Origin of the sequence: Microbispora cellulosiformans (assembly GCF_008728085.1) — a bacterium.
Classification (GTDB): domain Bacteria; phylum Actinomycetota; class Actinomycetes; order Streptosporangiales; family Streptosporangiaceae; genus Microbispora; species Microbispora amethystogenes.
The window spans coordinates 1-57,671 of sequence record NZ_VYTZ01000001.1 but is presented as its reverse complement, the minus strand read 5'-3'; the positions used below and the strand labels follow the sequence as shown (position 1 = coordinate 57,671).

The 57,671-nt window shown below is 71.2% G+C and carries 40 protein-coding genes (1 of these 40 running past the window's edge); 27 read left to right on the top strand and 13 right to left on the bottom strand.

The annotated features are described in order from the left end of the window. Positions 1-1,552, bottom strand: partial view of a discoidin domain-containing protein gene (locus tag F5972_RS39120; RefSeq protein WP_150929885.1) — the 5' portion only. 206 nt of this gene lie to the left of the window's left edge; 1,552 of the gene's 1,758 nt are visible here — the first part of the coding sequence; the start codon lies at positions 1,550-1,552; its stop codon lies beyond the left edge, outside the window. Between the two features lie 258 nt (positions 1,553-1,810). Beyond that, positions 1,811-6,553, bottom strand: a complete 4,743-nt coding sequence (locus F5972_RS39115) for a ThuA domain-containing protein (protein ID WP_150929883.1) — start codon at positions 6,551-6,553, stop codon at positions 1,811-1,813. Positions 6,554-6,779: 226 nt separating this feature from the next. Here F5972_RS39115 and F5972_RS00185 point away from each other — a divergent pair, with 226 nt between their 5' ends. Beyond that, on the top strand, positions 6,780-7,505 hold the full coding sequence (locus tag F5972_RS00185) for a YqjF family protein (protein WP_150929881.1): 726 nt from the start codon (positions 6,780-6,782) through the stop codon (positions 7,503-7,505). 21 nt (positions 7,506-7,526) lie between these two features. On the opposite strand, the gene F5972_RS00180 is transcribed toward F5972_RS00185, so the two are convergent. Then, positions 7,527-8,438 carry an SGNH/GDSL hydrolase family protein gene (locus F5972_RS00180; protein WP_225311047.1) on the bottom strand — a complete coding sequence of 304 codons (912 nt, stop codon included), beginning with the start codon at positions 8,436-8,438 and terminating at the stop codon, positions 7,527-7,529. Between the two features lie 99 nt (positions 8,439-8,537). Continuing rightward, on the bottom strand, positions 8,538-9,623 hold the full coding sequence (gene pdhA, locus F5972_RS00175) for a pyruvate dehydrogenase (acetyl-transferring) E1 component subunit alpha (RefSeq protein WP_150929879.1): 1,086 nt from the start codon (positions 9,621-9,623) through the stop codon (positions 8,538-8,540). Between the two features lie 233 nt (positions 9,624-9,856). Between pdhA and F5972_RS00170 the strand changes: the two genes are divergently transcribed. From F5972_RS00170 to F5972_RS00160, 3 genes are read left to right on the top strand one after another with little or no spacing between them, the layout of a single operon-like run. Beyond that, complete coding sequence (locus tag F5972_RS00170) at positions 9,857-10,174, top strand: bifunctional 3-phenylpropionate/cinnamic acid dioxygenase ferredoxin subunit (RefSeq protein ID WP_150929877.1); 318 nt, start codon at positions 9,857-9,859, stop codon at positions 10,172-10,174. Next, on the top strand, positions 10,171-11,313 hold the full coding sequence (locus F5972_RS00165) for an aromatic ring-hydroxylating oxygenase subunit alpha (RefSeq protein WP_225311046.1): 1,143 nt from the start codon (positions 10,171-10,173) through the stop codon (positions 11,311-11,313). The genes F5972_RS00170 and F5972_RS00165 overlap by 4 nt, the downstream gene beginning before the upstream one ends. Beyond that, positions 11,310-13,655: an FdhF/YdeP family oxidoreductase gene (locus F5972_RS00160; protein WP_150929874.1), complete on the top strand. Its 2,346-nt coding sequence runs from the start codon at positions 11,310-11,312 to the stop codon at positions 13,653-13,655. The genes F5972_RS00165 and F5972_RS00160 overlap by 4 nt, the downstream gene beginning before the upstream one ends. On the opposite strand, the gene F5972_RS00155 is transcribed toward F5972_RS00160, so the two are convergent. Continuing rightward, a complete protein-coding gene (locus F5972_RS00155; RefSeq protein ID WP_225311045.1) occupies positions 13,633-14,421 on the bottom strand; it encodes an IclR family transcriptional regulator in 789 nt (262 codons plus the stop codon). The two genes, F5972_RS00160 and F5972_RS00155, sit on opposite strands and share 23 nt — an antisense overlap. A gap of 114 nt (positions 14,422-14,535) precedes the next feature. On the opposite strand from F5972_RS00155, the gene betA reads away from it, so the two are divergent. From betA to F5972_RS00105, 11 genes are all read left to right on the top strand, one after another. Then, the gene (betA, locus tag F5972_RS00150) at positions 14,536-16,212 is read left to right on the top strand and encodes a choline dehydrogenase (protein ID WP_150929872.1); all 1,677 of its coding nucleotides are present in this window, start codon (positions 14,536-14,538) and stop codon (positions 16,210-16,212) included. An 86-nt stretch (positions 16,213-16,298) separates the two neighbouring features. Then, positions 16,299-17,789, top strand: a complete 1,491-nt coding sequence (locus F5972_RS00145; protein ID WP_150929870.1) for an aldehyde dehydrogenase family protein — start codon at positions 16,299-16,301, stop codon at positions 17,787-17,789. 2 nt (positions 17,790-17,791) lie between these two features. Next, positions 17,792-20,254 (top strand): GcvT family protein, encoded by a 2,463-nt coding sequence (locus F5972_RS00140; RefSeq protein ID WP_150929868.1) that lies wholly within the window; start codon positions 17,792-17,794, stop codon positions 20,252-20,254. After that, positions 20,251-21,477: a sarcosine oxidase subunit beta family protein gene (locus F5972_RS00135; RefSeq protein WP_150929866.1), complete on the top strand. Its 1,227-nt coding sequence runs from the start codon at positions 20,251-20,253 to the stop codon at positions 21,475-21,477. Before F5972_RS00140 ends, F5972_RS00135 begins: the two co-directional genes overlap by 4 nt. Before the next feature lie 29 nt (positions 21,478-21,506). Then, on the top strand, positions 21,507-21,785 hold the full coding sequence (locus F5972_RS37710; RefSeq protein WP_225311044.1) for a sarcosine oxidase subunit delta: 279 nt from the start codon (positions 21,507-21,509) through the stop codon (positions 21,783-21,785). After that, a complete protein-coding gene (locus F5972_RS00130) occupies positions 21,782-24,730 on the top strand; it encodes a 2Fe-2S iron-sulfur cluster-binding protein (protein ID WP_225311043.1) in 2,949 nt (982 codons plus the stop codon). Before F5972_RS37710 ends, F5972_RS00130 begins: the two co-directional genes overlap by 4 nt. A gap of 28 nt (positions 24,731-24,758) precedes the next feature. Beyond that, positions 24,759-25,388, top strand: a complete 630-nt coding sequence (locus F5972_RS00125) for a sarcosine oxidase subunit gamma (protein WP_150929864.1) — start codon at positions 24,759-24,761, stop codon at positions 25,386-25,388. A gap of 74 nt (positions 25,389-25,462) precedes the next feature. Next, on the top strand, positions 25,463-25,882 hold the full coding sequence (panD, locus tag F5972_RS00120) for an aspartate 1-decarboxylase (RefSeq protein WP_150929862.1): 420 nt from the start codon (positions 25,463-25,465) through the stop codon (positions 25,880-25,882). 73 nt (positions 25,883-25,955) lie between these two features. After that, a complete protein-coding gene (locus F5972_RS00115) occupies positions 25,956-26,519 on the top strand; it encodes an RNA polymerase sigma factor (protein WP_150929860.1) in 564 nt (187 codons plus the stop codon). Between the two features lie 41 nt (positions 26,520-26,560). Further along, positions 26,561-27,862, top strand: coding sequence for a hypothetical protein (locus F5972_RS00110; RefSeq protein ID WP_150929858.1), 1,302 nt, complete (start codon positions 26,561-26,563; stop codon positions 27,860-27,862). A 1,035-nt stretch (positions 27,863-28,897) separates the two neighbouring features. Further along, entirely contained in the window at positions 28,898-30,703 is a 1,806-nt protein-coding gene (locus F5972_RS00105; RefSeq protein ID WP_191909861.1) for an HNH endonuclease signature motif containing protein, read from the top strand. A gap of 5 nt (positions 30,704-30,708) precedes the next feature. Here the strand turns inward: F5972_RS00105 and F5972_RS00100 are convergent, their stop codons facing one another. The 5 genes from F5972_RS00100 to F5972_RS00080 form a co-directional block, all read right to left on the bottom strand. Next, complete coding sequence (locus F5972_RS00100) at positions 30,709-31,362, bottom strand: ribonuclease HII (protein WP_225311134.1); 654 nt, start codon at positions 31,360-31,362, stop codon at positions 30,709-30,711. 156 nt (positions 31,363-31,518) lie between these two features. Then, positions 31,519-32,670 (bottom strand): cellulose binding domain-containing protein, encoded by a 1,152-nt coding sequence (locus F5972_RS00095; protein ID WP_150929852.1) that lies wholly within the window; start codon positions 32,668-32,670, stop codon positions 31,519-31,521. 60 nt (positions 32,671-32,730) lie between these two features. Next, positions 32,731-34,233, bottom strand: coding sequence for a cellulose binding domain-containing protein (locus F5972_RS00090; RefSeq protein WP_150929850.1), 1,503 nt, complete (start codon positions 34,231-34,233; stop codon positions 32,731-32,733). Between the two features lie 59 nt (positions 34,234-34,292). Next, a complete protein-coding gene (locus F5972_RS00085) occupies positions 34,293-37,052 on the bottom strand; it encodes a glycoside hydrolase family 9 protein (RefSeq protein ID WP_225311042.1) in 2,760 nt (919 codons plus the stop codon). A gap of 13 nt (positions 37,053-37,065) precedes the next feature. Further along, positions 37,066-39,561 (bottom strand): glycoside hydrolase family 9 protein, encoded by a 2,496-nt coding sequence (locus tag F5972_RS00080; RefSeq protein ID WP_150929846.1) that lies wholly within the window; start codon positions 39,559-39,561, stop codon positions 37,066-37,068. A gap of 248 nt (positions 39,562-39,809) precedes the next feature. On the opposite strand from F5972_RS00080, the gene F5972_RS00075 reads away from it, so the two are divergent. From F5972_RS00075 to atzF, 8 genes are read left to right on the top strand one after another with little or no spacing between them, the layout of a single operon-like run. Then, positions 39,810-40,574, top strand: coding sequence for a GntR family transcriptional regulator (locus F5972_RS00075; RefSeq protein ID WP_225311041.1), 765 nt, complete (start codon positions 39,810-39,812; stop codon positions 40,572-40,574). After that, entirely contained in the window at positions 40,549-42,069 is a 1,521-nt protein-coding gene (locus F5972_RS00070; RefSeq protein WP_150929844.1) for an ABC transporter ATP-binding protein, read from the top strand. Before F5972_RS00075 ends, F5972_RS00070 begins: the two co-directional genes overlap by 26 nt. Further along, positions 42,066-43,127 (top strand): ABC transporter permease, encoded by a 1,062-nt coding sequence (locus tag F5972_RS00065; RefSeq protein ID WP_150929842.1) that lies wholly within the window; start codon positions 42,066-42,068, stop codon positions 43,125-43,127. Before F5972_RS00070 ends, F5972_RS00065 begins: the two co-directional genes overlap by 4 nt. Next, entirely contained in the window at positions 43,114-44,016 is a 903-nt protein-coding gene (locus F5972_RS00060; protein WP_150929840.1) for an ABC transporter permease, read from the top strand. Before F5972_RS00065 ends, F5972_RS00060 begins: the two co-directional genes overlap by 14 nt. Before the next feature lie 12 nt (positions 44,017-44,028). After that, complete coding sequence (locus F5972_RS00055; protein ID WP_150929838.1) at positions 44,029-45,186, top strand: BMP family ABC transporter substrate-binding protein; 1,158 nt, start codon at positions 44,029-44,031, stop codon at positions 45,184-45,186. Further along, positions 45,183-45,716 carry a cysteine hydrolase family protein gene (locus F5972_RS00050; protein ID WP_150929836.1) on the top strand — a complete coding sequence of 178 codons (534 nt, stop codon included), beginning with the start codon at positions 45,183-45,185 and terminating at the stop codon, positions 45,714-45,716. Before F5972_RS00055 ends, F5972_RS00050 begins: the two co-directional genes overlap by 4 nt. Next, on the top strand, positions 45,713-46,417 hold the full coding sequence (gene biuH, locus F5972_RS00045) for a biuret amidohydrolase (RefSeq protein WP_225311040.1): 705 nt from the start codon (positions 45,713-45,715) through the stop codon (positions 46,415-46,417). The genes F5972_RS00050 and biuH overlap by 4 nt, the downstream gene beginning before the upstream one ends. Beyond that, positions 46,414-48,081 carry an allophanate hydrolase gene (atzF, locus tag F5972_RS00040; protein ID WP_150929834.1) on the top strand — a complete coding sequence of 556 codons (1,668 nt, stop codon included), beginning with the start codon at positions 46,414-46,416 and terminating at the stop codon, positions 48,079-48,081. The genes biuH and atzF overlap by 4 nt, the downstream gene beginning before the upstream one ends. 46 nt (positions 48,082-48,127) lie before the next feature. On the opposite strand, the gene F5972_RS00035 is transcribed toward atzF, so the two are convergent. The 3 genes from F5972_RS00035 to F5972_RS00025 all read right to left on the bottom strand — a co-directional run bounded on the left by F5972_RS00035 (position 48,128) and on the right by F5972_RS00025 (position 50,793). Continuing rightward, positions 48,128-48,571, bottom strand: a complete 444-nt coding sequence (locus tag F5972_RS00035) for a DoxX family protein (RefSeq protein ID WP_150929833.1) — start codon at positions 48,569-48,571, stop codon at positions 48,128-48,130. A gap of 444 nt (positions 48,572-49,015) precedes the next feature. Further along, complete coding sequence (locus tag F5972_RS00030; RefSeq protein ID WP_150929831.1) at positions 49,016-49,924, bottom strand: LysR family transcriptional regulator; 909 nt, start codon at positions 49,922-49,924, stop codon at positions 49,016-49,018. A gap of 47 nt (positions 49,925-49,971) precedes the next feature. Further along, positions 49,972-50,793, bottom strand: a complete 822-nt coding sequence (locus tag F5972_RS00025; protein ID WP_150929829.1) for an SAM-dependent methyltransferase — start codon at positions 50,791-50,793, stop codon at positions 49,972-49,974. A 70-nt stretch (positions 50,794-50,863) separates the two neighbouring features. Between F5972_RS00025 and F5972_RS00020 the strand changes: the two genes are divergently transcribed. From F5972_RS00020 to F5972_RS00005, 4 genes are all read left to right on the top strand, one after another. After that, positions 50,864-51,766, top strand: coding sequence for a helix-turn-helix domain-containing protein (locus F5972_RS00020; protein WP_150929827.1), 903 nt, complete (start codon positions 50,864-50,866; stop codon positions 51,764-51,766). A 102-nt stretch (positions 51,767-51,868) separates the two neighbouring features. Then, positions 51,869-54,868, top strand: coding sequence for a family 43 glycosylhydrolase (locus F5972_RS00015; RefSeq protein ID WP_150929825.1), 3,000 nt, complete (start codon positions 51,869-51,871; stop codon positions 54,866-54,868). A gap of 61 nt (positions 54,869-54,929) precedes the next feature. Further along, entirely contained in the window at positions 54,930-57,320 is a 2,391-nt protein-coding gene (locus tag F5972_RS00010; protein WP_150929823.1) for a family 43 glycosylhydrolase, read from the top strand. 35 nt (positions 57,321-57,355) lie between these two features. Next, positions 57,356-57,671, top strand: a 316-nt coding sequence (locus tag F5972_RS00005) for a hypothetical protein (RefSeq protein WP_225311039.1), incomplete at its 3' end; no start/stop codon positions are given.

Genomic DNA, 57,671 nt, shown 5'->3' with positions numbered 1-57,671 from the left:
GGTTCAGCGCGGCGCACATCTTCGGGGCCTCGGCGAGCGGTCCGGCGCACCCGGTGACCTGCGAGGTCGTCGCCGTCACGCCCTGCTGGGCGGCGTAGCCGGTGAAGTAGTTCGCGTACGCCCCGCCGGGCTGGAAGATCGACGCGCTGCCCGGGGCCGGGATGCGGTACGGCGCCTGCACCTGGGCCAGTTGCTTGAACTCCGCGGGCACCTCGTCGATGAACCGCTGGAACGTCGCCGCGCGGGACTCGGCGAAGGTGGCGGAGTCCTCGCCGACCGCCACGTCGTAGCCGTCGCGGGCGTGCAGGCGCATCGCGAGCTTCAGGCCGAACGCGTCCACCCGGGTCGTGTTGCCGTTGAACACCGAAGGCCCGACGGTGAACTCGATGAAGTCGTAGTACTGGCTGTTGGGGGAGCCGAGGTAGAAGTACATCCGGCCCGCCGTGTTGGCCGGCATGTCGAAGTAGGGCTGCTCGGCGATCGAGTGGACCTGGCCGTTGTAGCTCCAGTAGACCTGCGAGTCGGGGTACTGGCCGTTGGTCCTGTTGAGGATCTTGACCATGACGACGTTCCTGGCCGCCGGGATGTTCGAGGTGTCGCCCCAGAAGGCGTCGGGCGGCGGTGTCGTCGGGTCGGTCGAGCCGCCCGTGGTGTTCACGGTGAAGCTCCACAGCGAGTAGCCGTAGGCGGTGGCGCGGGTGGTGCCGTACATGCGGACGTAGCGGCCGTCGCCGGTGACGTTGAGGGTCTGCGTGCCGCCGGTGCCGGTGGTGGTGGAGTAGAGGTCGGTCCAGGTGGAGGCGTTGTCGGACACCTGGATCCTGAAGGCCGTGGCGTAGGCCGCCTCCCATGCCAGGACGACCTTGCAGATCGTCTTGACGGAGCCGAGGTCCACCTGGAGCCACTGCGGGTCGGCGGCGGCGCTCGACCAGCGGGTCGCGCTGTTGCCGTCCACGGCCGCCGACGCGGGCGTCGCGGTGTTCTCGGCGGAGGAGGCGGTCGCGGGCCTGCCCTGGGCGGCGTCGGCCGTGCCGCAGGCGGTGCCGGTCGTCGTGCCGTAGACCTGGAACTCCCACAGGGAGTAGCCGTAGGCGGTGGCGCGGGTGGTGCCGTAGAGGCGGACGTAGCGGCCTGAGCCGGTGACGTCGAGGGTCTGCGTGCCGCCGGTGCCGGTGGTGGTGGAGTAGAGGTCGGTCCAGGTGGTGGCGTCGGCCGACAGCTGGATCTTGAACGAGGTGGCGTAGGCGGCCTCCCAGTTGAGGGTGACCTGGCTCAGCGTCGCCGCCCCGCCGAGGTCCACCTGGAGCCACTGCGGGTCGCCGAACGCGCTGGACCACCGGGTGCCGGTGTTCCCGTCGACGGCGGCCGACGCCGGTGTGCCGGCGTTCTCGGTGGACGAGGCCGTCGCGGACTTGCCCTGTGACAGCAGGACGGGCGCGGCGTGCGCGGGCCCGGCCGTCGCTGTGACGACGCAGGCCACGACCAGGACCAGCGCGCTGAGCACGGCCGTCAGAGCGCGGCGCGTGGGATGGGTCGTCGAACGCTTTCGCATGATGGCGGTCTCTCCTCGGGGGGTGGACGGGGACGAGCCCTGACCAGAGAGTGATCGCCTTCGAGACTTAGGTCAATACTTGAATTTAGTATACGAGGAAATGATCTTGACTCCTGTGGAAAGCGGTTGGTCAACCACCGGGTCGTACGAGGCCGCTCGTGCGATGAGGGGCGGGGCCGGCCGGCTCATCGGCCGGCCGGCCCCGGTTGTGCTAGGGCGGTGTCCTCGTCGTGTGGACCGTGGTCACCGCCGGTGCGGTCAGCGGCAGCTCGCCGCGGTGTAGGCCGCGTCGTAGGACGACGTGACCTGCTTGCCGCCGATCGTCGCGGTCCCCTTCACGGTCACCGTGCCCGCGTCGATCTGCCCGGCGCGGGTGTTGAAGGACTGGTAGGCCTGCTTGCCCGGGGCCACGTCGGCCACGGTCTTGGAGCCGTACGGAGTCGTCAACGCGATGTCCGCCGGCACATCGCCGTCGTTGACGGCCGTGACCGCCAGGTACGCCGAGGTGCCGATGCAGCGGGACGACGCCGTCACGGTCAGCTTGACCTTGGCGTCCTTCGGGGCGCGGACGAGCGTGAAGTCGTCCACGTCGAAGTCGGCCCCGGTGAACACCAGGTAGAGCTTCACGTTCCCGCTTGGGACGTTCGTGAGCTCCGTGGAGACGTCCGCGTACGACTCCCACCCACCGGTGTTCGGGACGGTGACGCTGCCGAGCACCGGGCCGGTCGGGGAACCGGTCCGGATCTCGAAGCCGCCGCTCGGGTTGGGCGAGGCCACCCGCGCCGTGAACCGGGTGACGCCGGTGAGGTCCACGCCGTCGTACGCCGCCCAGTCGCCGGGGTTGACGTAGCCGAGCACGGTGCCGCCGTGCGCGGGGGCGTGCGGGTAGGTGTCGACGCCGTTCGCCTCGGTCCAGCTCTCGGCCTGGACGGTGACGTCGCCCTCCGCCGGGCCGAGCTCCTTGACGCGGATGTTCCGGAACGCCACCTCGTCGCCGTCGCCGTGGTTCTGGATGCCCACGTAGCCCTGCTGGAGGGACCGCTTCGGGTCGGTGTTGACGAAGTCGTTGATCTTCACGCCGTTCAGGAAGATCTGCAGGCGCTCACCCTCCACCCGGAGCTCGTAGGTGTTCCACTGCCCCGGCGGGTTGAGCGCGGCGTCCCTGGCCTTGAGGTCCGCCGACTGGAAGCCGTAGACCGACCCGGTGGTCTTCTCCGGGGCGTCCGTGGCGTCGATCTGGATCTCGTAGCCGTTGTCGACCGCCGACCACGGGTCGTCGGAGGCGGGGAAGCCGACGAAGACGCCCGCGTTGTCGTCGCCGCGCATCTTCCAGTCGAGCTTGAGCGAGTAGGAGCGGAACTCCTTCGCCTTGTACCAGAACAGCCCCAGGCCGCCGTGCGAGGTCAGGGTGCCGTCGGCGTTGGTGAATCCGCCGGGGCCGGCCTGCTCCCAGCCGGTGGTGCTGCCGTTGTAGAGCGTCGTGTAGCCGGTCTCCGGACGGCAGTCGGCCTTGAGGTCGCCCATGGCGTACCTGATGCCGCCGAGCAGGTGCTGCCGGAACTCCGGCTCGGAGAAGGAGGCCGCCGTGTGGCCGCCGCCCGTGTAGAACGACCGGCCGCCCTGATACTCCTTGCACCACGCGATCGGGTGGTCGTCGCCCATCTTGCCGCCCGAGTACGACTTCTCGTCGAGCGTGGCCAGCACGTGTGCGGTGCTGCGGGCGTTGGTCCGGTAGTCGTACCACTCGTCGGTGCGCGTCCACGTCGGCCCGAGGTGGGCGGTCGCCGGGTGGGCCCGGTCCTCCACCTTCACGGTCGCCTGCTGGACGGCGGGGTGCGAGGCGAACCACGCCCCGACCAGGCCGCCGTAGAACGGCCAGTCATACTCGGTGTCCGCCGCCGCGTGGATGCCCACGTAGCCGCCGCCCGCCTTGACGTACGACTCGAAGGCCGCCTGCTGGGCGTCGTTCAGCACGTCGCCCGTGGTGCTGAGGAACACCACGGCCTTGTACTTGGCCAGGTTCTGGGCGGTGAAGACGGCGGGGTCCTCGGTCGCGGTGATCTTGAAGCCCAGGTCCGTGATCGCCTGGATGCCCGCCGGGATCGAGTCGTGCCGGAAGCCGGCCGTACGCGAGAAGACCAGTACCTCGCCCTCGGCGCCGCCGCCCGGGCCCGCCGAGGTCGTCCACTTCTGCGCGTTGCCGCCGTCACACGTCTTGATGACCATCTGCCCGGTGGTCGAGCCGTCGAGGCACTTACCGGACTGCGGGTTCTTGATCGTGCCGTCCGTGCCGATCGTCCAGACCTGCGCGCCGACGTTCGCGACACAGTCCCAGATCTGCACCCGCGTGCCGTCGGCGGTGCCGCCGTTGGAGACGTCGAGGCACTTGCCGAGCGAGCGGAGGGTGGAGCCGTTGACGCTCCAGACCTGAGCCCCGGTGCCGTTGCACTGGTAGAGCTGCACGTTGGTGCCGTTGGCGGGGTCGGCGTTCGCGACGTCGAGGCACAGGCCGCCGGCGTTGACGATCGGTCCCGGGCTTCCGCCCGCGGGCGGCTCGGCCGTCAGCGTGAAGTCGTCCACGTCGAACAGCGCGCCGTCGTTGCCCTTGAAGAGCAGGAAGAGCTCGGTCGTCCCCGCCGGGGCGTTCGACAGCGGCGCGGAAACGTCGGTGAACGTCTCCCAGCCTCCGGTGACGGGCACGCTCACCTTGCCCAGCAGGGTGCCGGTCGGCGATCCGGTGCGGACCTCGATGGTGCCGCCCTTCCCGCCGGAGGAGACGCGGGCGGCGATCCCCTTGGCCTTGCTCAGCTCGTAGGGCTTGAAGGAGATCCAGTCGCCGTTGTTGATGTCGCCCACGGTCTTGCCGCCGTGCGCGTTGCTCTTCCCGATGGGGTTGACGCCCTGGGAGGCCCCGTAGTGCTCGGCCTGGCGGTGCCGCGGCTGCAGGATGTGCTGGGTATGGGTGGTCAGCCCGCCCTTGTCGGTGTATTCGGCGTCGAACACGGCGAAGATGTTCGCCGCGTCGTCGTGCTCGCCGTCGACCGGGATGGTCAGCTCGCCCGAGCAGCCGTTCTTCGAGCTGATCTGGTGGCCGTGGCTGTCGTGGCCGAGCACGTAGGTCATCTTGACCTTCGCGCAGTCGACGTCGCCGTCCTCAGGGTCGGTGACCTTGATCGTGAAGGGGACCGAGTCGCCCCACTGGAACAGGCTGCCCGCCGTGGGGGTCTCGATGGTCACGGTCGGCGCGGTGTTGCCCGCCGTGACGACCACGCTCGCGCTGCCGCTGTTGCCCGCGGGGTCGCGCACCGTGAGCGTCGCGGTGTACGTGCCGTCCTTGTCGTACGTCTTGACCGGGTTCGCCTCGGTGGAGGTGGTGCCGTCGCCGAAGTCCCAGGAGTACGTGAGCGTCGCGCCCTCGGGGTCGGCGGAGCCGGCCGAGGAGAACGTGACCGTGAGAGGCGTCTTGCCCGAGGTCTTGTCGGCCTTGGCCACCGCGATCGGGGAACGGTCACGGCCCTTGACGTACTCGAAGCGATACAGCGCCGAGTTGGCGTCGCCGTTGAAGTAGCCGGTGCCGTAGTCGAGCACGTACAGCGCGCCGTCCGGGCCGAACGCCAGGTCCATCACCTGCGTGCCGGTCCACGGGAAGTCGGTGATGTCACCGCGCGTCCCGTCGGCCTGCACGTCGATCGCCTTGATCCACCTGCGGCCGAACTCACCGGCGAAGAGGTGGCCGTCGAGGTCCTGGGGGAACTTGACCGCTGAGTTGAGGGCGGCGTCGTAGTGGTAGACCGGCCCGCCCATGGGGGACTCGGAGCCGCCGCCGAACTCGGGCGGGGAGCCGGCGTCGCCGCCGTACCTGATCCACGCGGGCTGGGCGGGCGGCAGCGTGCGCTGCCCGGTGTTGCGCGGGGAGGCGTTGACCGGGCCGCCGGCGCAGTCGTACTTCGCTCCGGACGGACCGGAGGGGAAGGTGAACGCGTTGTAGGTCTCGGCCGCCGTGTTGGTGCCCGTGCAGTAGGGCCAGCCGTAGTTGCCGGGGCGGGTGACCCGGTTGAACTCGACCTGGCCGCTCGGCCCGCGGTTGGGGTCGGCGGTGCCGGCGTCGGGGCCGTAGTCGCCCACGTAGACGACGCCGGTGGCCTTGTCGACGCTCAGCCGGAACGGGTTGCGGAAGCCCATCGCGTAGATCTCGGGCCGGGTGTCCGGGGTGCCCGGCGCGAACAGGTTGCCCTCGGGGATGTCGTAGGTGCCGTCCGGCTTGACCTTGATGCGGAGGATCTTGCCGCGCAGGTCGTTGGTGTTGCCCGCGCTGCGCTGGGCGTCGTACGCCGGGTTGCGGTCGGGCCGCTCGTCGATCGGGGAGTAGCCCGACGAGTCGAAGGGATTGCTGTCGTCGCCGGTCGACAGATAGAGGTTGCCGGCGGCGTCGAAGTCCATGTCGCCGCCGACGTGGCAGCAGATGCCGCGATCGGCCGGCACGTCGAGGATCTTGACCTCGCTGGCCTTGTCCAGCGTCCAGTCGGGCTTGACGGTGAACCTCGACAGCCGGTTCACGCCCTTCCAGGCCGAGAAGTCGGACGCGGTGGCCGGGGCGTCGCCGTCGGGGGTGTCGAGGCGGGGAGCGTAGTAGAGGTAGACGAACCGGTTGGTCGCGAAGCCCGGGTCGGCGGCGACTCCCTGGAGCCCCTCCTCGTCGTGGGAGTAGACGTTCAGCGTGCCGACCACGGCGGTGTCGCCGCGCGCGTCGGTGCGCCGCAGGACTCCCTCGCGAGCGGTGTGCAGCACCGACAGGTCGGGCAGCACGGTCATCGTCATCGGCTCGCCCATCTCGGCGACGCCCCTGGCCAGCTCCACGCGCTGGTAGTCGGCGGCGTCGATGGGTGCCGCCTGCGCGGGCACGGCCGGGGTGAGCACGGTCAGGCCCGTGAAAGTCAGAAGTAAGGCGCAGGTCTGCGCGATCCGTTTTCTGGTGAGATGGGTCGGCCACCTGGGGGGCATGGCGGAGCTTCCTTCCCTCGGTGCGGTGCGGGCCAGCTGCACGGTCGTGGGCACGCGTTCGCCTCACAAACCGGCCGCGTAGCGGTGATTCGACCCGAAGGTAAGCCTCTTTTGGAGAATTGTGAAGATAGTTTCGGGAAAACCGCTGATCTTTCGTTATCTTGTGACGAAAGTTCCTCCGCGCGCCCGGCGGCGACGATCGGCGTTCGGCGGGTAGGGGACGGGCATGGTGACGGAGACGGCAGGGCGGGTCGAGCGGCCGGTGATGCACCACCGCTGGGCCGACATCACCTTCATCCACTGGCGGTATCCACCCGAGGTCGTGCAGGGGTTCCTGCCGGGCGGGCTCACCGTGGACACCTTCGAGGGGTCGGCGTACGTCGGGGTCACGCCGTTCCTCATGCGGGACGTGCGGGCGCCCGGCCTGCCGCCGCTGCCGTGGCTGTCGCGGTTCCCCGAGACCAACGTGCGCACGTACGCGCGGGACGCCCGGGGGCGCGGAGGCCTGTGGTTCCTGTCGCTGGACGCCGGGAGCCTTCCAGCCGTGCTGGGCGCCCGGGCCGGGTACGGCCTGCCGTACTACTGGTCCCGCATGTCCGTGAGCGGCGCGGGGGCGCGGCGCAGCTATCGCTGCCGCCGCGTCTGGCCGGGCCACGCGGGCGCTCGGTGCGACGTGGACGTCGACCTCGGTGCGCCGGTGACGGAGGCCGAGCGCAGCGGACTCGCCGGCTTCCTGGTCGAGCGGTACCGGCTCTTCACGGTCGTCGCCGGGCGGCTGGCCACCGCCGAGGTCGAGCATTCGCGCTGGCCCCTGCACCACGCCCGTACGGCCGGGCTGGAGCAGGGGCTGCTGCGGGCGGGCGGCCTGCCCGAGCCGGGGCACGACCCGATCGTCCACGCGTCGCCCGGCGTGTCCGTACGGATCGGCATGTGGCGGCCTGTGCGGGCCTGAGCCGAAGGAGCAAACGGGTCCTCAGTGGCGGAGCCGGTCGATCCGCTCCGCGACGAGGGACGCCATGACGCGCTGTCCCTGCTGGTTGGGGTGCGCGGGCGCGACCCCGGCGGGCACGACGAGCGGTTCGACGAAACGCGCGTCGCCGGCGCACATGTCGTGCCCGATCGTCGGCGTGTAGGTGTCGACGTAGAGCGCGCTGCTCCGCCGGGCCTGCTGGCGGAGCATGGCGTTGAGCCGTTTCACCGTGTCCCGCAGGTAGGGGAAGTCGCCCTTGGCGAAGGGGACGACCGAGGGGCACGCCGCGCCGCTCTCGGGCAGCAGGGCCGGGTAGCCGACCAGCATCACCGTCGCGCGCGGGCTGCGGCGCCTGACGTCCGCCAGCATCGCGGTGATCCGCGGAGACAGGGCCCGGATGCGGCGGGCGAGTTCGTCGTGCCCGCTCTTCGCGTACTGCGCCTGACACGGGCTGCCGGCGGGGTCGGACCGCGCGGCGGACAGGCAGGTGCCGATGATGCTCGAGAAGCCGATGTCGTTGCCGCCCATGGTGACCGTGACCAGGGTCGTGTTCCTCGACAGGGCGCGTAACTGCGGGGCCTTGGCGCCCTGCCGGTGCCACAGGTCGCGGGTGGTCGCGCCGCCGCAGGTGACGTCCTTGAAGGAGCGGGACCCGTACGACCGGGCGAGCACCGACGGATAGTTCAGGCCGGAGCGCGAGCACTCCGGGTCGGTGGGCTCCGGCAGCCCCGCCCCTGACGCGTACGAGTCGCCGAGGGCGACGTAGCGCGCGGTGACTGCGGAGCCGGCCCTGGAGACGGACGCGGAGGCGGTGGAGGCGGCGGCGCCGGTGCCGGGCAGGAGTGGGGAGACCGAGGCGGCGAGCAGCGCCGCCGTCGCCGTGGTACGCCGGACGGAGCGTGGGGTCAGGGCCACTGGGGAGCTCCATGGTCGGTAGCCGGATGTGGGGTCGCTGTTGGACGCCCAGATGGAGCTCCGGGTTCGCCTCGGCCGTCACGACGACACGGCGCGCGGTCAGGCGCGCGGCTCCTCGAACCGGTCGAGATAGGCGGCGTACCAGGCGCGTTCCTCCTCCAGCAGGGCGTGGCGGCCGGTGTAGACGTGGTCGAACATGGCGTCCACCGGCGGGTCCGGCATGGAGATCACGCCCTCGCGCAGTTCGAGGGCGAGGCGGTCGCCCTCCTCGTCGACCTCCCGGAAGAACGCGTCGTCGGCGAGCTCCTCGCGCAGGAGGAAGGCCCGCATCCGCGCGATCGGGTCCTTCCTCTGCCACTCCTCCACCTCCTCGGCCGGGCGGTAGCGCCCCGGGTCGTCGGAGGTGGTGTGCGGGCCCATCCGGTAGGTGTGCGCCTCGATGAGGAACGGCCCGTCGCCCCGGCGGGCGTGCTCCAGGGCGGCCCTCGTCACGGCGAGGCAGGCCAGCACGTCGTTGCCGTCCACGCGCACGCCGGGGAAGCCGTAGCCCCGCGCCCGGTGGTGGATCGGCGCCCGGCTCTGCCGGTCCACCGGCTGCGAGATGGCCCACTGGTTGTTCTGGCAGAAGAAGACGACCGGCGCGTTGTAGACGGCGGCGAAGTTGAACGCCTCGCTCACGTCTCCCTCGCTCGCGGCGCCGTCGCCGAAGTACGCCACGACGGCCGAGGAGTCGCCGTCCCTGCGCATTCCCATCGCGTATCCCACGGCGTGCAGGGTCTGCACGCCGAGGACGATCGTGTAGAGGTGGAAGCCGGTGTGGCGCGGGTCCCAGCCGCCGTTCGTCGTGCCGCGCAGCATCCCCATGAGCGTGAGCGGAGGGATGCCCCGGCACCAGGCGACGCCGTGCTCCCGGTAGGAGGGGAACACGTGGTCGTCCGGCTCCAGTGCCCGGCCGGAGCCGATCTGCGCGGCCTCCTGCCCGAGGCAGGGGATCCACATGCCCAGCTCGCCCAGGCGCTGCAGGGCGAAGGCCTCCCGGTCCAGCCGCCGCACCAGCGTCATGTCGCGGTACAGCCCTCGGTACTGGCTCTTCGGCAGGTCCAGGTCGTACCCGGGGTGCACGACACGTTCGCCTTCCGGCGTGAGCAACTGGACCAGATCTTCGGCCTCGTCCTGGCGCCGCACGTCGTCTCCTCTCTGACAACGGTGAAGAACGCGAACGGTGAAGAACGCGAAGACCAATCATCGCGGGTGCCGGGACTCCCGGCTCACCCGATGGGGCAGGTGCCTGCTTTGCGGTAGTTGGTCCGTCTGTTGGTCCGCCTATTGACACCGGACACAGGCGACCTCAGTGTGTTGCGCATAGTGCTCCGAGTTTCGGGTCGCACAACTGTGCTCACTCACGACCGAGGACGCCGATGATTCCTGTGTGTCCCCTCCGTTCCCTGCCGCGGGGTGAGGCGTTCCGCCTGGACGCCGAGCCGCCGATCGCGGTCTTCCACACGGAGGACGGGGAGATCTACGCCATCGACGACACCTGCACTCATCAGGACGCCTCGCTGGCGGACGGCTGGCTGGAGGGGTGCGAGGTCGAGTGCCCCCTGCACGCCTCGCGCTTCGACCTGCGGACCGGCAAGGTGGACTCCCCTCCCGCGAAGCTGCCGGTGCGGACGCACACGGTGGTCGTGGAGGACGACACGATCTACGTCATCCCCTCTCAGGAGCCGCAGCCGTGAGCCTGCCGCCCAGCCTGCCCCCCAGCCTGGTCGCCACGCTGCCGGGGGCGTACTACACCGACCCGGGGGTCTTCGCGCGGGAGTGCGAGCGCGTCTTCGAGTCGATGTGGTTCTGCGCCGTACGGGCCTCCGACCTGCCGAAGCCCGGGGCGTTCCGCACGGTCCAGGTCGGCAGGGAGAGCATCCTGGTCACCCGGGCCCGGGACGGCTCGGTCCGGGCGTTCTACAACGTCTGCCGCCACCGCGGCGCGCGGCTGCGCACGGAGGAGTCCGGCGAGGCCAGGCGGGCCTTCCAGTGCCCCTACCACGCGTGGACGTACGACTTCGACGGCAGGCTTATCGCGGCCCCCAACCTCACCAAGATGCCCGACCTCGACCGGGTCGAGTACGGCCTGGTGAACGTGGCGGTGCGGGAGTGGCTGGGCTATGTGTGGGTCTGCCTGGCCGACGAGCCGCCGTCGTTCGAGGAGGACGTGCTCGGCGAGGTGCGCACCCGGCTCGGCGACGTGGCCTCCCTCGACAACTACGACGTCGCCGGCCTGGCGCTCGGCCGCAGGATCCGCTACGACGTCGCGGCGAACTGGAAGCTCATCGTCGAGAACTTCATGGAGTGCTACCACTGCGCGACCATCCACCCGGAGCTGACCGAGGTGCTGCCGGAGTTCGCCGGCGGCTACGCGGCGCAGTACTACGTGGGCCACGGCGCGTTGTTCGGCGAGGAGATCCGGGGGTTCACGGTCGACGGCTCCGAAGGGCTCGACCGGATCCCGGGCATCAGGGAGGACCAGGACCGGCGCTACTATGCGATCACGATCAAGCCGCAGGTCTTCGTCAACATGGTGCCCGACCACGTCATCGTGCACCGGATGTTCCCGCTCGCGGTGGATCGCACGGTCGTGGAGTGCGACTGGCTGTACCTGCCGGAGGTCGTGGCCGCGGGCAAGGACGTCAGCCGGTCGGTGGAGCTGTTCCACCGGGTCAACGAGCAGGACTTCGACGCCTGCGAGCGCACGCAGCCGTCGATGAGCTCCCGCACGTACGCCCGGGGCGGGGTGCTGGTGCCGAGCGAGCACCACATCGGCCTGTTCCATGATTGGGTGCGCGGCAGGCTGAGTGAGGGTGGAGGAGATGCGGGGTGACGCGTAAGGCGCCTCGGGAGGACGTCGGAGACGAGCGGCTGGAGGTCGGCTCGCCCAAGGCATGGGCGGGCGGGGTCCCGGCGGTCGGCCACGCGCTGGGCACGGCGTACCGCCAGATGGGCGCGGGGCGGACGCTGCTGACTCTGCTCCGGGTCAACCAGAAGACCGGCTTCGACTGCCCGGGGTGCGCCTGGCCGGAGGGCGACGGGCACCGCAGCCCCGCCGAGTTCTGCGAGAACGGCGCCAAGGCGGTGGCCGAGGAGGCGACGGTCCGCCGGGTCACCCGGGACTTCTTCGCCGAGCATCCGGTGGACGAGCTGGTCCGGCGCAGCGACTACTGGCTGGGCCAGCAGGGCCGGCTCACCGAGCCGATGTACAAGCCGGCCGGATCGGACCGTTACGAGCCCATCTCGTGGCAGGACGCCTTCGGCGTCGTCGCGCGTGAGCTGCGCGCGCTCGACCACCCCGATCAGGCGCTCTTCTACACCTCCGGCCGCACGTCCAACGAGGCCGCCTTCGCCTACCAGCTCCTCGTCCGCCGGTTCGGCACCAACAACCTGCCCGACTGCTCCAACATGTGCCACGAGTCGAGCGGCTCGGCGCTGACCCAGACGCTCGGCATCGGCAAGGGCACGGTGCTGCTCGACGATCTGCACCGGGCCGACCTGATCTTCGTGGTGGGCCAGAACCCGGGCACCAACCATCCGCGCATGCTCACCGCGCTGGAACGGGCGAAGCGGGGCGGCGCGCGGATCGTGTCGGTCAACCCGCTGCCGGAGGCCGGGCTGCTGCGGTTCAGGAACCCGCAGAAGGCCTCCGGCCTCGCCGGGACCGGGACGGCGTTGTCCGACCGGTTCCTGCAGATCCGCCTCGGCGGCGATCTGGCGCTGTTCCAGGCGCTGTCGCTGCTCCTGCTGGAGGCCGAGGACGCCGCGCCCGGCACGGTGGTGGACCGCGAGTTCGTCGAGGCGCACACGCACGGGTTCGACGCGTGGGCCGAGCACATCCGCACGCTCGACTGGGCCGAGGTGCTGGAGGCGACCGGGCTGACCCGCGCCGAGATCGAGGAGACGGCCCGCGACGTGCTCGCCGCCCGCTCGGTCGTGGTCTGCTGGGCGATGGGCCTCACCCAGCACCGCAAATCGGTCCCGACGATCAGGGAGGTCGTCGACTTCCTGCTGCTGCGCGGCAACGTCGGGCGTCCCGGCGCGGGCGTGTGTCCCGTACGCGGGCACTCCAACGTGCAGGGCGACCGGACGATGGGCATCTACGAGAAGCCCAAGCCGGAGTTCCTCGACGCGCTGGAGGAGGAGTTCGGCTTCGCGCCGCCGCGCGAGCACGGCCACGACACCGTGGAGGCCATCCGGGCCATGCGGGACGGGGACGCCCGGGTGTTCTTCGCAATGGGCGGCAACTTCGTCTCGGCGACGCCGGACACCGCCGCGACCGAGGCGGCCCTGCGCCGCTGCCGGCTCACCGTGCAGGTGTCGACCAAGCTGAACCGGTCGCACGCCGTGTGCGGCGAGCAGGCGCTGATCCTGCCCACGCTCGGCCGTACCGAGCGGGACGTCCAGGCCGGTGGCGAGCAGTTCGTCACGGTCGAGGACTCGATGGGCATGGTGCACGCCTCGCGCGGCCGGCTCCGCCCCGCGTCGGACGTGCTGCTGTCGGAGGTGGCGATCGTGTGCCGGCTGGCCCGCGAGCTGTTCGGCGACGACCCGCACGTGCCGTGGGCCGAGTTCGAGGCCGGCTATGACGCGATCAGGGAGCGCATCGAGCGGGTCGTGCCCGGGTTCGACGACTTCAACGCGAGGGTGCGCGGGCCGGGCGGCTTCGCGTTGCCGAACGCGCCGCGCGACGAGCGCCGCTTCCCCACGGCCACGGGAAAGGCGAACTTCACGGTGAACGCGCTGGAGGTGCTGCGGGTGCCGCCGGGCCGCCTCCTGCTGCAGACGATCCGCAGCCACGACCAGTACAACACCACGATCTACGGCCTGGACGACCGTTACCGCGGCGTCAGGAACGGGCGGCGGGTGGTCTTCGTCCACGCCGACGACCTGGACGAGCGCGGGCTCGCGGACGGCGACATGCTGGACATCGTCAGCGAGTGGGCGGACGGCGAGCGTGTGGCCGAGGGGTTCCGCGCGGTCGCCTATCCGACGGCGCGGGGCTGCTGCGCGGCGTACTTCCCGGAGACGAACGTGCTGGTGCCCCTGGACTCGGTGGCGGAGACGTCGAACACGCCCACCTCCAAGAGCGTCGTCGTACGGCTGCGCCGTGCGGCGGAAGACACGGCGGAAGGTCCGGCGGGGGAGAAGGCTATCCGCCGAGGCGGTGGCTGATCTCCTCGGCGCCCCGCAGCAGGGCGGGGGCCGTCTCCCGCATGCGCTCCTCGCTGAAGCGGTAGGCGGGCCCCGACGCGCTGACCGCCGCCACGACCTCGCCGTGGAACGAGCGCACCGGCGCGGCGATCGCGTTCAGGCCCACCTCGAGCTCCTCCAGCGAAAGGGCGAAGCCGTGCTCGCGCACCCCGGCCAGTTCGCGTTCGAGGTCCTCCACGGAGGTGACCGTACTGGGCGTGTAGCGCTCCAGGCCGGCCGCGCGGAGCAGGTCCTCGCGGTGCCACCGGTCGAGATGGGCCAGCAGGACCTTCCCGCTCGACGTCGCGTGCAGGGGCGTGAGCTGGCCCACCCAGTTGTGCGCGGTGACGGCGGCGGGCCCGCGCACCTGGTCGAGGTTGACCGCGTAGTGCGACCGCAGGACGGCGATGTTCACCGTCTCGCCGATCTCCTCGGCGAGACGGCGGCAGACGGGCCTGCTGCGTTGCGGCACGTCCATCCGCATGGAGACGCTGCCGGCGAGGCGGACGAGGCCGAAGCCGAGGCGATACTTGCCGCGGTCCTCGGCCTGCTCGACCAGCCCGCGCGCCTCCAGCGCGCCCAGCAGCCGGAACGCGGTCGACTTGTGCACCTCGATCTCGGCCGCGAGCTCGGTGACTCCGGCCTCCCCGCGCCTGGCGAGGATCTCCATGATGCTGACCGCACGGTCCACGGACTGCACGCCGCCACCGGAGGCCTCGGGCCTGGCGGCGGAAGCGTCGTTGCTCACAGCCGAGACTGTAGCGCCTCACCCGGAACGGCCAGCGATCATGACGATACGATTTGCACTAAACCTCCCCTTTTAGTCGGTCCCCGTGCCGGACGTGAATGAGACGAGGGCAGATTGACCGCACAATCGACCGCACAATCGACCGCTCAGCAGTACGACTTCGTCATCGTCGGTGGCGGTTCCGCGGGCAGCGCGCTGGCGAACCGGCTGTCGGCCGACCCGTCCACCCGGGTGCTGGTCCTGGAGGCGGGCCGGCCCGACTACCTGTGGGACGTCTTCATCCACATGCCGGCCGCGCTGACCTTCCCGATCGGCAGCCGCTTCTACGACTGGAAGTACGAGTCGGAGCCCGAGCCGTTCATGCACGGCCGCCGGATCTACCACGCCAGGGGGAAGGTGCTCGGCGGGTCGAGCAGCATCAACGGGATGATCTTCCAGCGGGGCAACCCGATGGACTACGAGCGCTGGGGCGCCGATCCCGGGATGAAGAACTGGGACTACGCGCACTGCCTGCCCTACTTCAGGCGGATGGAGAACTGCCTCGCGGCGGAGCCGGACGACCCGCGGCGAGGGCACGACGGGCCGCTCGTGCTGGAGCGCGGCCCGGCGGCGAGCCCGCTGTTCCCGGCCTTCTTCGAGGCCGTGCAGCAGGCGGGCTATCCGCTCACCGACGACGTGAACGGCTACCGCCAGGAGGGCTTCGCCCGCTTCGACCGCAACATCCGGCGCGGCCGCCGCCTGTCGGCCGCCCGCGCCTACCTCCACCCGGTGCGGAAACGGCCGAACCTGGAGATCAGGACCAGGGCGTACGTCACGAGGATCGTGTTCGAGGGCAGACGGGCGGTCGGGGTCGAGTGTGACGGGCGCGTCATCCGGGCGGGCGAGGTCGTCCTGTGCGGCGGCGCGATCAACACGCCGCAACTGCTCCAGCTCTCGGGTGTGGGCAACGCCGCCGAACTGCGGGCCCTCGGCGTGGAGGTGGTCCACGACCTGCCCGGCGTGGGGGAGAACCTCCAGGACCACCTGGAGGTCTACGTCCAGCACGCCTGTAAGCGGCCGGTGTCCATGCAGCCGTACCTCAAGTGGCGGCACCGGCCGTGGATCGGCGCGCAGTGGCTGTTCCTGCGCTCCGGGCCGGGCGCGACCAACCACTTCGAGGCGGGCGGCTTCGTGCGGAGCAACGACGACGTGGCCTACCCGAACCTGATGTTCCACTTCCTGCCGATCGCCGTGCGCTACGACGGTAGCTCCCCGGCCGGCGGGCACGGCTACCAGGTGCACGTCGGGCCGATGTACTCCGACGCGCGCGGCAGCGTGAAGATCAAGAGTGCCGACCCGGGGGTGAAGCCCGCCCTGCGGTTCAACTACCTGTCCACCGAGCAGGACCGGCGCGAGTGGGTCGAGGCCATCAGGGTCACCCGCGAGATCCTGAGCCGGCCGGCCCTCCAGGACTTCAGCGCAGGCGAGATCTCTCCCGGGCCGTCGGTCGCGACGGACGAGCAGATCCTCGACTGGGTCGCCAGGGACGGCGAGACGGCCCTGCATCCCTCCTGCACCGCGAAGATGGGCGTGGACGAGATGTCGGTGGTGGATCCCGACACGATGCGCGTGCACGGCCTGGAGGGACTGCGGGTGGTGGACGCCTCGGTCATGCCGTACGTCACGAACGGCAACATCTACGCCCCCGTGATGATGGTCGCGGAGAAGGCGGCCGACCTGATCCTCGGCAACACCCCCCTCCCGCCCGCCGAGGCCGGCTTCTACCGTCACACGCCAGGGATCACGCCTTGACGGAGCCCGTGTCTGGGATTGATTCTGTTCCTCGATAAGCAAACAGGTGCGTATTACGCAACGAGTGTGATCGGAAGGCGCTGCCTGTGGCGGACCTCTTCATCGGTGGCGCCTGGACCGACGCCGTCGCAGGCGGACGCCGTACGATCCGATGCCCCGCGGACGGCTCGGTCGTCGCGACCGTCGCGGAGGCCACCCGCGCCGACACCGAGGCCGCGATCGCGGCGGCGCGGCACGCCTTCGACACGGGCCCCTGGCCGCGTACGCCCGCGAACGAGCGCGGACGGCTGCTCCTGCGGACGGCCGACCTGATCGAGCGTGACAGGGCGGCGATCGCGCGGGCCGAGTCGCTCGACACGGGCAAGCGGCTCGCCGAGAGCGAGTACGACGTGGACGACGTCGTCCGGTGCTTCCGCTACTTCGGCGGCATCGCCGGCACGGACGCGGGCCGGGTGATCGACACCGGCAGGGACGACGCGGTCAGCCGGGTGGTTTATGAGCCGATCGGCGTGTGCGGGCTCATCACCCCCTGGAACTACCCCCTGCTCCAGACCTCCTGGAAGGTCGCCCCCGCGCTCGCGGCGGGCGACACCTTCGTGCTGAAGCCGAGCGAGCTCACTCCGAGCACGGCCGTCCTGCTGATGCGGCTGCTGGAGGAGGCGGGCCTGCCCCCGGGCGTGGCCAACCTCGTGCTCGGCGCGGGTCCCGAGGCCGGGGCGCCGCTCGCCGAGCACCCGGACGTCGACATGGTGTCGTTCACCGGCGGCCTCGCGACCGGGCGGCGGGTGATGGCCTCGGCCGCCGCGACCGTGAAACGGGTCGCGCTGGAGCTCGGCGGCAAGAACCCCAACATCGTCTTCGCCGACGCCGACTTCGAGACGGCGGTCGACTTCGCGCTGACCGCGGTCTTCCTGCACTCCGGACAGGTCTGCTCGGCCGGCGCCCGCCTGCTGGTCGAGGACCCGATCCACGACGCGTTCGTGGCCGAGGTCGCCCGCCGGGCCGAGGACATCCGGCTGGGCGGGCCGTTCGACCCCGAGGCGGAGACCGGCCCGCTGATCTCCGCCGCGCACCTCGCCAAGGTCGAGGCGTACGTCGAGGCCGGTCTCGCCGAGGGCGCGAAGCTCCGCTGCGGCGGGCGGCGGCCGGACGAGCCGGAGCTGGCCGGCGGGTTCTACTACCGGCCCACCGTGCTCGACGGATGCCACCGCGAGATGCGCGTCGTCAGGGAGGAGTCGTTCGGGCCGGTCCTGACCGTGGAGCGCTTCTCCGGCGAGGACGAGGCGGTCGCCCTGGGCAACGACACCGACTACGGCCTCGCGGGCGCCGTCTGGACGCGGGACGCGGGCCGGGCGCAGCGGGTGGCCGCCCGGCTACGGCACGGGACGGTGTGGATCAACGACTACCACCCGTACGTGCCGCAGGCGGAGTGGGGCGGGTTCAAACAGTCCGGGGTCGGCCGCGAGCTCGGCCCCACGGGCCTGGACGAGTACCGCGAGATCAAGCACGTGTGGCAGAACACCGATCCCCGTCCCCAGCACTGGTTCAGGCCGCGCGACGCCGGCCGAGGAGCGTGAACATGGAACATGTCGGTGCGACGGGCCCGCGCGTCGTCGTCATCGGGGCCGGTGTCGTCGGCGCGGCGCTCGCCGACGAGCTGTCGGCCCGCGGCTGGACGGACGTGACGGTGGTCGACCAGGGCCCGGTGCCCGCGACCGGCGGCTCCTCCTCGCACGCGCCCGGCCTGGTCTTCCAGATCAACGGGTCGAAGACCATGACCCAGATGGCGCGCTACACCGTCGAGAAGCTCGGCTCGCTCGACCTCGACGGCGAGCCCTGCTTCCTCCAGGTCGGCGGACTGGAGGTGGCCACCACCCCCGAACGGCTCGCCGAGCTGCACCGGCGGCACGGCTGGGCCACCTCCTGGGGCGTCGAGTCGCGCCTGCTCACCCCCGCCGAGTGCGCGGACCTCTTTCCCCTGCTCGACCCCGCCGCCGTGCTCGGCGGTCTCCACATCCCCACCGACGGGATCGCCAAGGCCGTACGCGCGGTCGAGGCACAACTGCGCCGGGCCTCCTCGCGCGGCGTACGGGTGCTGGAGCGGTGCGAGGTGCTGGACATCCGCACCGAGGACGGCCGGGTGGCCGCGGTCGTGACCGGCCAGGGCGAGATCGCGGCGGACGTCGTGGTCTGCTGCGCCGGCATCTGGGGGCCGAAGGTCGCCGCGATGGCGGGCATGCCGCTGCCGCTGACCCCGCTCGCCCACCAGCTCGCCTGGACCGGGCCCGTGCTTGAGGGAGGCACCGAGGAGGCGACGCTGCCGATCCTGCGGCACCAGGACGCCGACCTCTACTACCGCCAGCGCTTCGACGGCGTCGGCATCGGCTCCTACGGCCACCGGCCGATGCCGGTCCGGCCCGAGGAGCTGCTGTCCGTGGACGAGGCCGAGGTGATGCCGTCGGTGCTCGCCTTCACCCCCGGCGACTTCGAGGACGCCTGGGCCGAGACCCGGCGCCTGCTGCCCGGCACCCGCGCGGCCGAGATCGGCGAGGGCATCAATGGCGTCTTCTCTTTTACTCAAGATCATTTTCCCCTCTTGGGCGAATCGCCGGACGTGAAGGGCTTCTGGGTCGCCGAGGCGGTCTGGGTGACCCACTCCGCCGGGGTCGGCCGGGCGATGGCCGAATGGCTGGTCGACGGCCACTGCTCGTCGTTCGACCTGCACGAGTGCGACGTCAACCGGTTCGAGCCGCACCAGCTCGCGCCCGACTACGTGCTGGCGCGCGGCTGTCAGAACTTCGTCGAGGTCTACGACATCGTCCACCCGCTCCAGCCGATGGAGGAGCCGCGGCCGGTGCGCCTCAGCCCCTTCCACGCCCGGCAGCGCGAGCTGGACGCGTACTTCCTGGAGGCCGCCGGCTGGGAACGGCCGCAGTGGTACGGCGCCAACGCCCGCCTGCTTGAGGGAGGGGACGTTCCCTCGCCCGGCGACTGGGCCGCCCGCTACTGGTCGCCGATCGTCGGCGCGGAGGCCCGGGCGTCCCGCGAGACCGTCGCGCTGTACGACATGACCGCGCTGAAACGCCTGGAGGTCACCGGCCCCGGCGCCCTCGCCTACCTCCAGCGGCTCACGACCGGCCAGATGGACAAGTCGGTCGGCTCGGTGACGTACTGCCTGCTGCTCGATGTGGACGGCGGCATCCGCAGCGACGTGACCGTCGCCCGGCTGGGCCGCGACACGTTCCAGGTCGGCGCGAACGGCAACCTCGACCTGGACTGGCTCCACCGCCACCTGCCGGAGGACGGGTCGGTCGTGGTCCGCGACATCACGGCCGGCACCTGCTGCCTCGGCGTCTGGGGGCCGCGCGCCCGCGACCTCGTGCAGCCGCTGACCGATGCCGACTTCTCCAACGAGGGCTTCCGCTACTTCCGGGCGAAGAAGGCGTATGTCGGCGCCGTACCGGTCACCGCGCTGCGGCTGTCGTACATCGGCGAGCTGGGCTGGGAGCTCTACACGACGGCCGACCTCGGCGCGAAGCTGTGGGACACGCTGTGGGAGGCGGGGCAGGAGCACGGGATCATCGCGGGCGGGCGCGGCGCGTTCGCCAGTCTCCGGCTGGAGAAGGGCTACCGGTCCTTCGGCACCGACATGACCTTCGAGCACGATCCGTACGAGGCCGGGCTCGGGTTCGCCGTCAGGATGGACAAGGGCGACTTCGTCGGCCGCGCGGCGCTAAAGCGGCGCAGGGAGGACGTGCGCCGCCGTCTCACCTGCCTGACCATCGACGACCCCGCCGACGTGGTCATGGGCAGGGAGCCGGTCTACGACGGCGACACTGGCGTCGGTTACGTCACCAGCGCGGCCTTCGGTTACACGATCGGCAAGGGCATCGCCTACGCCTGGCTGCCCGCCGCGCTGGCCACGCCCGGCCGGACGCTGGAGATCGGCTACTTCGACCGGCGGGTGACCGCCGTGGTCTCCGAGGAACCGTTGTTCGACCCCGCGATGCGACGTCTGCGCGGGACCGGGGAGGCCGTATGAACCTCCTGCTGCCTCACCTGCCCGACCATCCCGACCGGCTGTGGCGCTCCGCCGAGCCGAAGCGGTCGTACGACGTGGTGATCGTCGGCGGCGGCGGCCACGGCCTCGCCACGGCGTACTACCTGGCCAAGAACCACGGGATCACCGACGTCGCGGTGCTGGAGCGCGGCTGGCTCGCGGGCGGCAACATGGCCCGCAACACCACCATCATCCGGTCGAACTACCTGTGGGACGAGAGCGCGGGCATCTACGAGCACGCGCTGAAGCTGTGGGAGGGCCTGGAGGAGGACCTCGGCTATCCGCTGCTGTTCAGCCAGCGCGGCGTGCTCAACCTCGCGCACAGCCTGCAGGACGTGCGCGAGAGCGTGCGCCGGGTCAACGCCAACCGGCTCAACGGGGTCGACGCCGAGTGGCTGACGCCGGAGCAGGTCAAGGAGGTCTGCCCGATCGTCGAGATCTCGCCCGACGTGCGTTACCCGGTGCTCGGCGCCACCTTCCAGCCGAGGGCCGGGATCGCCAAGCACGACTACGTGGCGTGGGGCTTCGCCAGGGCGGCGGCCGACCTCGGGGTCGACATGATCGAGCACTGCGAGGTGATCGGTCTCGACGTGCGCGACGGCCGGGTGACCGGGGTGCGCACCACCCGCGGCCCGATCGCCGCGAAGAAGGTCGCGCTGGCCGCCGCCGGGCACTCCTCGGTGGTCGCCGGGTTCGCGGGCGTGGCGCTGCCGCTGCAGAGCCACCCGCTGCAGGCGCTGGTGTCGGAACTGCTCGAACCGGTGCATCCCACCGTGGTCATGTCGAACGCCGTCCACGTGTACGTCAGCCAGGCGCACAAGGGCGAACTGGTCATGGGCGCCGGAATCGACGCGGCCAACTCCTACCGTCAGCGCGGGGCGTTCCACATCATCGAGCGGCAGATGGCGGCCGCGCTGGAACTGTTCCCGGTCTTCGCCCGCGCGCACGTGCTGCGCACCTGGGGCGGCGTCGTGGACGTCACTCCGGACGCCTCACCCGTCGTCGGGCTCACCCCGGTCGAGGACCTCTACGTGAACTGCGGATGGGGCACCGGCGGGTTCAAGGCCACGCCGGGCGTCGGCTGGTGCTACGCGCACACCGTGGCGACCGGCGAGCCCCACCCGCTCAACGCCCCCTTCTCGCTCGACCGGTTCACCACCGGCAGGCTCGTCGACGAGCACGGCGCCGCCGCCGTCGCCCACTGACCCGTCGCCCACTGACTTCCGGAGTGCTGATGCTGCTGATCGCCTGCCCCTGGTGCGGGCCGCGGGACGAGGCCGAGTTCCACTACGGAGGGCAGGCGCACGTCGCCCATCCGGAGGACCCGGCCGCCCTCTCCGACGAGGAGTGGGCCCGCTACCTGTTCTTCCGCGACAACCCCAAGGGCCTGTTCGCGGAGCGGTGGAGCCACGCGGCCGGGTGCCGCCGCTGGTTCAACGCCGTACGGGACACTGCCACCAACGAGATCCACGCCGTTTACCGGGCCGGCGAGGCGCGGCCGGTGGTCCCATGAGCGCGCAGCCGTACCGCGGTTATTCGTACCGTCGTGAGGGCGTGACCGGGCGAGTCCTGCGGTTCCGGTTCGACGGCCGCGACCTCGAAGGCCTGGCGGGCGACACGCTGGCGTCGGCGCTGCTCGCCAACAGTGTGCGCGCGGTCGCGACCAGCGTCAGGCTCGGCCGTCCGCGCGGCGTCTACGCCGCGGGCTGCGAGGAGCCCAACGCGGTCGTCCAGATCGAGGAGCCGTTCCCCGAGCCCATGCTCACGGCCACGACCGTCGAGTTGTACGACGGCCTGGTCGCCACCGGGCTCCCGGGGCGGGGCAGGCTGGCCGACCGGCCCGACCCGGCGCGCTACGACGCCGTCCACGCGCACTGCGACGTGCTCGTGGTCGGCGCGGGACCGGCCGGCATCGCCGCCGCGCGCGTGGCCGCGCGGGCCGGGGCGCGGGTGATCCTCGCCGACGAGCGGCCCGAGCCGGGCGGCAGCCTGCTCGGCACGACCGAGACGGTGGACGGTGGGCCGGGCCGTGCCTGGGCGGCCGCCGAGGTCGACGCGCTGGCCGCCCTGCCGGAGACGCGCGTGCTGCGCCGCACCACCGTCATCGGCCACTACGACGACAACTACGTCGTCGCGGTCGAGCGGCGGACCAATCACCTCGCCGCGGCGGCCCCGTCCGGCGTGGCGCGCGAGCGCGTCTGGCGGATCCGCGCGAAACGCGTGGTGCTGGCGACCGGCGGGCACGAACGGTTCGTCGCCTTCGCCGGGAACGACCTGCCCGGCGTCATGCTGGCCGGCGCCGCCCGCACCTACGTCAACCAGTACGGCGTGCTACCCGGCCGCCGGGCGGTCGTGTTCACCACCAACGACACCGCCTACGCTGCGGCGCTCGACCTCGCCGACGCCGGGATCGAGATCGCCGCCGTCGCCGACGTACGACGGGAGCCGGGTCGCGTGTGGGCGGACCGGTGCGCGGAACGCGGCATCGAGGTACTCACCGGGCACGTCGTGACGGCGGCGAAGGGCGAGGGCGAGGTCACCGGGGCCGAGATCGCCCCCCGTGCGGGTGGCCGGGCCCGGGAGGTCGCCGCCGACCTGCTGCTCGTGTCCGGTGGCTGGACGCCGGTGGTGCACCTGTTCAGCCAGGCCGGGGGCACCCTGCGGTACGACGAGGGGCTGGGCGCGTTCACGCCGGGGGAAACCCGCCAGGCGGCCGAGGCCGCCGGGTTCGCCGCAGGCGTGACGACGCTGCGCGACTGCCTGGCGGACGGCGCCGAGGCGGGCCGTCGCGCGCTGGCCGCCCTCGGGTTCGCCGTGCCTGGGAATACTGTGCCTGGGATTACTGTGCCTGGGGTCACTGTGCCGGCGGTGGAGGAGGAGCCCGCCGCCGCGCCCGCCGAGCATCTGTGGCTGGTGGAGTCGGGCGACTACGGCACCCACTTCGTGGACCTGCAGCGTGACGTGACGGTGGCGGAGGTGCTGCGCGCGACCGGCGCGGGCCTCAGCTCGGTCGAGCACGTCAAGCGCTACACGACCGCGGGCACGGCCCACGACCAGGGCAAGACCTCCGGGCTGCTGACCGGCGGCGTCGTGGCGCACGCCCTCGGCGTCGACCTCGCCGCGCTCGGGACCACGACGTTCCGCGCGCCGTACACGCCGGTCTCGTTCGCCGCGCTCGCGGGCCGCGACCGGGGCCCCCTGCACGACCCGGTCCGTACGACGCCCATGCACGAGTGGCACGTGGCGCGCGGCGCGCTCTTCGAGAACGTCGGCCAGTGGAAGCGGCCCTGGTACTACCCCCGGCCGGGCGAGGACCCGGGCGAGGACCCGGGCGAGGACATGGAGGCCGCGGTCCTGCGCGAGTGCGCCGCCGTACGGGAGGGCGCGGGCGCGATGGACGCCTCCACCCTCGGGAAGATCGACGTGGTCGGCCCCGACGCCGGTGTGTTCCTGGACCGGCTCTACACGAACATGATGAGCACGCTCAGGGTCGGGTCCATCCGCTACGGCGTGATGTGCCGCCCCGACGGCATGGTCTTCGACGACGGCACCGCCATCCGCCTGGCGGACGACCACTACCTCGTCACCACGACCACCGGCAACGCGGCGGCGGTGCTCGACTGGATGGAGGAGTGGCTGCAGACCGAGTGGCCGGACCTCCGGGTCCGCTGCACCTCGGTCACCGAGCAGTGGGCGACGGTCGCGCTCGCCGGGCCGCGCTCCCGCGAGGTGCTCGCCGCCCTCGCCCCCGGCCTCGCCGTCGGCAAGGACGACTTCCCCTTCATGACCTGGCGGGACGCCGAGGTCGCCGGGATCGATGCGCGGGTCTGCCGGATCAGTTTCTCGGGCGAGCTGGCCTATGAGATCAACGTCTCGTCCTGGCACGGGCTCGCCCTCTGGGAGGCGGTCATGGCGTCGGGCGAGGTCACGCCGTACGGCACCGAGACCATGCACGTGCTGCGGGCGGAGAAGGGATATCCCATCGTCGGCCAGGACACCGACGGCACGGTCACCCCGCAGGACCTCGGCATGGAGTGGGTCGTCTCGAAGAAGAAGGCCGACTTCGTCGGCAGGCGGTCGTACGCGCGGGCGGACACGTCCCGGCCCGATCGCAGGCATCTGGTGGGCCTGCTGCCGGAGGACCCTGGCGTGCTGCTGCCCGAGGGCGCGCACCTCGTTTCCGTCACTGTGGCGTCCCCTGCGCCGTCCTCTGCGGCGTCCCCGGCTCTGCCCGCTGTGCCGCCCCTGCCGCCCGCGCGGCCGGTGCAGGCGCTCGGCTTCGTCACCTCCAGCTACCGCAGCGCCGCGCTCGGCCGCACGTTCGCGCTCGCGCTGGTCAGCGGCGGGCGCGAGCGCGTCGGCGAGCGGTTGTACGCGCCGGTCGGCGACGACCTCGTGCCAGTGACCGTGACCTCCCACGTCCTGTACGACCCGGAAGGAGCCCGCCGTGACGGCTGACTCTGTGGCTGACCCCGTGGCTGGTTCTGTGGCTGGCTCTGCGATCGGGCGTAGGAGTCCGGCGGCGGCGTACGCGGACAGGTTCGCGGCGGCGAGCGCGGGCGGCGCGATCCGCCTGGCGGAGATCCCCTTCCTCACGCACCTGAACGTCCGGGCCGACCCCGCAAGCCCGGCGGCGGAGCGGATCGGTACCGCCCTCGGCGTGCCGCTGCCGGTGGAGCCCGGTGTCGTGATCGAGGGCGGCGGCCTGAGCGTGCTGTGGCTCGGGCCGGACGAGTGGCTGGTCGTCGGCCCAGACGGCGCCGCGAGGGAACTGCGCGAGCGGATCCGGGGCGCGGCGGCCGGCGACCACGTCTCGGTCGTGGACGTGTCGGCCCAGCGTACGACCCTGGTGGTCGCCGGGGAGCGGGCGCGGGACGTGCTGGCGCACGGCTGCGCGCTGGACCTGCATCCCCGGGAGTTCGGCCCGGGCCGGTGCGCGCAGACCCTGCTGGCCAGGACCGGGGTCGTCCTTGTCGCGAGGGAGGACGGCTTCTGGGTGCTCGTCCGCTCCTCCTTCGCGGCGTACGCGGCGGAGTGGCTCCTGGACGCGGTTGTCGAGTACACGGCCGTCGAGTACACGGCCGTCGAGTACAGGGGCGCCGAGGACAGGGGATGAAAGACGGCTTCGCGGCGTGACGTACCATCGAGGGCGCTTGTGAGGAGGCCGCTTTCGAACCCCGGTGGGAGACCATGTTCCGCACGCTGATGAAGTCGAAGATCCACCGTGCCACCGTCACGCAGGCCGATCTCCACTACGTCGGCTCGGTGACGATCAGCGCGGACCTCATGGCCGAGGCGAACCTCGTCGAGGGCGAGAAGGTCGACATCGTCGACATCGACAACGGCAACCGCCTGTCGACGTACGTCATCGAGGGCCCGGCGGGCTCCGGGACGATCGGCATCAACGGCGCCGCCGCCCGGCTCATCTCCGTCGGCGACCTTGTGATCATCATTGCGTACGCACTGGTCGCCGAGGAGGAGGTCAAGGCGCTCAGGCCGCGCGTCGTCTTCGTCGACCGGGACAACCGGCCGGTCCACGTGGGCTCCGACCCCGCCGCCGCGCCGGAGGGCAGTGGTCTCATCCGGGGCGACATCCCGGCCGGGGCGTAGGTCTGGTCTTCCCTCCGGGGTGAGCTTCTCCGGCTCGCCGGTAATCCTGGGGTCTCCGGAGGGACTTCTGGGTGTGGACGATCCCGAAGAACGATTCACCGCCCTCTACGACCGGCACTACCGGGCCGTGCTGGGCTACGCCTTGCTGCGGGCCGAGCACGGCGTCGCCGAGGACGTGTGCAGCGAGACGTTCCTGGTCGCCTGGCGGCGCCTGGGCGAGCTGCCCGAGCCGGTGCTGCCCTGGCTGCTGGGCGTGGCCCGCAACCTGCTGGCCAAGCAGCGTGACTCGCGCGGCCGGCGGCAGGCGCTGGTCGACCGCATCGCCGCGCTGAGCACCGAACGCGACACCGTGGCCTGGGACGTGGCCGACCACGTCGTCGACCGGACGACCGCGCTGGCCGCGCTCGCGACCCTGCCGGAGCAGGACGTTGAGGCGATGGCGCTGGCGAGTTGGCACGGCCTGCCGCCCGAGCAGGCCGCCACCGTGATGGGCTGCTCCACCCGCACCTACAACGTGCGGCTGCACCGTGCCCGCAAGCGGTTGAGCCGGGCGCTGCGCGCCGAAGCGGCCGCCGGTGCCGGTGCCCGGCGCTCGCGAGCGGTCGAACACGGGCAGCGGTTCGCGGAGGAGGCGTGATGGCCACCGGACACCCTCGTAACACCCCCCAGGAGGAGCACATGACCGAGCGCATGTTCGCCCAGCTCAAGCCTGAGCGGCTGGACGAGCTCACCGAGGCGGCCCATCGCCGCCGCCGTACGGACGATCTCGCCCAGGCCTTCCGGACCCCGGCCGCGCCGTCGAAGCGAGCCCTGTTGCCGGGCCTGTCGTCGGCCCTGTTGTCGGCCCTGTTGTCGGCACGGCCACCGAGGCGTCACCCGTGGATGCTGGGGGGTGTGCTGGCGGCCGGGTTGGCTGCAGGACTGGCCGCAGCCTTGATCGTCGCGCCGAGGGTGACCCCCGATTCGGGCCCGGTCGCTCCCAGCGCGGCGGGTAAGCCCGGCGGAACCGCGCACGACATCGCCGCCGCACCCGGCACCGGCGCACCCACCACCGACGCTCCCACCAGCGTGGTCCTCGACGCGCGAACGGTGTTGCTGGCCGCCGCGGAGAGCGCGTCCAAGGTCGAGGCGGGCACCGGACACTACTGGTACACCCGCGACCGCACCTTCAGCCGCCTAGCTGTCGACGACGCGGCGTACGTCGCGAAGATTCGGGCGCTGGCCGCCGAGCGGGACAGGAGAGCGGCGTCCGGCTCCCGGAAGGCCGCCGACCGGTGGTTCGAGGAACAACTGGTCGAGTTCAAGAAGCACCCCGAGCTGCTGCCGTACGTCGTCTTCTCCGGCAGTACGGACGAAAGCTGGCGGGCCCGCCAGAGGGGGGACGCCAACCGCAACGTCAGGAAGTCCGACGGCAGGCTGACGTTCGGGTCGCCGGAGGACGAGCGGAAGTGGCGCGAGGCGGGTGCGCCCCGGCTGGTCAGCGGTGGCGAGAAGAGCAACGAGGACCGGCTCGATCGGGTCCTGTCGATCGACAATCCCAGCCTCACCATCCGCAACGTCGACCGGCTGCCGGCGGACGAGGAGGCGCTGGAACGGCGGTTGCACGAGCTCTACCAGGCACGGCCCGCAGGCGCCGCGAACGAGGAAGACTTCTCCGTCTACCTGTGGCAGACGGCCGTCGACCTGCTGAACGCTCCGATCACGCCGGGCACCCGCGCGGCGCTGTTCCGGGTGCTGGCCGGCGAGCGAGGGCTGACCGCGCTGGGCGAGCGCGCCGACGCGCTGGGGCGCACGGGGGCGGCCCTGGCGGCGAAGGGCCCCGGCGACGACGGCGGATCGATCGAATACCGGATCATCATCGATCCCGACTCGGCCAGGCTTCTGCAGTACGAGGTGGTCGGCGACGGCGAATCCACGCCGAACCTGCGGGTCGCCCTGGAGGAGGCCGGCTGGGTGGACGACCTCCGCGAGCGTCCCTGACACGGCGCACAAGGGGCGGCCGGGGCCAGATCCGTTCTCTCATCGAGCGGGTCGTACGCCCCGGCCGCCCGCCTGTTTTCATCCCTCAAAAAAGAAAGCGCACCTGTAACTCCAACAAGTCACTTGCGCGGGCGTGCCTGCGTCGACTTGGTGTGGAAGAATTAATACAGGCTTTCGAATCGCTTGAGGAGGTGTGTTATGGATCTGTTCGACAACGATCCAGCGCGCTGCCCTGATTCGAACAATACTGGCGATGGCGACTGGTGGGATCAGCTCATCGCCCGCTCACCCCTTTGGTCTTCCGACGGCGCGCTTGCCCGCGAATATGTGCCGATCGTCGAGCCCGGGGCGCGAGAGCATGGGAGCCGATTCGACAACTCGGCGTACTCGACAAAATCGACAAAATCGACGGAATCGCCCGACTCTGCCCGTCCATCCGATATTCGGCTCGGCCATGCCCCTGATGCTGAATACGCCGGTGATGAGACCGCAAGTGGTGTCTCTTCTGGCCGTGTTTCTCCGGATAGCGTTTCTCCAGACCGCGTTTCTCCAGACCGCGTTTCTCCAGACCGCGTTTCTCCAGACCGCGTTTCTCCAGACCGCGTTTCTCCAGACCGCGTTTCTCCTGAGGGCGTCTCTTCTGAGGGCGTCTCTTCTGACAGCGCCGGAGGCGCCGACAGCGGCACCCCTGCCGACGCTCCAAAAGATGCGCCCAGCGACAGTCCCGGCGAGGTTCCCAATGGTGCGTCCGACGGTGCCACTGGCGTTAGCCGAGGTGATGCGGGCCGGAACAACGCGGGCCGGAACAATGCGGGCCATCGGCATGCGGGCTGGCATCGGGATGCCGGTGCCGACCAGAGCGACACAGTTCAGGACCACGATGCTGGCTGGGATCGTGATGATCGGAACGCCGGTAGCGCGCCTGGTGGTGCGTCTGGTGGTGCGCCTGGTGGTGCGTCTGGTGGTGCGTCCAATGGCGCCTTCGGCGGTGCTTGTGGTGGTGCTTTTGGCGCGGGGTCGTCGTCGTGGGTGGCGGTGGCGGCGGTTGTCGAGGCGGCGCGGGCGGTGGCTTTGGTGCCGGTGCCCGAGGCACCTGAGGTGTGTCTGGCCGAGGCCGAGGAGTTGTTGTCGGCCCGCGACCGCATCACCAGCGCGCTGGCCGCCCGGGTCGGCCGTGTCCACCGGGCTGGGGAGGCGAAGAGCCATGGGCATGCCTCCACCAAGCTGTGGTTGCGTTCCGCTGGGGGGATGACCCCTGCGGGAGCCGGCCGGTTGCTGACGATGGGCATGGAGCTGGTCCGCCTGCACGAGGTGCGCCGCCTGTTCGCGGAGGGTGGCCTGGCTGAGGGGATCGTGGAGGCGATCTGCACGGCCACCGCCGGGTTGACCGATGACCAGGCGACCACCGCCGAGGGGATCCTGCTGGAGCTGGCGAGATCGGCGGGTGCGGCGGAGGTGGCCAAGGCGGGGCGGTATCTGCGGGCGGTGCTGGACCCCGATGGGCATGAGAAGGACGAGCAGGCCGACTTCGACCGCCGGTTCCTCCGGGTACGCCGGCGAAGGAACGGCGCTGTGGAGGGGGAGTTCTACCTGCCGGTGGAAGCCGCCGCACGGTTGCAGCACCTGTTCGACGCCTACGCCAAGCCGAAAGCCGAGGGTGACGACCGCACGCTGAGTGTGCGGAACGCGGACGCGTTCATCGCGTTCCTGGAGAACAAGATCGCCACCGAGCTTCTGGTGCTCGTCAACGCCGAATCCCTCCCCGACGACCCCCCGAGCGGCACTCCCTCCGACGACAGCGAGCCCACCGTTGAGGAGCCCGCCGACGAAGAGTTAAAGAGCGCGGAGCCTGGCACTCGGCCATCGACCGTCAGCCCCGAACACACAGCCACAGTGCCCCCGGCGGGCAGTGATCGCTTCACCGACGAGGACAGGTGCTCGGCCGTTGCGCCCTCCGCAGGAGATGACGCCGCCCCTGCCGTCTTCCCTGCCGCCTTCCCTGCCACGTCCTCTGCCGCCGCAGGCGCGGGCGCTGACGGGCAGGAGCCCGCCACCGGTCGCGCAGCCGCCGGTAGCTCGCCCACGAACGGTCCGGCTGCCGCCTGGCCGCACGTCGACCCAACCCAAAGCGACGAGCGCGGCGACCTGCGCGACGGCGATGACATCCAGCAGGGCCACGCCAACGACCCCGACGCCGACCCCGGCGCTCAAGAAGAGGGGATCGAGCGAGGACACCGCAGAAACCGAGCGCGCCGGTCGAAGCAGGCACCCCCGCAACAGGCGCATGCCCCTGAGTCTCCACCGGAGCACGACGCTCCGCCGGGCGCGGAACACGGCGACGATGCCTGGCCGGGTAATGGCGCCTGGCCAGGAGGTGGCGCCTGGGCGGGGGTGGGGGTGAACAGTCCGCCGGGGGTGTGGTTGCGGGGGTTGCCGGGGCTGATCCTGGCGACCGGGCAGTTGCTGCCCGCCTCCAGCGTGCACCGGCTGGCCCGCACCAGCACTCTGGTGAGGATCGTCATGGACGCCGCCGGGCAGGTGCTCGACATGGGCCGCAAGGTCCGCCTGGCCACCCCCGCACAACGCCGGGCCGTCTTCGCCCGGTACGCCACCTGCTGGGTCGACGGCTGCCCCCTGCCCGCCACCCTGTGCCAGATCGACCACGCCGACGACTGGTGCAGCGGCGGGCTGACCAACCTGAAGCTGCTGGGACCGGCGTGCCAGTTCCACAACCGCGACCGCTACCGCCACCCCACCCGCTACACCCGCCGCAACATCGGCGACGACCGCTGGGCCTTCACCTACCGCAACCCCTACAGCAGTCGGCGGGTGAGGACATGAGGGGGTCAGAGGAGGGTCGTCTGACCGGAGCCGGCAAGGGGGTCACGGTGCTTGCGCAGGTGCCTCCAGCGCGGCAGGTCGTCGAGGTAGGACCACGACAGCCGATGGTGCGGGGTCGGGCCGCTTTCCGCGAGAGCGCGTTGGTGGACCGGCGACGGATAGCCCGCGTTCGCGGCGAAGACGTAGGCCGGATACTCCTCGCCGATTTCGGCCATCAGCCGGTCGCGGTGGACCTTGGCGAGCACCGACGCGGCGGCCACGGAGACCGAGCGCTGATCGGCTTTCACCTCGCACCGCACCCGCCATGGCCGCCCCAGGAAGTCGTGCGAGCCGTCGAGGAGCACCACGTCGGGCCGCAGCGGCAGGGCCTCCAGGGCCCGGCGCGCGGCCCGGCGCAGGGCCTCGGTCATGCCGACCTCGTCAATCTCCTCCGCGCTGGACTCGCCGTACGCGTGGCAGGTGAGCCAGCCCGGGAGGACCTCGGCGAACGCCTCCCGCTGGGCCGGACCGAGCAGCTTGGAATCGGTCAGCCGGACCTTGCGGTCGCCGCGTCCCGGCAACTCCGGCGGCGGGCCGAGGGAGGTGACCGCCGCACAGAGCACGACGGGCCCGGCCCAGGCGCCGCGGCCGACCTCGTCCACACCGGCGATGTGGACCATGCCGGCCGCGCGCAACTCGTCCTCGATCTCGTAGCCGGCGGCCTTGCGGGGCCGGACGGCGGCCCCGGATTCCAGTCCGGGTTCCAGTCCGGGCAACGCGTCGGTCATCCCGCCATCATCGCAGGCACCAGAGGCCACTGGGGTTCAGGTGGCAAATCAAGTGATCGTGCAACTGCGCTGGTTGAGGGTGAAGCTCATCGGGGGCGTGTTCTGGTTGCCGGGGAAGGTGGCGTTGAAGCCGATGGACACCGAACGGCCGGGCTTGATGGTCTTGTTCCAGTCGTAGTTCTCGGCGGTGACGACGCTGTCGCTCTGTGTCCAGCGGGCCGACCAGCCCTTGGTGAGGTGCTGGGTGGGGAGCAGGAAGGTCAGCTTCCACCCGTCGATGGCCGTGGTGCCCGTGTTCGTGATCTTCACAGAGGCGGTGAGACCGCCCGTCCAGGCGCTCTGGGTGTAGGTGACAGCACACGAGACAGGCGGCGTGTCGGACTGCGCGATGGCCGTGTACGGCGCCGAGGCCGCGCTGAGGTTGCCGGCGGCGTCGCGGGCCACGACCTGGAAGGTGTACGGCTTGCCGCCTTCGAGGCCGGTGACGATGTCGCGGGGGAGGCCGTTCTCGCCCTCGTACGCGTAGCCGTGGTCGGTGCGCCGGAACAGGTCGTACTTGGGGGGGACGCCGCTGTCGTCGCTGACGGTGTTCCAGGCGAGGAAGATCCCGCCGGGTATGTCCATCCCGGTCACGGCGGCCATTCCGGTGGGCGTGCCGGGCGGAGTGGTGTCGGGGGCACCCGGGCCGGGGCTCGCGGGGATCGGCGGCTCGACCATCGCCCGCTGCCGGACCAGGTCGGAGGGTGCGCTGAGGTTGCCGTCGGCGTCCTTGGCGACGACGTAGAAGAGGTAGTCGCGCCCAGGGGTGAGGTTCTGTAGCACGACCCCGACGACCCAGTCGCCGGACGTGAAGAACTGTGTGGTCACGGGGGTGAAGGCGCCGTTGATCCAGGCGTACACGTCGTAGCCCGTGACCCCGACGTCGTCGGTGGACTTCTTCCAGGTCAGCCCTGCGGCACCGTTGATGTAGGCGTTGTACGGCCCCACGTCCGCAGGACGGCTGGGCGCGCCGCCGGTGGTGGAGGTCGGGGTCGCGGTAGGGCTCGCGGTAGGGCTCGGGGGCGGCGGTGCGAGGGCGGCGGCCGGTGTGGACACGGCGGCGAGCGCGAGGCCGGAGCTGAGCAGGGCGGAGCTGAGCAGACCGGCACCGAGCAGACCGGCACTGAGTAGGGCGGTGGTACGGCGGTTCTGGGTGCGCATGTGATTACCTTCCGATCGGACGCCCGGCGCATCGGGGATGCGCCGGGCCGTGGGTGAGGATCACGAGCAGGTGGCGCCGTTGAGGGTGAAGGTGGTTGGTTTGGGATTGGAACCGGTGAAGGCGCCGTTGAAGCCGAGGTACAGCGACTGGCCCGGCTTGATGGTCCTGTTCCATGCGTAGTTCTCGGCCGTGACACCGGTGCCGGACTGGGTCCAGACGGCCGACCATCCGTTGGTGACACGCTGGGAGGCGAGCGGGAAGCTGAAGCCGAGCGTCCACCCGTCGACGGCGGCGGTGCCGGTGTTGGTGATCGTGACGGTCGTGGTGAACCCGCCGTCCCAGGTGGTGGCAGCGTAGGTCACCCTGCATCCGGAACCGGGCGACTGGGACGTGCTGGGAGACACCGACCCGCTGGGCGAGGACGTTCCCCCGGGCTGTGCGACGGCCGTGTATGGCGCCGACGGATTGCTCAGGTTGCCGGCGGCGTCGCGGGCCACGACCTGGAAGGTGTACGGCTTGCCGCCTTCGAGGCCGGTGACGATGTCGCGGGGGAGGCCGTTCTCGCCTTCATACGCGTAGCCGTGGTCGGTGCGCCGGAACAGGTCGTACTTGGGCGGGACACCACTGTCGTCGCTGACGGTGTTCCAGGCGAGGAAGATCCCGCCGGGTATGTCCATCCCGGTCACCGCGGCCATTCCGGTCGGCGTGCCGGGAGGCGTGGTGTCCGTACCCGGGCTCGGACTGGCCACGGGCGGCTCGGCCATGGCCCGGGCACGGACCAGGTCGGAGGGCGCGCTGAGGTTGCCCGCGCGGTCTCTGGCCACGACGTAGAACAGGTAGTCGCTCCCCGCCGTGAGGCCGGCGACCACCGCGGTGACGCGGTCGGCCCGCATGTCGATCGTGGCCTGCTGCGTGCGCAGGAAGGCGCCGCCGGTCCACACGTAGACCTCGTAGGTGGAGATGCCGACGTCGTCGGTGGACGGTGTCCAGACCAGGCCGACCGAGTCGTTGACGTAGACGTTCTGCGTGACCAGGCCCTCGGGACGGGTGGGCGGGGTCCGGTCGATCGGGGACGGGCTGGGCGGCGGACTGGAGGGAGGCATGCCGCTCAGGTAGCCGGCAGTGGCCGTCAGCTCATTGGACGGCGGGCCCGCGTTCCCCGCCGCGTCCCTCGCGACGACCCGGAACGTGTACGACTGTCCAAGGGTGAGGCCGCTGACGATGGAACCCGGGCCGGTCGTGGTGCGGATGGCGGTGAAGACGCCGTCCTGCTTGACCTGGACGTCGTACGCGGTGACGCCGACGTCGTCGGTCGCGGCGTCCCAGCACAGCGACACGCCGATGCCGAGACCCGATCCGGGAGCCGCGGGCAACGGACAGTGCCACAGGGCTCCCGGAGCGCTGGGCGGGGTGGTGTCTCCGGCCGCCGCGGAGGCCGGAAGGCCGGCGGCGAGTATGAGGCCGGCGCTCAGCAGACCGGCACTGAGCGAACCGGCACTGAGCGAACCGGCACTGCGCAGAGCGCTCGCTCGGGCGGTGGTACGGCGCTTCTGGGCGCGCATGTGATTACCTTCCGATCGGGTGCCCGGCGCATCGGGGATGCGCCGGGCCCGGGTGAGGATCACGAGCAGGCGGTGCCGTTGAGGGTGAAGGCGGCCGGTTGGGAGTTCGAGCCGGTGTAGGTGCCGTTGAAGCCGACCTGGACGGACTGTCCAGGGGCGATGGTCTTGTTCCAGTCGAGGTTGACCGCCGTCACGTTCGCACCGGTCTGGGTCCAGGTGGCCGACCAGCCGGGCGGGGTGACCTTCTGGGTGCCCGGGAAGGCGAACTTCAGCGTCCAGCCGTTGACCGCGGTCGTGCCGGTGTTGGCGATCGTGACGGTCGCGGTGAACCCGCCGCCCCAGTCGCTCGTCGCGTACGTCACCCGGCATCCGCCACCCGGTGAGGGAGACGACGAGGGAGACGCTGAAGGAGACGGTGACGGTGAGGGGCTGGGAGACGGGCTGGGCGAGGGGGACGGCGAGGGGGTGGACAGGCCGCGCTGGGCGGTCGCGGTGAGCGTGGCCGAGGGCTGGCTGGTGTTGCCCGCGGCGTCCCGTGCCACGACGTAGAAGGTGTAGCTCGTGCCGGCGACCAGCCTCTCCGCGACGTAGAGCGGTGTGGTCGACGAACCGATCTTGGTGAAGTCGCTGCCCTGCTTCATGTACACGTCATAGCCCGTGACCCCGACGTCGTCGGTCGAGGCCGTCCAGCACATCGGCACGGCGTTCGCGAAGTCCGCGCCGCAGACCCACAGTCCGGTGGGCGCGCTCGGCGGCGTGGTGTCCACCGAAGACGGTGAGGACGACGGCGAGGAGGACGGCGAGGATGACGGCGACGGGCTGGGGGAGGGCGACGGGCTGGCCGTGCCCTCCGGCGGGGTGCCCCACACCAGCGTGCTCCCGTCGTACACCGGCACGTGGGAGGCGGCCGAGGCCGACCAGTCGTTGGCCGGGTCCCAGGCCGCGCCGTTCGGCACCGAGATGCGCAGCTGGGTGCTGCGCTTGTAGAGCTGGGCGTCGCCGGGGTAGATCGGCTTGCCGGTGCAGTCCACCTCGGCGTAGTAGGTGCGGTCCCTGGCGAGGACGGGCCCGCTCACCGCGCAGCCGCTGGTGTCGCCGCCGGTCACCTTCACCTGGGAGGCCGTGGTGGAGCCGTCGAGCGTGAAGTAGTAGCGCGCCTTCCCCGACTGGAGGACGCGCGGAGGCCAGTTCGACGTATTGGTGATGGTGACGGCCAGCGAAGTGCCGTCCGTACCGGTGTAGACGTTGCCGACGGCGGCGGTGATCTCGTCGTTCTTGTTCTCCGGCGCGGGGAAGCCCGCCAGGGGCGTGCCGCCGTACTCCTTGGCGAACCGCGCGAGCACGTTGGTGATGCCGGAGTTGTAGTCGATCGCCACCTCGTTGCGGACATAGTCCGTACGGCTGTCGGTGTAGGCGTCGGCGGCGTCCGGTCCTCCGGCGAGCGCGCCGTACAGGACGTGCAGGTTCGGGCCGGTGGTGTCGCTCATGTAACCGAGGTACTGGCCGCTGGCCGCCCGGTGGTGGACGTGCGTCGGCGGGTTGGTCCCGAAGCCGACCATGTAGCTGGAGTGACGGGGATTGTCCCCGAGGGCGTAGTCGACCTGCCGTTTGGCGAAGTCGTGGTAGCGCGCGTAGAGCGGGTCGCCGGAGCCGAGGTGGTCGGCGTAGACGAGCGCCACCCAGGCCGTGTTCAGCGCCATGCGCAGGGAGGCCCAGTTGAAGATGTACGCCAGGCCGCCGGGGGTGATCGTGCCCTTCTTGCCCTTGTATCCGGTGGTCCAGTAGTCGAGGTAGCGCCGGACGTCGTCGGTGTACTTCTGCTCACCGGTCAGCATGGCCATGAGCGCGTAGACGGCGTATTCCTTGTCGTTCCAGCCCAGGCCGAAGGTGTAGGCGGGCACCATCGTCCCGCCCGCGCCCTGGCCCACGTCGGGCTCGCTGCCCATCTTCGGGTAGAACTCGCGGGCCTTGTCCAGGTAGCTCCCGGTGCCCGTGGCCCGGTAGAGCCACACGGCCGCCCAGGCCAGCTCGTCCCAGTACATTTTGGTCGCGCCGGGATGGTCGGAGGCTCCCTCCCAGGTCGAGTTGTAGTAGCCGGAGATGCCCGGCACGCAACTCGTGTACGCGGTGTCCTGGCCGTTCGTCCCCTTGGTCGTGTCGGCGAAGGTGAACAGCTGCCTGGCGTGGGTGAGCAGCGTGTCGGCGTACGACGGGTCGCTCTGGCGGAAGGCCATCGAGGAGGCCGCCATGGCCGCGGCCGTCTCGGCGACGACGTCGGTGCCCTTGCACGTCGGAGTGATCTTGTAGACCGGCCGCGACATGCCCTTGATGTCGATCACCTCGGGCGGACCCCAGTACGCGTGGTCCACGCTGCCGTCGCCCACCTGGACGTACAGCGTCTCCGGCTCGGGGTGGGCGGCGATCAGGTAGTCGGTGGCCCATTTGAGGTTGTTCAGCATCGGCGTGAGCTGGGTCCCGTAGCCGGACCGGTTCTCGACCAGCCCCCAGGCCAGCATCGTGGTGGTGAACGCCATCGGGAAGCCGAACTTGACGTGGTCGCCCGCGTCGTACCAGCCGCCGGACAGGTCCACCCCCGCCGCCTTGCCGTCGTTCAGCGTGCGGTCGCCGCGCCACTCCACCCGGCTCCAGGCGGGCTTCCTGCCCGACTGCTGCGCCTCGTAGAAGTAGATCGACTTCTGCAGGGCCTCGGTGTAGTTGTACGAACTCGCCGCCTGGGCGGGCACCGAACCCGGGACGAGCAGGGGGACGAGCAGGGCGGCCAGTACGGCGGTCACCCCGCCCAGGGAAAGGAGTCTCATCGAACGCCTCATATCAGGAGCAGTTGGTGCCGTTGAGGGTGAAGGCGGCAGGCTTGGGATTGGAACCGGTGTAGGTGCCCTGGAAGCCGATCTGGACGGACTGGCCGGAACCGAGGGTCCTGTTCCAGTCGAGGCTCGCCGCGGTGACACTGGTCCCGCTCTGCGTCCAGGTGGCCGACCAGCCGGGCGGGGAGATCTTCTGGGTGCCGGGGAAGGCGAACTTCAGGGTCCAGCCGTTGATCGTCGCGGTCCCGGCATTGGTGATCGTGATGGTCGCGGTGAAGCCGCCTCCCCAGTCGTTGGTCGCGTACGCGACCTTGCACGTGCCCCCGGACGAGGGTGACACCGAGGGCGACACCGAGGGCGACACCGAGGGCGACACAGAAGGCGACGCCGAGGGGGACGCAGAGGGCGACGCAGAGGGCGACGCCGAGGGGGACGCAGAGGGGGACGCAGAGGGCGACACAGAGGGCGACGCGGAGGGCGACGCGGAGGGCGACACCGACGGGGACGGGCCGGAGCTCGGCGGGGTGCCCCAGAGCAGCCTGCCGTCGTTGCCGTACAGCGTCATGCGGTCGGCGCCCTTCGCAGACCAGTCGTTGGACGGGTCCCAGTTCGCTCCGTCGGCCACGCCGATCCTGAGCTGCACCTCGCGGCGGAACTCCGACTGGCCGCCGGGGAAGATGAGCGTGCCGGTGCAGTCGACCTCGGCGTAGTACGTCCTGCCCTCCAGCAGGTGCGGCCCGGTGGGCTGCCTGCACTGCGTGTAGGACGAGCTCACGGTGACCTGGCTCGCCGTCGTCGAGCCGTCGAGCGTGAAGTAGTAGCGGAACTTCGCCCGGTCGAGCACGGTCGCGGGCCAGGCCGACTTGTTGGTCACGAACGTCTTGGCCGCCGTCTCCCGGGCCGTGTGGGTGATCGTCGGCTCCAGATAGAACTCGGGGCCGTCGGGCGTCTCGCGCGGCAGCGTCGCGAGGGGCGACCCGCCGTACGCGCCGTAGAGGACGGCGAGCGAGCTGGTGATGCCGGAGTTGAAGTCGAGCGCGACCTCGTTCTTGACGTAGTCGCCCCGGCTGTCGGTGTAGGCGTCGGCGCCGTCCGGGCCGCCGACCAGCGCGCCGTACAGGATGTGCCTGCTGACAGCAGGCTCGCCGTCGGGGCCGGCGTTGGTCCAGGAGCCGTGCGCGCCGCGGTGGTGGGGGTTGCGCGGCGGGTTGGTCCCGAAACCGATCATGTAGCTGGAGTGGCGGGGGTTGTCGCCGAGCGCGTAGTCGATCTGGCGCTTGCCGAAGTCGTGGTAGCGGGCGCGGAGCGAGCTGGACGAGCCGAGATAGTCCGCGTACCGCAGCGCGACGAACGCGGTGTTGGCCGCCATGCGCAGCGAGGCCCAGTAGAAGATGTACGCGAGGCCGCCGGGCGTGATCGTGCCCTTCTTGCCCTTGTAGCCCACGGTCCAGTAGTCGAGGTAGCGCTGGACGTCGTCCTGGTACTTCTGCTCGCCGGTCAGCTCGGCCATCTGCTCGTAGACGGCGTACTGCTTGTCGTTCCAGCCGAAGCCGAAGTTGAAGACGGGCACCTGGACGCCGTTGCTCCCCGGGTCTTCCTGGGTGCCCATCTTGGGATAGAACTCGCGGGCCCGGTCGAGGTAGCTCGCGGTGCCCGTGGCCCGGTAGAGCCAGACGGAGGCCCAGGCCAGCTCGTCCCAGTACATCTTCGTGGCGCCCTCGACCTGGCCGCCCTCGCCGGTGGAGTTGTAGAAGCCCTGCGCGGCGCTGACGCAGTTCACGTACGCCGTGTCGCGGCCGTTCGTCCCCTTGGTCGTGTCGGCGAACGTGAACAGCTGCCTGGCGTGCGTCAGCAGCCTGTCGGCGTACGACGGGTCGGTCGGCCGGAAGACGATCGACGACGCGGCCATCGCGGCGGCGGTCTCGGCCGCCACGTCGGTGCCGGGGCACGACGCGGTGATCTTGTAGACCGGCCGCTTGTGGCCCTTGGCCTCGACGGTCTCCGGCGCGCCCCAGTAGGAGTGGTCCTCGCCGCCGTCGCCGACCTGGACGTAGAGGACGTTCGGCTCGGGATGGGCGTTGATGAAGTAGTCGCCCGACTGCCGCAGCGTGTTCAGCAGGTACGGCAGCTGGCCCGACCTCTCGTAGGCCGACCGGTAGTCGACGCCGCCCCAGGCCAGGGTGGTGGTCATGGAGGCCATCGGGAAGCCGAACTTCACATGGTCGCCGGCGTCGTAGAAGCCGCCCGACAGGTCGACCCCGGCGGACTTCCCGTCGTTCACGGTCGAGTCGGCCCGCCAGGTCACCCGGTTCGTGGACGGCAGGCGGCCCGACTCCTGCGCCTCGTAGAACAGGAACGACTTCTGCAGCGCCTCGCCGTAGGCGAACGTGGCGGCGGAGGCGGGAGCCCCGCCGGAGGGGCCGGACAACACGGCGCCGGTCGACACTGTCACGGCCAGTGCCGCCGCGGTGCTCGCGCTCAGCAGCCGTCGCGGTAGTCGCATGAACTTGCCCCCAGGGATGACGTACGGGCGGGACGACCGGAAAGGGATCCCGCCCGGATCGTGCGTACGCGACCTGGCGCGCTCCAAGCACCGCCCCGGACGCAGAGCCGTCTGTACAGGTCAGGGGCGTCACAGCGAGCCGGGGAAGTGAAACTTTCAGCACACGCCCGGAGGTTGTGAGGGCATGGCGACCACGAATTAACCATGCCCGACATTTCAGGAAACGCCGCGTACCTAGCGTCCGAGTCGTGGATGCAGGGCTGTATACAACACCGGACACGACACCGGACACGGGCCCGGGCGCGCGGACGAGACTCCGGCGGGATCAGGTCTACGGCGAGTTGCGCCGGCGGCTGATGCTCGGCGAGTTCGCGATCCGGTCCCGGCTGGTGGAGGAGCGGGTCGCCGCGCTGCTGGAGGTCTCCAGGACCCCGGTACGCGAGGCGCTGGTCCGCCTCCTCGCCGACGGCCTGGTGGAGCGGGGCCAGGACGGCGGTTACTACGTCGCCCAGCCCGACCTGCACGACCTCAGAGACCTCTACGAACTGCGGGTGACTCTGGAACTGCGCGGGATCAGCCGTGCGCTGGAGCCGGCCGTACGCGGGCACGACCCGGCGGTGCTGGAACCCCTGCGCGACCAGTGGCGCGCGCTTCGGGACGACCAGCCGGAGCCCGACCCGCAGTTCGTGGTGATGGACGAGGACTTCCACGTCACGATGAGCCGCGCCTCGGGGAACGCGGCGCTCACCAGCACCCTCGCGTCCGTCAACGCGCGGATCAGAGCGGTGCGCATGTACGACTTCCTGACCGCCGACCGCATCACCCTGACGATCCTGCAGCACCTGGAGATCGTCGAGGAGGTCCTCGCCGGGCGTCTCGAGGACGCCCTGACCGCGATGCGTCGGCACGTCGGGGAGTCGATGGACGTCGTCGAGCGCAGAGCCGCTCGCGCTATCACCCAGATGGCCCTCAACCGAGGCAGGCGCCATGACGTTGACCGAGGTTCCCACTGACCATCCCCTGCTCGCGGCTCGCGGCCTTACCCGGGCGTTCGGCGACGTCGTCGCCAACGACGGGGTCGACTTCGACGTACGCCCCGGCGAGGTACACGCCCTCGTCGGGGAGAACGGCGCGGGCAAGAGCACCCTTCTCAAGCTCATCTACGGCGTGCACCGGCCCGACGCGGGCGACCTGGTGGTGGACGGCACGCCGGTGCGGGTCGGCAGCCCGGCCGCCGCCCGGTCCCTCGGGATCGGCATGGTCTTCCAGGACCTCCGGCTGGTCCCCGCGCTGACCGTGACGGAGAACGTCGCGCTCGCGCTGCCCGGCCGGCTCAGGCCCGCCGCGCTCGCGCGGCGCATCGCGGCCGCCGCCGAGGAGTACGGCCTCGCCGTGGACCCGTACGCGAAGGTCGCCCATCTGTCCATCGGCGAGCGCCAGCGCGCCGAGATCCTGAAGGTCCTCCTCACCGGCAGCCGGGTGATCATCCTGGACGAGCCGACGAGCGTGCTGGCGCCCCAGGAGGTCTCGGCCCTCTTCGAGGTCGTCCGGCGGCTGCGCGACCTCGGGTACGGCATCGTCATCGTCACCCACAAGCTGGGGGAGGTCAGGGCGATCGCCGACCGGGTCACCGTGCTGCGCGGCGGCCGGGTGATCACCGGCGGGGCGGACCCGGCGGCGTACGACGACGCGGAGCTGGTGGAGGCGATGGTGGGCCGGGCGGTGCCGCCGCTGCCCGCCGACCGTCCCGTGCCGCCGCCCGGCCGCACGGCCGCGCTCTCCCTCACGGGGGTCAGCGCGTACGGCGACAACGGGGTGCTCCGGCTGCGCGACGTCACGCTCGACGTGCTGCCCGGCGAGGTCGTCGGGGTCGCGGGGGTGGCGGGCAGCGGCCAGCGGGAGCTGTGCGAGGTCGCCTGCGGCCTGCGCCCTGCCGCGACGGGTGTGGTCGAGGTCGCGGGCGAGGCGCTCACCGGCCCGTCCGGGCAGGTCGCCGAGGTGCCGGAGGACCCGCTCGCCGACGCCGTCGTCCCCGGGCTGACGGTCGTCGAGCACGTCGCGCTCGGCCTGCCGCGCAGGCCGCGGCGGCGGTTCAACGTCGACTGGCGGCGGGTGGCCGCGATCTCCCGCGACCTGGAGGGCCGCGCCGGGCTCGGCATGGCCGCCGCCCGCCGCAAGGTCGCCGAACTGTCCGGCGGCAACGTCCAGCGGGTCATGCTCACCCGGGCCCTCGCCCGCGACGACGCCGCGCTGGTCGTCGCGGCCTACCCCAGCCGGGGTCTCGACATCGCGACCACCCGGCGTACGCAGGAACTGCTCCTGGAGCGGGCGGCGGCGGGCGCGGGCGTGCTCGTCGTCTCCGAGGACCTCGACGAGCTCATCGCGATCAGCGACCGCATCGCCGTCCTGCACGACGGCCGCCTCGCGGGCGTCGTCGCGGCGCGTGGCGCCGACCGGCAGGAGATCGGACATCTCATGCTCGGCGGATTTCCAGGTGGTGCGGCATGACGGCCACGCTCACGCAGCCGGTGGCGACCGAACACACCGGCATCCCACTCAGGACAGCACTCAGGACGGCACTCAGGACGGCGGCGCGGTGGACCGGGGCGCTCGCCGGGGCGGTGGCGCTGTTCGCCGTCCTCCTGCTGGCCAAGGGGGTCGACCCGGTCGCGGCGCTCACCGGGATGGTCGCCCAGGCGTTCACCGGGCCGAGCCTGGAGCAGATCGTCATCAAGGCGACCCCGCTGATCCTCGGCGCGATGGCGGTCGTGCTGCCCGCCCGGGCCGGGCTCACCAACGTCGGCGGCGAGGGGCAGATCCTCATCGGGGCCGTCGCGGGCGCGGGCGTGGGCCTGGCCGTCCCCGGGCCGGCCGCGCTGCCGCTCATGCTGCTCGCCGGGGCGGCCGGCGGCGCGCTGTGGGCGGGTGTGGCGGCGGCGATGCGGCTGGTGGTGGGGGTCAACGAGGCCGTCACCACGCTGCTGCTCAACTACGTGGCGCTCGACGTCATGCTCTATCTCATCTACGAGCCGTGGAAGGACCCGCACGGCTCCGGGCAGCCGGCCACCCGCCCGCTGGAGATCGCGCAGCGGATGCCGCTGGTCAGCGGCACCGCGATCCACGTGGGGATCGTCGTCGCCCTTCTGGTCGCCGTCGCCGTGTGGCTGGTGCTGCGCGGCACGTCGTTCGGCTTCCATCTGTCGGTCGTCGGCGGCAACCCCGAGGCGGCGCGCCGCGCCGGGCTGCCGGTGGCGCGGCTGATCCTCGCGGCGATGCTGCTCGGCGGGGCGTTCGCGGGGCTGGCCGGAGCCGTCCACCTGGCCGGGGTCGAGTTCAAGCTCAGGCCGGGGCTCACCACGAACATCGGCTACATCGCGTTCCTCGCCGCCTGGCTCGCCCGGCACCGGCCGCTCCCGGCCGTGGGGGCGGCGCTGCTGCTCGCCGCGGTCACGGTGGCCGGCGACAGCCTCCAGCTCGACAGCGGGCTGCCGGCCGCGACCGTGAACGTCCTGATGGGCCTCGTCCTGCTCGCCGTACTCGGATGGAGTCGCCATGCTCGTCGTTGACGTGCTCGCCGGAGGGGTCAGAGGCGGGACCGCGATCATGTTCGCCGCGCTCGGCGAGACGCTGGCCGAGCGGGCCGGGGTGGTCAACCTCGGCACCGAGGGCTGCATGCTGGTCGGCGCGCTCGGCGGCTACGCCGTCGCGGCGGAGACCGGGAGCCCCTGGCTCGGCCTGCTGGCCGGCGCGCTCGCGGGCGCGCTGCTCGGGCTGGTCCACGCCGCCGCCGTCCTGTGGCGGGGCGCCGACCAGTTCGCCACCGGCCTCACGCTCATGTTCCTCGGGCTCGGGCTGACCTCGCTGTTCGGCGCGGCGTACGTCGGCAGCCCCGCCCCCGGGTTCGACCCGGTGCCGGTTCCGGTGCTCGGTGATCTCCCGATCGTGGGGGAGATCCTGTTCCGGCACGACCCGGTGACCTATCTGTCGTTCGCCGTCGCGCCCCTGCTGTGGTTCTTCCTGGGCCGCACCAGGACCGGCCTGCTGGTGCGCACGGCCGGGGAGCGCGCCGACGTGCTGCACGCGCACGGGCACTCGCCCGCCCTGGTCCGCGCCGCCGCCGTGGTGGCCGGCGCCGGGCTGGCCGGGCTCGGCGGGGCCCAGCTCTCCACGGCGTACGCCCACGCCTGGTTCGAGGGCATGACCGCCGGCCGGGGCTTCATCGCGGTCGCGCTCGTCATCTTCGCCGCCTGGCGTCCCCTGTGGGTGATGGCCGGGTCGTACCTGTTCGGCGCCGCGCTCGCCCTGGCGCCCGCGCTGCAGGCCCGGGGGCAGGCGCTCAACCAGTTCGCCCTCGACGCCCTGCCCTTCGTCGTCACCCTCGTCATCCTCGCGATCCTCGGCAGGCGCACGCTGCGCGCCGCTCCCGAGGAACTCCGCCGCGTCTTCGCTCGCTAGCCGGGAGACCCCATGCGCACGATATTCGCCGGGGCGGCCCTCACCGCCCTCGCCGTCCTGTCCACCCTCACCACCGCCGCCTGCTCCGCGAACACCGCCGGGACCGCCGCGCCCGCTGTCTCGGGCGGCGCCGCGCCCGGCAAGGACTCGCCCGCGGTCGGGTTCGTCTTCGTGGGCCCGAAGGACGACTACGGCTACAACCAGGCCGCCTACCAGGGCAGTCAGGAGGTCGCCAAGGTGTTCCCGCAGCTGAAGGTGATCACTGCGGAGAACGTCCCCGAGGACGACAACGCCGCCCGCGTCATGAACAGCATGATCGCCAAGGGCGCCCGGATCATCTTCGCCACGTCGTACGGACACCTGGACGCGGCGCTCAAGGTCGCCGCCGAGCACCCCGACGTCGTGGTCGTCCAGCAGGGCAACCTCATCACCGGGACCACCCCGCCGAACGCGGGCACGTTCTTCGGCACCGTGTACGAGCCCGTGTACCTCGCGGGCATCGCGGCGGGCAAGGCGACGAAGACCGGCAAACTCGGATACGTCTACGCGTTCCCGATCAGCCAGACCATCGACAACATCGACGCGTTCGAGCTCGGCGCCCGGTCGGTGAACCCCACCGTGAAGACGTACGCGGTGAGCACGTCGAGCTGGTGTGACCCGGCGAAGCAGGCCGAGGCGGCGGCGAACCTCCTCAAGCAGGGCGTCGACGTGATCACGCAGCACCAGGACTGCACCGCGACCGTCATCAAGGCGACGGAGGCGGCGGGCGCGATGACCGTCGGTTACCACGCCGACGCCTCCGGCATCGCCCCGAAGGGCTGGCTGACCGGCTCGCAGTGGAACTGGGGCCCGCTCTACTCCGACATCGTCCGTACGGCCCTGGCCGGCACGTTCACCGGCTCGAAGTACAACGCCAACTTCCGGGTCGGCTACAAGACCGGCGACAACCCCTTCGTGCAGTCGCCGTACGGGCCGGGGGTGGACGAGGAGACGAAGAAGCTGGTCGACGCCGCGAAGGAGAAGCTCAGGAACTCCTCGCCGTTCGCCGGGCCGGTGCGCGACCAGGACGGCAAGGTCCGCGTCCCCGAGGGCACCACGCCCGACTACGAGACGATCGAGAAGATCGACTACTTCGTCGAGGGCGTTGTCGGAAGCCTGCCCAAGTCATGAGCTCTACCGTGATGACCTCCACCCCGTATCCATGGCCCTGGCACGGGCGGCTGGACCCGTCCCGGCTCGCCCTGCTCGCCGTGGCCTGCCCGGATCGCCCTGCTGGGGGGATGCCCGGGGGAATGTCCGGGCTGAAGGAGGCGGTGCGCGGCGCGGGCGGGCTGGTGGTTCGGGTCGGGGTCCGCCCGCCGCTGCGCCCCGCCGGCCCTCCGGCGGCTTCACCGGGCGCGGCTCCAGAGTGGGACGTCGCGGCGGCGGGGTGGGACGGGTTCCACGGCAGCGGCCTCGACGACCTGCTCAGGGCCGCCGGGCGCGACCTGCTGGCGCTCACCGGCTGCTGCCTGGAACTCGGCGTCCACTCGACGATGCGGTCGGCCAACGACCGGGGATACGAATGCCTGCTGGTGGCGGACGCCTGCACCGCCGCCGACCCCACGTTGGCCGAGGCCGCCCTCTCCATGATCGAAATGTCCGGCGGGATCTTCGGCGCGGTCGGATCGAGCGCCGCCCTCATCAGGGAGCTGTCATGATGTTTCCGGTTGTCGAGGCGGAACCGTACGCCTGGCCGTACGACGGCGAGCACAACGGTGGGCTCGATCCCGCCACCACCGCCCTGATCTGCGTCGACTGGCAGGTCGACTTCTGCGGGCCGGGCGGCTACGTCGACATGATGGGCTACGACCTGTCGCTCACCCGGGCCGGTCTGGAGCCCACCGCACGGGTGCTCGACGCCTGCCGCGAACGCGGTTTCCTGGTCGTGCACACCCGCGAGGGACACCGGCCCGATCTCGCCGACTGCCCGCCCAACAAGCTGTGGCGGTCAAGGCGGATCGGCGCGGGGATCGGCACGGCGGGGCCCTGCGGGCGGATCCTGGTGCGCGGCGAGCCGGGCTGGGAGATCGTCCCCGAGGTCGCGCCCGTCGAGGGCGAACTCGTGGTGGACAAGCCGGGGAAGGGCGCGTTCTACGCCACCGACCTCGACCTGCTGCTGAGGACGCGCGGGATCACCCATCTCGTGCTGACCGGGATCACCACCGACGTCTGCGTGCACACGACCATGCGAGAGGCCAACGACCGGGGATACGAGTGCCTGCTCCTCTCCGACTGCACGGGCGCGACCGACAAGGGCAACTACGAGGCGGCCCTGAAGATGGTCACCATGCAGGGCGGCGTCTTCGGCGCGGTCGCCCCGTCGTCCGCGCTCCTCGCCTCGCTCACGGTGACCCTATGACCCCCGCCGAGGTCGTCGCCGGCACGTACCGGAGGATCCGTGAACGTGGGGACGACGGCGTCTGGATCAGCCTCCGCCGGGAGGCCGACGTGCTGCGCGACCTGGACGGGCTCGACCCCGCGCTCCCGCTGTACGGCGTGCCGTTCGCCGTCAAGGACAACGTCGACGTGGCCGGGATGCCGACGACGGCGGCCTGCCCCGCCTTCGCCTACCGGCCCGAGTGCAGCGCCCCGCTGGTGGACCGCCTGGTGGCGGCGGGGGCGCTGCTCGTCGGCAAGACGAACCTCGACCAGTTCGCCACCGGCCTGTCCGGGACGCGCACGCCGTACGGCGCCTGCGAGTCGCCGCTGGTGCCGGGGCTCATCTCGGGCGGCTCGTCGTCCGGGTCGGCCGTGGCGGTCGCGGCGGGGCTCGTGCCGTTCGCGATCGGCACCGACACGGCGGGGTCGGGCCGGGTGCCGGCCGCGCTCACCGGGACGGTGGGGCTCAAGCCGTCCCGCGGCCTGGTGCCGACGCTCGGCGTCGTGCCCGCCTGCAGGTCGCTCGACTGCGCCAGCGTGTTCGCGCGCACGGTCGCGGACGCGACGGCGGTCCTGCGGGTGATCGCCGGGCCGCACACCGGCGACCCCTGGTCGCGTACGCCGCCGCCCCGGAAGCCCGGCGGCGGCCCGTCCACCCGGATCGGGGTCCCGCGCACGCCGGAGTTCTTCGGAGACGGCGCGGCGGCGGAGGCGTTCGCGGCGGTGACCGAGCGGCTGGCGGGCCTCGGTCACGAGATCGTCCCCGTCGACCTGACACCGTTCCTCGCGGCGGGGAGGCTGCTTTATGAGGGGCCGTGGCTGGCCGAGCGGCTCGCGGGCGTCGGCGACTTCGCCGCCCGGCACGCGCGCGACCTGCACCCGGTGACCCGGCGGGTGCTGGACAGCGGCCGCTCGATCAGCGGGGAGGAGGTGTTCGGCGGGCTGCACCGCCTGCGGGAGCTGCGGGCCGCCACGGAGGCCGAGTGGGCCCGGATCGACGCGCTGGCCGTGCCGACCGTGCCCACGACGTTCACGCTGGCGGAGATGGCCGAGGACCCCATCGGCCGCAACACGATCCTCGGCCACTACACGACGTTCGCGAACCTGCTGGACCTCGCCGCGGTCGCCGTGCCCGCCGGGCTCACCCCGGCGGGCCGGCCCCACGGCGTGACCTTCCTGGCTCCGGCGGGGTCCGACGACTTCCTGGCCACCCTGGGCGCGGGCTTCCTGGGTGAGAAAGACCCGGTGCCCGGGGCGTCGGCGGGCGGGACAGTCCCGCTGGCGGTGGTCGGGGCCCACCGGGTGGGCCAGCCGCTGCACCCGCACCTGGTGGCGCTCGGCGCGAGCTTCGCCGCCGTCGCCCGGACGGCCCCCTGCTACCGGCTCTACGACCTCGGCGACAGGCCGGGCCTGGTCAGGGAGGAGGGCGGCTCCTCCGTCGAGGTCGAGTTGCACGAGATCGAACCGGCCGCGCTGGGGGAGCTGCTCGTGACCATCCCCGCCCCGCTCGGGCTCGGCACGGTGGAGCTCTCCGACGGCCGCCGGGTGCGGGGCTTCCTGTGCGAGGCGTACGCGGTCGGGTCGGCCAGGGACATCACCGGGCTGGGCAGCTGGCCCGCCTACCTCGCGGCCGGGCGCGCGTAGCGCCCGGCCGCGAGGCGGTCATGTCTGGCCTGTCATGTCTGGACTGTCACGCCTGGACTGTGGCGGGCGCGTAGCCCTCGACCTCGTGGTGCCGCACCCGGTGGATCAGCGTGTCCAGCGCCCAGGAGCCGGGGCCGAAGACGGCGATGAGGAAGAACGACCAGCAGAACATGGCCGCGGCCTCGCCGCCGTTGCGGATCGGGAACAGGTTCTGCGGCGCGTGGACGACGAAGTAGGCGTACGCCATCGAGCCGGAGCAGAGCAGCGCGCTGACACGGGTGAACAGCCCGACGAGCACGAGCGCGCCGAAAACCAGCTGGATGGCCGCCGCCCACCAGCCCGGCCACGAGCCGAAGGGCAGGGTCTGCCCGGTTCCCCGGCTGCCGCCCAGGACCCCGAAGATCGACGACGCACCGTGGCAGACGAACAACAGGCCTGTGACGACCCGGAAGAGCGAGAGCACCGGTCCGCTGATCTGACCGATTTTCACGTGATCACCTTCTTGGAGGAATGAGGAGAACCGGCCGCCGAAAGTTTTCAGTCAGGACTGTGTAAACCGCGCAGAATCTGCGGCGTCCCGAGCTTCACATTGTCGGCGGATTCGACGCCCGGCTGTGGGAAGCCGTGCGCAGGTAGGGGTGAAGACCCCGAAAGTGCAGGTCAACTCCTGGAACCCCAGCAGCGTCGCTGGTGGTGTCGCTCATGCGTCCATGGACCGCTACGCGCCCAATGCCCTGTCCGGCGCCGAACGGACACGGGGTCGCGCTGGTCTCAGATTGCTCTCAGACCGATCTTTAGTCAAGTGTTCAAGTAATTCTTAGGGGGGCCCCGGCGACGCCGCACCGGATAATGCCTGGTAGCGCTCCTGCAGCCCGGGTATCCACCACGGCAAGAACGATTCAGGCCGCCTGAAACTTTCCCCCGGGCCGACGCGCTACCGGGTCCAGAGACACTCCTGCACGGTCTGCGCGAGCGCCATCAGTCCCGCCGGCGTCGGTTCCCCCTGCCGTTCCCCCCGCCATGCGAGGGCGTACGTCAGCCGGAGGTCGCCCGCGTCGAGCGGGACGAAGGCGACGTCGTCCCTGCGTACGGACGCGACGAGCAGATGGGGAGTCGGCAGCAGGCCGACGCCCGCCGCGACCAGGTCGAGCGCGGCGGCGTAGTCGTCGATCTCCTCGGCCACCACGTGCTGCCGGTGAGGTCCGACGCGGGCGGCGAGCCGTGCCCACATGCCGCCCGGAGGGCGTTCACGCGGCACGAGCACCCGGTGCCGGGCGAGCCGTTCGGGCTGCAGCCGGGGCAGGGCCGCGAGCGGGTCCCCGGCGGGCACGGCCAGGTGGCTGACGGGCACGTGGAACCGGGCGGCCGTGGTCAGATCGCGGGGAAAGGGGCTCGCCAGGATCGCGGCGGTCACCTCCCCGGCGGCGACGGCCGCGAGGGAGGCGGCGCGCCCGGCGGGACGCAGGCCCACCTCGGCCGGGGGATCGCGGCGGGCCATCCGGCGGGCCACCCGCGCCGCGAGCCCGCCCACCAACGGGGGATAGGCCAGCCGGACGGCGGCGCCCGCCGGCGCGGCCAGCCGCCGCGCCTCGGCCGAGAAGGCCGTCGCGGACTCCAGCAGCGTCTCGGCGTACGGCAGCAGCGCCTTTCCCGCGGGTGACAGCCGCACCTCGCGGCTGGTGCGCTCGAACAGGCGGACCCCGAGCACGCGCTCCAGCCGCCCGACGGCCTGGCTCGCCGCGGGCTGGGAGACGCCCATCTCGGCGGCGGCGCGGGAGAAGCTGAGATGCCGGGCGACGAGGGCGAAGCAGCCGATGTCACGCAGTGGCGGGCCGGGGTCCATGGGTCAGGATTCGCGGGTCAAGGGTTCGCGGGTCAAGGGTTCACGGGTCAGGGCTTGCGGCCGACCCCGCACATGGCGTCGACCTCCGGCGCCTCGCCGAACTGGCTGGGCTCGGGCCGCCACCGGGACACCGACACCACCCCCGGCTCCAGCAGCGTGAGACCGTCGAAGAAACGGGCGATCCGCTCGGGCGTACGCAGGAGGTAAGGATCGCCCGCCTCGGCCCGGATGCGTTCGGCCTCGTCCGCCGCCTCGGGCGCGACGACCTTCGTGCCGTCCTCGAACACCAGGTGGCTGCCGGACGGCAGCGCGTTCATGAGGTGACGCACGATCCCGTACGCCTCCTCGTCGTCGAGGACCTGACCCATGACCCCGAGCAGCATGAGCCCCACCGGCTCGGCCAGGTCGAGCGTCCGCGCCGCCGCCTCCAGGATCGCGCCGGGGGCGCGCACGTCGGCCTCGATGTAGTCGGTCACGCCGGGCGGAGAACTGGTCAGCAGGGCGTGGGCGTGCACCAGCACCAGCGGGTCGTTGTCGACGTACACGATCCGCGACTCCGGCGCCACCCGCTGGGCGACCTCGTGGGTGTTGGCGGCGGTCGGCAGGCCGGTGCCGATGTCGAGGAACTGGCGGATGCCCACCTCGCCCGCGAGATAGCGCACGGCCCGGCCGAGGAACCTCCGCGACTGCCGGGCGATGTCCACGATGCCGGGGTACGCCCGCATGATCTGGTCGCCGAGATCCCGGTCGGCCGGGAAGTGGTCCTTGCCCCCGAGGAAGTAGTTCCAGATGCGCGCCGCGTGCGGCACGCTCGTGTCGAGCCTGGGACGGCCCACGTCGCCGGGACCGTCCACCCAGCCTGCGCTCATCCGACCTCCCGTGCACAACCCTAGTGCCGGTCTTGAGTCTCCAGCGGCTGTCAGGGTGACACTCGTCGTCATGGACGACGAGGGACTGTTCACCGTCGGACGGCTCTCCCGCCGCACCGGGATGCCGGCGCGGACGATCCGCTACTGGTCGGACGTGGGAGTGCTGCCGCCGGCGGGACGGAGCGAGGGAGGCTACCGGCTCTACGACGCCGGCGCCGTGGCACGGCTGGAGCTCGTCCGCACCCTGCGGGATCTCGGCCTCGGCCTCGACGACGTCCGGCGGGTGCTGGAGCGGAGGAGCACCCTGGCGGAGGTCGCCGCCGTCCACGTGGACGCACTGGACGCGCGGATCCGCACCCTGCGGATCCGGCGCGCGGTGCTCAGCACCGTCGCGAGACGACGGTCCGGAACAGAGGAGACGAAGCTGTTGAACGATCTGGCTCGGCTGTCCGCGGAGGAGCGGCGGCGCATCGTGGAGGACTTCGTGGACGACGTCTTCGGCGCCCACGGAGGTGAACAGGAGCCCGGGAACCGGGCGCGGCACATCCGGATCGACCTGCCCGACGACCCCACGCCTGAGCAGGTGGACGCCTGGGTGGAACTGGCCGGGCTCGTACGCGACCCCGGCTTCCGGCGGCGCATGCGCGACCTGGTGGAGCACGGCATGGTCGAGCAGGGCGCCGGGCGGGAGCCGGAGGGCTTCGCCAGGTTCGCCAAGCGGGTCGTCTCGCTCGTGGGCCAGGCCAGGGAGAACGGCGTCAGCCCCGGCTCACCGGAGGCCGCGGAGGTCGTCGCCCGCCTGCTCGGTGACGCGGACGCCGCCGGCCGGGCGGCCGTGCGGGAGCGGATCGAGACCGGCGCGTACGCCGAGGCCGATCGATACCGGAGCCTGATGGCGGTGATCAACGGCCGGGAGCCCAAGCCGTCCCACGCGGACGACTTCGCCTGGCTCCTGGACGCCCTTCGCGCGTGAGCACGGACATTTCAGATCATCCGATCACTGGGGAGTCTTGACAGGACATGTTAGCGCAAACACTATTAACGGGCGCGTCATATTTATGACTGGAGACCCCCCATGTCCGTATCCCCCCGCTCTTCTGGATCGGTCCCGCGCGATCCGCTCAGGCCGGTCGGCCTGCGCAGAACCGCGCTCGCGACGGCCGGCGCGCTTCTCTGCGCCGGCCTCGTGTCCACAGGTGGCGCGGCCGCGGCCCGCAGCTCCGATGCCGCCCACACCTCCGACGACGCCCCTGCTTCTGGCGACGCATGGTCGCCCAAGCCGTCGTACACCTCGACCGACAAGGGGGACGGCACCTACACCGTGCCCATCCTCAACTCCGACGTGCCGGACATCAGCGTGGAGCGCGTCCCGGCCGCGGAGAACAAGGAGCACCGGGACGTCTACTACATGATCAGCACGACGATGCACCTGAGCCCGGGTGCGCCGGTCATGAAGTCGTACGACCTCGTGAACTGGGAGATCGTCAACTACGTGTTCGACCGGGCCGACATCGGCGACGCGTTCTCGCTGCGCAACGGGCAGAACTCGTACGGCCAGGGCCAGTGGGCGTCGTCCCTCCGCTACCACGACGGCAGGTTCTACGCGGTCTTCAACACCAACAACCTCGGCGGCGCGTACCTCTACAGCACCGACGACGTCGAGAACGGCAAGTGGACGCGGACGCCGCTGGGCCGGGGTCTGCACGATCCGTCGCTGTTCTTCGACGACGACGGCACGGCGTACATCTTCTACGGCTCGGGCAGCACCAGCGCCGTGCGCCTCAAGTCCGACATGTCGGGCATCGACAAGGACTTTCCGAGCATCTTCGCGGCGAGCGACTACGCCGGCAAGCCGTTCATCGGCGGCCTGTTCGAGGGCGCCCAGGTCTTCCACATCAACGGCTACTACTACGTGGTGATCATCACCTGGCCGTCCGGCCAGGGGCGTCAGGTCGTCATGTTCCGCTCCAAAGACCTGCTCGGGCGTTACACCTCGGCGGACGGCACGAACACCTACGAGGCGCGGGGGGTGCTGAACTCCAACGGTTTCGCGCAGGGCAGCCTCGTGCCGATCTCACGTGCGGGCGGCGGCACCGACTGGTACGGCATGTTCTTCCGCGACAACTTCCCGATCGGGCGCACCCCGGCGCTGATTCCCGCCACCTGGCAGGACGGCTGGCCGGTCTTCGGGAACAACGGGGTCGTGCCCGTGGGCGGCGCGTTCGCCAAGCCGATCGCGCTCGGCCCGGAGGAGGAGAGGTTCGAGCAGCAGAAGAGCATCGTCGCCTCCGACGACTTCGCCAACGACGCCCCGCACCGGGCGTACATGGACGAGGACTGGACGATCCCGCAGCCGCCCGCGTACGACGGCTCGCTCATCGGCGTCGAACTGCTGCAGAACCCCGGGTTCGAGTCCGAGACGGTCTCGCCGTGGGGCACGCAGTACGGCGCGACGATCAGCCGTGACACGACCGGCCCGGCCGCGGGCTCGGCGGCGCTGAAGGTGAGCAACCGCACGCTCAACGGTTCCGGCCCGAACCAGTACCTGAACGGGAAGGTGCAGCGCGGTGTGACCTACACCGTGTCGGCGAAGATCAGGTACGCGTCGGGCCCGAGCAGTATCCGGTTCAACCTCGTGGCCGACTGGGGCTCGGGCGTCCAGACGATGGCCTCGGGGAACGTTCCGGCGGGACAGTGGACGACGGTGACGGGCCAGTACACCGTGCCGGCGACGGCGAACGTGGACAACTTCAAGTTCGCGGTCGAGACGCCGTGGGGCAACCCGCAGCCGGCGTCGTCGAGCGTGGAGTACCTCATCGACGACGTCTCCGTCGTCGGTCAGCCGATGACGACCGAGTATCCCGCCAAGGAGGAGATCACCCCCAACGGGTCGCGCCTGGCCCCGGTGTGGGAGTGGAACCACGCTCCCGACAACCGGTACTGGTCGCTGACCGACCGTGACGGATGGCTGCGGCTGAAGACCGGCAAGGTGGTCACCGGCAAGTACGTCTACACCAAGCTCTCCAACCGCGACGAGCTGACCTGGTTCGAGGAGGCGCGCAACACGCTGTCCCAGCGGACGTTCGGGCCCCGGCAGTCGGCAGAGACCAGGATGGACGTCTCCGGCATGAAGAACGGCGACGTCGCGGGCCTGGCCGCATACAACCGCGGGTTCTCCTACATCGCGGTCAGGCGTGCCGACGGCCAGAACACGCTCGGCGTCGTCAACCGGGGCCAGCCGTTCGCCGTCGACATCGACCAGGCGACGGCCGAGAACTTCGTGCCGGGCACGACGGTGCCGCTGGGGGACGCGACCCAGGTGTACGTGAAGGCGGACCTCGGCTTCGCCTCGCCGGCCGGACAGCTGTGGACGACCTTCTACTACAGCCTGGACGGGCTGAAGTGGACCCAGCTCGGCCGCGTCGGCCCGCAGACGCTGGACGGCAGCCTCTCGCACTTCATGGGGCACCGGATCGGCCTGTTCGACTACGCGACCAAGGAGACCGGCGGGCGCGTCGACTTCGACTACTACAAGCTCAGCGACACGCTGACCGCGCAGAACAAGCCGCTCGACACGAGCGCCCTCGACACCGCCATCGCCCACGCCACGACGCTCGACAGGCGTGACTATCCGGCGGACGCGTGGGCGGCGACGCAGGCCGCGCTCGCCGACGCCACCGCGGCGCGGGCCGGGCAGTTCGGCACCCAGAACCAGATCGACGCGCCCGAGCGGGCGCTCAGCTACCAGCTCGCCCGGCTCGGCACGCTCAAGGCCACCACGCCGGAGGTCAAGCTGACCGTCACCGCCTCCACCCGCTGCATCGGCGCCTCGGCCTACCTGGCGGTCACCGCCGTCAACGACGGCGACGCGCCGGCCACGATCACGCTGACCACGCCGTACGGCGACAAGACCGTGGCCGACGTGGCCCCGGGCAAGCAGGCCTACCAGTCCTTCAACACCCGGACCGCCCAGATCGACGCCGGCAAGGTCACCGTGACCGGCACCGCGACGATCGGCGGCAGGCAGGTCACCACGTCCTACGACGCCGCATACAACGCGGCCACCTGCCGCTGAGCACACGTCCCCGCAGAGTCCAGGTCAAGGACAGGTCAAGGACAGGTCAAGGAGAATATTCGTGTTGAAGCGCGTCAGAAAGTCGGCCCTGCGACGGGTCGCCGCCGCGGCGATGACCGGCGCCCTGCTGGCCACGGCGGTCGCAGCGACGTCGGGGCCGGTCCAGGCCGCCGGCCAGAACATCATCGTGAACGGCGGGTTCGAGGACGGTCTCAGCGGCTGGTTCGTCAACAACGGGAACTCGACCGACGGCGCCACGCTGTCGCCCACGACGGACGCCTACGCCGGCTCGAGCGCCGTGCTCGTCACCAACCGGAAGACGACCGGATCCGGCCCGATGCAGGACCTGTCCGGCAAGGTGCAGGCCGGGAAGACGTACGCGATCACGGCCCGGGTGAAGTACGAGAACCCCAGCAGCCCGGCGACCAAGCAGTTCTTCGCCACCATGCACTACGGCGGCTCGACGTACACGAACGTCGGCACGGTGACCGTGGCCCGCGGGCAGTGGGGGCTCATCCAGGGCACGTTCACGATCCCGGCGGGGCAGAGCGTCACGACCGCGCGGCTCTTCGTCGAGACGCCCTGGACGTCGGACCCCGCGTCCGCTCCGAACACCCACCTCATGGACTTCAAGGTCGACGACGTGTCGGTCTCGGAGTTCACCCCCTCGACGACGATCGAGGCGCTCGGCAAGAACCCCGGCGAGGGCAACCCGCTCATCTCCCACAAGTTCGGGGCGGACGGCAACGCCTTCGTCCACGACGGCCGCGTGTACATCTACATGACCAACGACACGCAGGAGTACAAGCCCGGCCCCACCGGGGTCTCCTCGACGAACACCTACGCCAGTATCAACACGATCACCGTCATCTCGTCGGACGACCTCATGAACTGGGTCGACCACGGTGAGATCCCCGTCGCCGGCCCGAGCGGCGTCGCCCGCTACGCCGGCAACTCGTGGGCGCCCGCGATGGAGCGCAAGGTCGTCGACGGCAAGGAGAAGTTCTTCCTCTACTTCGCCAACAGCGGCGGCTCCTCGGGCGTCATCGTCGGCGACTCGCCGGTCGGCCCGTGGCGCGACGAGCGGGGCAGCCTGCTCATCACCAGCGCCACTCCGGGCGCGTCGGACGGCAAGAACTGGCTCTTCGACCCCGGCGTGTTCGTCGACGACGACGGCCAGAGCTACCTCGTCTTCGGCGGTGGCGGCGACGACGGGACACGCAGCGCCGAGAACACCAACCACCCGAAGTCCACGCGGGTGATCAGGCTCGGCGACGACATGATCAGCACGAAGGGCTCGGCGGAGGTCATCGACGCGCCGCTCGTGTTCGAGGCCGGTCACCTGTTCAAGCGCGACGGCAAGTACTACTACTCGTATTCGTCGAACTTCGGGTTCGGCGGCACGGTCGACCCCAACGGCCCGCCGACCGGGGCGATCGCCTATCTCATGGCCGACAGCCCGATGGGCCCCTGGACTCCCGAGACGTACAAGGGGATCATCTTCAAGAACCCCGGCACCTACTTCGGCGCCGGCGGCAACAACCACCAGTCGGTGTTCCAGCTCGACGGCCAGTACTACTTCACCTACCACGCCCAGACGCTCAACAGCCGCATCACGGGCGGCGCCACCCAGGGCTTCCGCAGCCCGCACCTCGCCAAGCTCGACTTCAACGCCGACGGCACGATCAAGGAGGTGCGGGGCGACTACAAGGGCGTCGAGCAGATCCGCGCCCTCGACCCCTACCGGGTGATCGAGGCCGAGACGATCGCGTGGCAGCAGGGCATCGCGACGAAGAAGGTCGACGGCGGATCCGAGGAGTTCGGCGCGCAGGCGCCGAACCTCGTGGTGCACGACGTCGACAACGGCGACTGGACGTCGCTCGCCAAGGTCGACTTCGGCACGGCAGGCGCCACCGGCGTCACCGCGAAGGTGCGCCCGCTCGCGGCCGGAGGGAAGATCGAGGTTCGTCTCGACGGCCGCACCTCGCCCGTGGTGGCGACCATCCCTGTTGATGCTCCGCTCGGCGAGTGGACGAAGCTGAGCGCCACGCTCGACGGTGTCAAGGGCGTCCACGACGTGTACTTCACCTACGCCGGGCCCGAGGGCGCGGACCTCTTCGAGATCGACTCCTGGGCCTTCGCCGCGGAGCAGTCCTCGCCGGAGGTCAAGCTGACCGTCACCGCCTCCTCCCGCTGCATCGGCGCCTCGGCCTACCTGGCGGTCACGGCCGTCAACGACGGCGACGCGCCGGCCACGATCACGCTGACCACGCCGTACGGCACCAGGACCGTGGCCGACGTGGCGCCGGGCAAGCAGGCCTACCAGTCCTTCAACACCCGGACCGCCCAGATCGCCGCGGGCAAGGTCACCGTGACCGGCGCCGCGACGATCGGCGGCAAGCAGGTCACCACGTCCTACGACGCCGCCTACAACGCGGCCGCCTGCCGCTGACGGCCCCACCCCCCACAAATCGGAGTGATCACCCCATGCGAATGACCCGCACCACGCAGATACTGGCCGCCTCCGTGCTCGGCCTCACCCTCACCGGCCTCGGCGTCTCCCCCGCCCTGGCCGACGACCCCGGCACCGGCATCGACGTCTCGGTCACCATCACCCCCACCACCACCCCCGGCCAGATCTCCATGACCGTCGCCGACAACAACGGCGTCTCCCTCCAGGAGAACGGCTCCGACGCCGCCGCCCGCCAGTTCGTCGGCACCCTGCCCACCGTCACCGTCACCGACACCCGCACGCCCGCCGAGATCCCCGACGGCGAATTCTGGGCCGTCGTCGGCCAGGCCA

Excerpts from the sequence above, each read along its gene's own strand:
- F5972_RS00095 (WP_150929852.1), bottom strand. The coding sequence starts at position 32,670 with ATGCGCACCCAGAACCGCCGTACCACCGCCCTACTCAGTGCCGGTCTG.
- F5972_RS00085 (WP_225311042.1), bottom strand. The coding sequence starts at position 37,052 with ATGAGACTCCTTTCCCTGGGCGGGGTGACCGCCGTACTGGCCGCCCTG.
- F5972_RS00020 (WP_150929827.1), top strand. The coding sequence starts at position 50,864 with ATGGACGACGAGGGACTGTTCACCGTCGGACGGCTCTCCCGCCGCACC.
- F5972_RS00170 (WP_150929877.1), top strand. The coding sequence starts at position 9,857 with ATGATTCCTGTGTGTCCCCTCCGTTCCCTGCCGCGGGGTGAGGCGTTC.
- F5972_RS00065 (WP_150929842.1), top strand. The coding sequence starts at position 42,066 with ATGACGGCCACGCTCACGCAGCCGGTGGCGACCGAACACACCGGCATC.
- F5972_RS00070 (WP_150929844.1), top strand. The coding sequence starts at position 40,549 with ATGACGTTGACCGAGGTTCCCACTGACCATCCCCTGCTCGCGGCTCGC.
- F5972_RS00015 (WP_150929825.1), top strand. The coding sequence starts at position 51,869 with ATGTCCGTATCCCCCCGCTCTTCTGGATCGGTCCCGCGCGATCCGCTC.
- F5972_RS00025 (WP_150929829.1), bottom strand. The coding sequence starts at position 50,793 with ATGAGCGCAGGCTGGGTGGACGGTCCCGGCGACGTGGGCCGTCCCAGG.
- F5972_RS00050 (WP_150929836.1), top strand. The coding sequence starts at position 45,183 with ATGAGCTCTACCGTGATGACCTCCACCCCGTATCCATGGCCCTGGCAC.
- F5972_RS00030 (WP_150929831.1), bottom strand. The coding sequence starts at position 49,924 with ATGGACCCCGGCCCGCCACTGCGTGACATCGGCTGCTTCGCCCTCGTC.
- F5972_RS37710 (WP_225311044.1), top strand. The coding sequence starts at position 21,507 with ATGCTGCTGATCGCCTGCCCCTGGTGCGGGCCGCGGGACGAGGCCGAG.
- F5972_RS00130 (WP_225311043.1), top strand. The coding sequence starts at position 21,782 with ATGAGCGCGCAGCCGTACCGCGGTTATTCGTACCGTCGTGAGGGCGTG.
- F5972_RS00060 (WP_150929840.1), top strand. The coding sequence starts at position 43,114 with ATGCTCGTCGTTGACGTGCTCGCCGGAGGGGTCAGAGGCGGGACCGCG.
- F5972_RS00140 (WP_150929868.1), top strand. The coding sequence starts at position 17,792 with ATGGAACATGTCGGTGCGACGGGCCCGCGCGTCGTCGTCATCGGGGCC.
- F5972_RS39115 (WP_150929883.1), bottom strand. The coding sequence starts at position 6,553 with ATGCCCCCCAGGTGGCCGACCCATCTCACCAGAAAACGGATCGCGCAG.
- panD (WP_150929862.1), top strand. The coding sequence starts at position 25,463 with ATGTTCCGCACGCTGATGAAGTCGAAGATCCACCGTGCCACCGTCACG.
- F5972_RS00135 (WP_150929866.1), top strand. The coding sequence starts at position 20,251 with ATGAACCTCCTGCTGCCTCACCTGCCCGACCATCCCGACCGGCTGTGG.
- F5972_RS00080 (WP_150929846.1), bottom strand. The coding sequence starts at position 39,561 with ATGCGACTACCGCGACGGCTGCTGAGCGCGAGCACCGCGGCGGCACTG.
- F5972_RS00090 (WP_150929850.1), bottom strand. The coding sequence starts at position 34,233 with ATGCGCGCCCAGAAGCGCCGTACCACCGCCCGAGCGAGCGCTCTGCGC.
- F5972_RS00100 (WP_225311134.1), bottom strand. The coding sequence starts at position 31,362 with ATGGTCCACATCGCCGGTGTGGACGAGGTCGGCCGCGGCGCCTGGGCC.
- F5972_RS00055 (WP_150929838.1), top strand. The coding sequence starts at position 44,029 with ATGCGCACGATATTCGCCGGGGCGGCCCTCACCGCCCTCGCCGTCCTG.
- F5972_RS00185 (WP_150929881.1), top strand. The coding sequence starts at position 6,780 with ATGGTGACGGAGACGGCAGGGCGGGTCGAGCGGCCGGTGATGCACCAC.
- atzF (WP_150929834.1), top strand. The coding sequence starts at position 46,414 with ATGACCCCCGCCGAGGTCGTCGCCGGCACGTACCGGAGGATCCGTGAA.
- biuH (WP_225311040.1), top strand. The coding sequence starts at position 45,713 with ATGATGTTTCCGGTTGTCGAGGCGGAACCGTACGCCTGGCCGTACGAC.
- F5972_RS00110 (WP_150929858.1), top strand. The coding sequence starts at position 26,561 with ATGACCGAGCGCATGTTCGCCCAGCTCAAGCCTGAGCGGCTGGACGAG.